This is a genomic window from Cupriavidus sp. FW306-01-F10A, assembly GCF_058782785.1.
Genome location: NZ_JBYSYA010000030.1, coordinates 1 through 55369 on the forward strand (window position 1 = coordinate 1; position 55369 = coordinate 55369).

The 55369-nt window shown below is 67.4% G+C and carries 49 protein-coding genes, 1 tRNA gene and 4 pseudogenes (1 of these 54 cut by a window edge); 29 read left to right on the forward strand and 25 right to left on the reverse strand.

Annotated elements, in window-relative coordinates; genetic code table 11:
* The 5 genes and pseudogenes from AC3WLF_RS28090 to AC3WLF_RS28110 form a co-directional block, all read left to right on the forward strand.
* Nucleotides 1-126: pseudogene (locus AC3WLF_RS28090) on the forward strand (2-methylcitrate synthase); the annotation flags it as partial.
* A gap of 165 nt (nucleotides 127-291) precedes the next feature.
* Entirely contained in the window at nucleotides 292-849 is a 558-nt protein-coding gene (locus AC3WLF_RS28095) for a hypothetical protein (RefSeq protein ID WP_492319819.1), read from the forward strand.
* A gap of 278 nt (nucleotides 850-1127) precedes the next feature.
* Nucleotides 1128-3833, forward strand: a complete 2706-nt coding sequence (gene acnA / locus AC3WLF_RS28100; protein ID WP_492356572.1) for an aconitate hydratase AcnA — start codon at nucleotides 1128-1130, stop codon at nucleotides 3831-3833.
* 238 nt (nucleotides 3834-4071) lie between these two features.
* Nucleotides 4072-4227 carry a hypothetical protein gene (locus tag AC3WLF_RS28105; protein WP_010813538.1) on the forward strand — a complete coding sequence of 52 codons (156 nt, stop codon included), beginning with the start codon at nucleotides 4072-4074 and terminating at the stop codon, nucleotides 4225-4227.
* Between the two features lie 106 nt (nucleotides 4228-4333).
* Nucleotides 4334-5536: a DUF2863 family protein gene (locus AC3WLF_RS28110; RefSeq protein ID WP_492319817.1), complete on the forward strand. Its 1203-nt coding sequence runs from the start codon at nucleotides 4334-4336 to the stop codon at nucleotides 5534-5536.
* A gap of 65 nt (nucleotides 5537-5601) precedes the next feature.
* Here AC3WLF_RS28110 and trmB read toward each other — a convergent pair whose 3' ends face one another.
* Nucleotides 5602-6288 carry a tRNA (guanine(46)-N(7))-methyltransferase TrmB gene (gene trmB, locus AC3WLF_RS28115; RefSeq protein WP_492319816.1) on the reverse strand — a complete coding sequence of 229 codons (687 nt, stop codon included), beginning with the start codon at nucleotides 6286-6288 and terminating at the stop codon, nucleotides 5602-5604.
* A gap of 135 nt (nucleotides 6289-6423) precedes the next feature.
* Between trmB and AC3WLF_RS28120 the strand changes: the two genes are divergently transcribed.
* Nucleotides 6424-8055, forward strand: a complete 1632-nt coding sequence (locus AC3WLF_RS28120; protein ID WP_492359100.1) for an ABC transporter substrate-binding protein — start codon at nucleotides 6424-6426, stop codon at nucleotides 8053-8055.
* Between the two features lie 52 nt (nucleotides 8056-8107).
* On the opposite strand, the gene AC3WLF_RS28125 is transcribed toward AC3WLF_RS28120, so the two are convergent.
* From AC3WLF_RS28125 to AC3WLF_RS28135, 3 genes are all read right to left on the reverse strand, one after another.
* On the reverse strand, nucleotides 8108-8980 hold the full coding sequence (locus tag AC3WLF_RS28125; protein WP_492359101.1) for a class I SAM-dependent methyltransferase: 873 nt from the start codon (nucleotides 8978-8980) through the stop codon (nucleotides 8108-8110).
* Nucleotides 8981-9034: 54 nt separating this feature from the next.
* Entirely contained in the window at nucleotides 9035-9787 is a 753-nt protein-coding gene (locus AC3WLF_RS28130) for a tetratricopeptide repeat protein (RefSeq protein ID WP_492359102.1), read from the reverse strand.
* 80 nt (nucleotides 9788-9867) lie between these two features.
* Complete coding sequence (locus AC3WLF_RS28135) at nucleotides 9868-11004, reverse strand: PLP-dependent cysteine synthase family protein (protein WP_492359103.1); 1137 nt, start codon at nucleotides 11002-11004, stop codon at nucleotides 9868-9870.
* 328 nt (nucleotides 11005-11332) lie between these two features.
* On the opposite strand from AC3WLF_RS28135, the gene AC3WLF_RS28140 reads away from it, so the two are divergent.
* From AC3WLF_RS28140 to AC3WLF_RS28150, 3 genes and pseudogenes are all read left to right on the forward strand, one after another.
* A complete protein-coding gene (locus tag AC3WLF_RS28140; protein WP_492319812.1) occupies nucleotides 11333-11599 on the forward strand; it encodes an HPr family phosphocarrier protein in 267 nt (88 codons plus the stop codon).
* The gene (locus tag AC3WLF_RS28145; RefSeq protein ID WP_492356575.1) at nucleotides 11596-12465 is read left to right on the forward strand and encodes a fused MFS/spermidine synthase; all 870 of its coding nucleotides are present in this window, start codon (nucleotides 11596-11598) and stop codon (nucleotides 12463-12465) included. Before AC3WLF_RS28140 ends, AC3WLF_RS28145 begins: the two co-directional genes overlap by 4 nt.
* Before the next feature lie 56 nt (nucleotides 12466-12521).
* Nucleotides 12522-13331: pseudogene (locus AC3WLF_RS28150) on the forward strand (YoaK family protein); the annotation flags it as partial.
* 43 nt (nucleotides 13332-13374) lie between these two features.
* Here the strand turns inward: AC3WLF_RS28150 and AC3WLF_RS28155 are convergent.
* Both AC3WLF_RS28155 and AC3WLF_RS28160 read right to left on the reverse strand, forming a co-directional pair.
* Nucleotides 13375-13812 (reverse strand): universal stress protein, encoded by a 438-nt coding sequence (locus AC3WLF_RS28155; RefSeq protein ID WP_492352891.1) that lies wholly within the window; start codon nucleotides 13810-13812, stop codon nucleotides 13375-13377.
* A gap of 259 nt (nucleotides 13813-14071) precedes the next feature.
* Nucleotides 14072-14860 (reverse strand): annotated as a pseudogene (locus tag AC3WLF_RS28160) (lyase family protein); the annotation flags it as partial.
* Nucleotides 14861-15106: 246 nt separating this feature from the next.
* Between AC3WLF_RS28160 and AC3WLF_RS28165 the strand changes: the two are divergent.
* On the forward strand, nucleotides 15107-15787 hold the full coding sequence (locus AC3WLF_RS28165) for a methyl-accepting chemotaxis protein (RefSeq protein WP_492359104.1): 681 nt from the start codon (nucleotides 15107-15109) through the stop codon (nucleotides 15785-15787).
* A 13-nt stretch (nucleotides 15788-15800) separates the two neighbouring features.
* Nucleotides 15801-16595 carry a type IV pili methyl-accepting chemotaxis transducer N-terminal domain-containing protein gene (locus AC3WLF_RS28170; RefSeq protein ID WP_492359105.1) on the forward strand — a complete coding sequence of 265 codons (795 nt, stop codon included), beginning with the start codon at nucleotides 15801-15803 and terminating at the stop codon, nucleotides 16593-16595.
* 18 nt (nucleotides 16596-16613) lie between these two features.
* Here the strand turns inward: AC3WLF_RS28170 and AC3WLF_RS28175 are convergent, their stop codons facing one another.
* From AC3WLF_RS28175 to AC3WLF_RS28185, 3 genes are all read right to left on the reverse strand, one after another.
* On the reverse strand, nucleotides 16614-17126 hold the full coding sequence (locus AC3WLF_RS28175; RefSeq protein ID WP_492359106.1) for a DNA-deoxyinosine glycosylase: 513 nt from the start codon (nucleotides 17124-17126) through the stop codon (nucleotides 16614-16616).
* Between the two features lie 73 nt (nucleotides 17127-17199).
* Nucleotides 17200-19101: a molecular chaperone HtpG gene (htpG, locus tag AC3WLF_RS28180; RefSeq protein WP_492356578.1), complete on the reverse strand. Its 1902-nt coding sequence runs from the start codon at nucleotides 19099-19101 to the stop codon at nucleotides 17200-17202.
* Nucleotides 19102-19224: 123 nt separating this feature from the next.
* On the reverse strand, nucleotides 19225-20775 hold the full coding sequence (locus AC3WLF_RS28185) for an aminotransferase-like domain-containing protein (protein ID WP_492359107.1): 1551 nt from the start codon (nucleotides 20773-20775) through the stop codon (nucleotides 19225-19227).
* A gap of 84 nt (nucleotides 20776-20859) precedes the next feature.
* Between AC3WLF_RS28185 and AC3WLF_RS28190 the strand changes: the two genes are divergently transcribed.
* Genes AC3WLF_RS28190 through AC3WLF_RS28225 form a run of 8 tightly spaced genes read left to right on the forward strand, consistent with a single transcriptional unit; the run spans nucleotide 20860 to nucleotide 26679 of the window.
* Nucleotides 20860-21537, forward strand: coding sequence for a VOC family protein (locus AC3WLF_RS28190; protein ID WP_492359108.1), 678 nt, complete (start codon nucleotides 20860-20862; stop codon nucleotides 21535-21537).
* A gap of 33 nt (nucleotides 21538-21570) precedes the next feature.
* Entirely contained in the window at nucleotides 21571-22284 is a 714-nt protein-coding gene (locus tag AC3WLF_RS28195; RefSeq protein ID WP_492319803.1) for an alanyl-tRNA editing protein, read from the forward strand.
* Nucleotides 22284-22922 (forward strand): LysE family translocator, encoded by a 639-nt coding sequence (locus AC3WLF_RS28200; protein WP_492359109.1) that lies wholly within the window; start codon nucleotides 22284-22286, stop codon nucleotides 22920-22922. The genes AC3WLF_RS28195 and AC3WLF_RS28200 overlap by 1 nt, the downstream gene beginning before the upstream one ends.
* A gap of 46 nt (nucleotides 22923-22968) precedes the next feature.
* The gene (locus AC3WLF_RS28205) at nucleotides 22969-23949 is read left to right on the forward strand and encodes a DMT family transporter (RefSeq protein WP_492359119.1); all 981 of its coding nucleotides are present in this window, start codon (nucleotides 22969-22971) and stop codon (nucleotides 23947-23949) included.
* A gap of 11 nt (nucleotides 23950-23960) precedes the next feature.
* A complete protein-coding gene (locus AC3WLF_RS28210) occupies nucleotides 23961-24422 on the forward strand; it encodes a RidA family protein (protein ID WP_492319801.1) in 462 nt (153 codons plus the stop codon).
* A 7-nt stretch (nucleotides 24423-24429) separates the two neighbouring features.
* Nucleotides 24430-24759, forward strand: coding sequence for a DHCW motif cupin fold protein (locus AC3WLF_RS28215; protein WP_010813560.1), 330 nt, complete (start codon nucleotides 24430-24432; stop codon nucleotides 24757-24759).
* 53 nt (nucleotides 24760-24812) lie between these two features.
* Nucleotides 24813-26003, forward strand: coding sequence for an aminotransferase-like domain-containing protein (locus AC3WLF_RS28220; RefSeq protein WP_492359110.1), 1191 nt, complete (start codon nucleotides 24813-24815; stop codon nucleotides 26001-26003).
* Between the two features lie 31 nt (nucleotides 26004-26034).
* The gene (locus AC3WLF_RS28225; protein ID WP_492359111.1) at nucleotides 26035-26679 is read left to right on the forward strand and encodes a glutathione S-transferase family protein; all 645 of its coding nucleotides are present in this window, start codon (nucleotides 26035-26037) and stop codon (nucleotides 26677-26679) included.
* A 33-nt stretch (nucleotides 26680-26712) separates the two neighbouring features.
* Here AC3WLF_RS28225 and AC3WLF_RS28230 read toward each other — a convergent pair whose 3' ends face one another.
* Nucleotides 26713-27366: a LysE family translocator gene (locus tag AC3WLF_RS28230; protein WP_492319798.1), complete on the reverse strand. Its 654-nt coding sequence runs from the start codon at nucleotides 27364-27366 to the stop codon at nucleotides 26713-26715.
* Between the two features lie 413 nt (nucleotides 27367-27779).
* Between AC3WLF_RS28230 and AC3WLF_RS28235 the strand changes: the two genes are divergently transcribed.
* Nucleotides 27780-29462, forward strand: coding sequence for an L-lactate permease (locus AC3WLF_RS28235; RefSeq protein ID WP_439670816.1), 1683 nt, complete (start codon nucleotides 27780-27782; stop codon nucleotides 29460-29462).
* A 162-nt stretch (nucleotides 29463-29624) separates the two neighbouring features.
* Nucleotides 29625-31454 carry an ABC transporter ATP-binding protein gene (locus AC3WLF_RS28240; RefSeq protein WP_492352897.1) on the forward strand — a complete coding sequence of 610 codons (1830 nt, stop codon included), beginning with the start codon at nucleotides 29625-29627 and terminating at the stop codon, nucleotides 31452-31454.
* A 69-nt stretch (nucleotides 31455-31523) separates the two neighbouring features.
* On the opposite strand, the gene parC is transcribed toward AC3WLF_RS28240, so the two are convergent.
* The 3 genes from parC to AC3WLF_RS28255 form a co-directional block, all read right to left on the reverse strand.
* On the reverse strand, nucleotides 31524-33863 hold the full coding sequence (gene parC / locus AC3WLF_RS28245; RefSeq protein WP_492319796.1) for a DNA topoisomerase IV subunit A: 2340 nt from the start codon (nucleotides 33861-33863) through the stop codon (nucleotides 31524-31526).
* A 72-nt stretch (nucleotides 33864-33935) separates the two neighbouring features.
* Nucleotides 33936-34733 carry a lytic transglycosylase domain-containing protein gene (locus AC3WLF_RS28250; RefSeq protein ID WP_492319795.1) on the reverse strand — a complete coding sequence of 266 codons (798 nt, stop codon included), beginning with the start codon at nucleotides 34731-34733 and terminating at the stop codon, nucleotides 33936-33938.
* 107 nt (nucleotides 34734-34840) lie between these two features.
* Entirely contained in the window at nucleotides 34841-36832 is a 1992-nt protein-coding gene (locus tag AC3WLF_RS28255) for a DNA topoisomerase IV subunit B (RefSeq protein WP_492352899.1), read from the reverse strand.
* Between the two features lie 347 nt (nucleotides 36833-37179).
* Here AC3WLF_RS28255 and AC3WLF_RS28260 point away from each other — a divergent pair, with 347 nt between their 5' ends.
* Entirely contained in the window at nucleotides 37180-38391 is a 1212-nt protein-coding gene (locus tag AC3WLF_RS28260; protein ID WP_492319793.1) for an MFS transporter, read from the forward strand.
* Nucleotides 38388-38531 carry a hypothetical protein gene (locus AC3WLF_RS28265; RefSeq protein WP_155737093.1) on the forward strand — a complete coding sequence of 48 codons (144 nt, stop codon included), beginning with the start codon at nucleotides 38388-38390 and terminating at the stop codon, nucleotides 38529-38531. Before AC3WLF_RS28260 ends, AC3WLF_RS28265 begins: the two co-directional genes overlap by 4 nt.
* 19 nt (nucleotides 38532-38550) lie before the next feature.
* Here AC3WLF_RS28265 and AC3WLF_RS28270 read toward each other — a convergent pair whose 3' ends face one another.
* On the reverse strand, nucleotides 38551-40482 hold the full coding sequence (locus AC3WLF_RS28270; RefSeq protein ID WP_492319792.1) for an ATP-binding cassette domain-containing protein: 1932 nt from the start codon (nucleotides 40480-40482) through the stop codon (nucleotides 38551-38553).
* A 333-nt stretch (nucleotides 40483-40815) separates the two neighbouring features.
* Between AC3WLF_RS28270 and AC3WLF_RS28275 the strand changes: the two genes are divergently transcribed.
* A complete protein-coding gene (locus AC3WLF_RS28275; RefSeq protein ID WP_492352900.1) occupies nucleotides 40816-41994 on the forward strand; it encodes a benzoate/H(+) symporter BenE family transporter in 1179 nt (392 codons plus the stop codon).
* A 9-nt stretch (nucleotides 41995-42003) separates the two neighbouring features.
* On the opposite strand, the gene AC3WLF_RS28280 is transcribed toward AC3WLF_RS28275, so the two are convergent.
* Nucleotides 42004-42513, reverse strand: a complete 510-nt coding sequence (locus AC3WLF_RS28280; RefSeq protein ID WP_492359112.1) for a hypothetical protein — start codon at nucleotides 42511-42513, stop codon at nucleotides 42004-42006.
* A 258-nt stretch (nucleotides 42514-42771) separates the two neighbouring features.
* Here AC3WLF_RS28280 and AC3WLF_RS28285 point away from each other — a divergent pair, with 258 nt between their 5' ends.
* From AC3WLF_RS28285 to AC3WLF_RS28295, 3 genes and pseudogenes are all read left to right on the forward strand, one after another.
* The gene (locus tag AC3WLF_RS28285; RefSeq protein WP_492319789.1) at nucleotides 42772-43104 is read left to right on the forward strand and encodes a DMT family transporter; all 333 of its coding nucleotides are present in this window, start codon (nucleotides 42772-42774) and stop codon (nucleotides 43102-43104) included.
* A 76-nt stretch (nucleotides 43105-43180) separates the two neighbouring features.
* Nucleotides 43181-43480: pseudogene (locus AC3WLF_RS28290) on the forward strand (type II toxin-antitoxin system HigB family toxin); the annotation flags it as partial.
* 8 nt (nucleotides 43481-43488) lie between these two features.
* Nucleotides 43489-43860 carry a helix-turn-helix domain-containing protein gene (locus AC3WLF_RS28295; RefSeq protein ID WP_492319787.1) on the forward strand — a complete coding sequence of 124 codons (372 nt, stop codon included), beginning with the start codon at nucleotides 43489-43491 and terminating at the stop codon, nucleotides 43858-43860.
* 29 nt (nucleotides 43861-43889) lie between these two features.
* On the opposite strand, the gene AC3WLF_RS28300 is transcribed toward AC3WLF_RS28295, so the two are convergent.
* The 5 genes from AC3WLF_RS28300 to AC3WLF_RS28320 all read right to left on the reverse strand — a co-directional run bounded on the left by AC3WLF_RS28300 (nucleotide 43890) and on the right by AC3WLF_RS28320 (nucleotide 45419).
* Nucleotides 43890-44126 (reverse strand): hypothetical protein, encoded by a 237-nt coding sequence (locus tag AC3WLF_RS28300; protein WP_492359113.1) that lies wholly within the window; start codon nucleotides 44124-44126, stop codon nucleotides 43890-43892.
* A gap of 31 nt (nucleotides 44127-44157) precedes the next feature.
* A complete protein-coding gene (locus AC3WLF_RS28305) occupies nucleotides 44158-44367 on the reverse strand; it encodes a hypothetical protein (RefSeq protein WP_035816994.1) in 210 nt (69 codons plus the stop codon).
* A 164-nt stretch (nucleotides 44368-44531) separates the two neighbouring features.
* A tRNA-Arg gene (locus tag AC3WLF_RS28310) sits at nucleotides 44532-44606 on the reverse strand.
* Between the two features lie 62 nt (nucleotides 44607-44668).
* Nucleotides 44669-44899 (reverse strand): hypothetical protein, encoded by a 231-nt coding sequence (locus tag AC3WLF_RS28315; RefSeq protein ID WP_492352902.1) that lies wholly within the window; start codon nucleotides 44897-44899, stop codon nucleotides 44669-44671.
* 34 nt (nucleotides 44900-44933) lie between these two features.
* A complete protein-coding gene (locus AC3WLF_RS28320) occupies nucleotides 44934-45419 on the reverse strand; it encodes a lecithin retinol acyltransferase family protein (RefSeq protein WP_492359114.1) in 486 nt (161 codons plus the stop codon).
* A 464-nt stretch (nucleotides 45420-45883) separates the two neighbouring features.
* Between AC3WLF_RS28320 and AC3WLF_RS28325 the strand changes: the two genes are divergently transcribed.
* A complete protein-coding gene (locus AC3WLF_RS28325) occupies nucleotides 45884-46177 on the forward strand; it encodes a hypothetical protein (RefSeq protein WP_492319748.1) in 294 nt (97 codons plus the stop codon).
* Nucleotides 46178-46251: 74 nt separating this feature from the next.
* Nucleotides 46252-47028, forward strand: coding sequence for a PP2C family protein-serine/threonine phosphatase (locus AC3WLF_RS28330; protein WP_010813593.1), 777 nt, complete (start codon nucleotides 46252-46254; stop codon nucleotides 47026-47028).
* A 28-nt stretch (nucleotides 47029-47056) separates the two neighbouring features.
* Here the strand turns inward: AC3WLF_RS28330 and AC3WLF_RS28335 are convergent, their stop codons facing one another.
* The 5 genes from AC3WLF_RS28335 to AC3WLF_RS28355 form a co-directional block, all read right to left on the reverse strand.
* On the reverse strand, nucleotides 47057-48373 hold the full coding sequence (locus AC3WLF_RS28335) for a sigma-54 interaction domain-containing protein (protein ID WP_492319747.1): 1317 nt from the start codon (nucleotides 48371-48373) through the stop codon (nucleotides 47057-47059).
* Entirely contained in the window at nucleotides 48370-51480 is a 3111-nt protein-coding gene (locus AC3WLF_RS28340; RefSeq protein ID WP_492359115.1) for a peptidase domain-containing ABC transporter, read from the reverse strand. The genes AC3WLF_RS28335 and AC3WLF_RS28340 overlap by 4 nt, the downstream gene beginning before the upstream one ends.
* Nucleotides 51461-52213 carry a peptidylprolyl isomerase gene (locus tag AC3WLF_RS28345; protein WP_492319745.1) on the reverse strand — a complete coding sequence of 251 codons (753 nt, stop codon included), beginning with the start codon at nucleotides 52211-52213 and terminating at the stop codon, nucleotides 51461-51463. Before AC3WLF_RS28345 ends, AC3WLF_RS28340 begins: the two co-directional genes overlap by 20 nt.
* 77 nt (nucleotides 52214-52290) lie before the next feature.
* Complete coding sequence (locus AC3WLF_RS28350) at nucleotides 52291-53673, reverse strand: beta-barrel domain-containing protein (RefSeq protein WP_011615777.1); 1383 nt, start codon at nucleotides 53671-53673, stop codon at nucleotides 52291-52293.
* On the reverse strand, nucleotides 53670-55369 hold the 3' portion of the coding sequence (locus AC3WLF_RS28355; protein ID WP_492359116.1) for an FHA domain-containing protein. 910 nt of this gene lie beyond the right edge of the window; 1700 of the gene's 2610 nt are visible here — the last part of the coding sequence; its start codon lies off the right edge, out of view — the gene reads right to left on this strand; it ends in the stop codon at nucleotides 53670-53672. The genes AC3WLF_RS28350 and AC3WLF_RS28355 overlap by 4 nt, the downstream gene beginning before the upstream one ends.

A 55369-nucleotide genomic window follows, 5' to 3' on the forward strand; every position in this document is an offset into this window, starting at 1 on the left:
GCGCGTACCTCCGGCTGGGCCGCGCACATTATCGAGCAGCGCATCGACAACAAGATCATCCGCCCGAGCGCCAACTACACCGGTCCGGAAAACCTGAAGTTCGTGCCGATCGGCAAGCGCAAGTGAAGCGGGGCCAACTAGCCCCCGTCGATAATGTAACCAAAGACCAGAGCACTACGCCGCCCTGGGCAAATCGTAGAGAATAGCGGCGGAAATTGTCCCGGCGCCGCCCGATTTGACGGCGGCAAATGAAACATAAATCGATTTCAGTATCCGAAAGGCACTCACAAAATGAAACATCTTGTCCTTGCCGCCTGCATCGGCGCATTCAGCCTGACCACCGCCACCGCCGTGATGGCGCAGGAACCTGCCAAGAAGACCACCACCAAGAAGGCTTCGACCAAGAAAAAGGCTGCTGCCGGGACCGCCGCGGCGGCGGGCGCTGCTGCCGCGGTCACGCCGAACGGCGAAAAATGGCAGTGTGAACTGGGCAACAACCTGTATATCGCCGGCGACATGCTGCGCGACGAGGTCCTGACCGTGCACTGGCAAGGCCGCGACTACAAGCTGCCGCGCCAGCCCACGGTGACCGGCGCCGACCGCTACTACGACGCCCGCACCGGCCTGGACCTGGTGGTGATCCCGAGCAAGGCCATGCTGTTCAACAAGAACCTGGGCCAGCGCCTGGCCGACGACTGCCAGAGCCCCGCCATGCAGGCCGGCGCCGCGGCCCCGACCCAGGCCGGCGGCCTGCGCGCCCCGGCCACCACCCCGCTGCTGGTCACGCCCCCGGGCGGCCCGACGCAGGTACCGGAAGGCGCCCAGCAATCCGCAGCACCCAAGCAGTAAGTCCGTACCGGGGCGCTGGCGGCCGCTGAATTCCGGCCGCCAGCGCCCTTTTTGCCTTGCCGGGCGGCCAATCCCGGGCGGGCATGCTGTCGCGCCGGCGCCGTCGCGGCCGGCGGGATGCCGAGCCGGGTGGCGCCAAAGCCGCGCGGCGGTTAGAGTATGCAGTTGCAGTGCGCTGCCGGCCTCGGACCGCGGTCAAATGCCGCGGCAGCGCACCGGGGTCTTGATTCAGGTCCGAGCCAAATGCCATCGCATCATCCTTCGATCGGAGTACGGCAATGCCCCACAACCTCAAGAACACGCTAAAAGAATTCAAGATCGGCTCTTCCGGCAAGGGCCAGTATTACTCCCTGCCCCAGTTGGGCGAGGAGCTGGACGTGGCAATCGGGCGCCTGCCGGTGTCGATCCGCGTGGTGCTGGAATCGGTGCTGCGCAACTGCGACGGCAAGAAGGTCACCGAAGAGCACGTCAGGCAACTGGCCAACTGGAAGCCGAACGCCGAGCGCGTCGACGAGATTCCCTTCGTGGTGGCCCGCGTGGTCTTGCAGGACTTTACCGGCGTGCCGCTGCTGGCCGACCTCGCCGCGATGCGCAATGTCGCCGAGAAGATGGGCAAGAACCCCAAGAAGATCGAGCCGCTGGTGCCGGTGGACCTGGTGGTCGACCACTCGGTGCAGGTCGACCATTTCCGCGAAAAGAAGGCGCTGGACCTGAACATGCAGCTGGAATTCCAGCGCAACAACGAGCGCTACCAGTTCATGAAGTGGGGCATGCAGGCCTTCGATACCTTCGGCGTGGTGCAGCCGGGCTTCGGCATCGTGCACCAGGTCAACCTGGAATACCTGGCCCGCGGCGTGCACAAGAAAGACGGCGTCTACTACCCGGACACCCTGGTCGGCACTGATTCGCACACCACCATGATCAACGGCATCGGCGTGGTGGGCTGGGGCGTCGGCGGCATCGAGGCCGAGGCCGGCATGCTGGGCCAGCCGGTCTATTTCCTGACGCCGGACGTGGTTGGCGTGGAGCTGAAGGGCCGCCTGCGCGAAGGCGTCACCGCCACCGACCTGGTGCTGACCATCACCGAGATGCTGCGCAAGGAGAAGGTCGTCGGCAAGTTCGTCGAGTTCTTCGGCGAAGGCACCGCCAGCCTGGCCCTGCCCGACCGCGCCACCATCGGCAACATGGCGCCGGAATACGGCGCCACCATGGGCTTCTTCCCGGTGGACGAGAAGACCATCGACTACTTCAAGGGCACCGGCCGCACCGAAGAGGAAATCGCCGCGTTCGAGGGCTATTTCCGCGCACAGAAGATGTTCGGCATTCCCAGGGCCGGCGAGATCGACTACAGCAAGGTGGTGACGCTGGACCTGGGCACGGTGGCGCCGTCGCTGGCGGGCCCGAAGCGCCCGCAGGACCGCATCGAGATCGGCAACGTCAAGAGCACCTTCGCCTCGCTGTTCAGCAAGCCGGTGGCCGAGAACGGCTTCAACAAGGAGGCAGCCGACCTGGACCGCGCCTACACCACCACCGACGGCCTCGAGGTGAAGAACGGCGACGTGCTGATCGCCGCGATCACGTCCTGCACCAACACCTCCAACCCGAGCGTGCTGCTGGGCGCCGGCCTGCTGGCCAAGAAGGCGGTTGAAGCCGGCCTGACGGTGGCGCCGCACATCAAGACCTCGCTGGCCCCGGGCAGCCGCGTGGTGACTGAATACCTGAAGGCCGCCGGCCTGCTGCCGTACCTGGAAAAGCTGGGCTTCGGCGTGACCGCCTATGGTTGCACCACCTGCATCGGCAACGCCGGCGACCTGACGCCCGAGCTGAACGAGGCCATCACCAGGAACGACCTCGTGGCCGCTGCCGTGCTGTCGGGCAACCGCAATTTCGAGGCCCGCATCCACCCGAACATCCGCGCCAACTTCCTGGCCTCGCCGCCGCTGGTGGTGGCCTACGCCATCGCCGGCAATGTCACGCGCGACCTGATGACCGAGCCCGTGGGCAAGGGCAAGAAGGGCCGCGACATCTACCTGGGCGATATCTGGCCGACCTCGGAAGAAATCCACGCACTGATGAAGTACGCGATGGATGCCAAGACCTTCAAGGGCAACTACGAACAGGTCAAGAAGCCGAGCAAGCTGTGGGCCGCCATCAAGGGCACCAAGGGCCAGGTGTACGACTGGCCCAAGTCGACGTACATCGCCGAGCCGCCCTTCTTCCAGGACTTCAGCATGCAGCCCGCCGCCACCAGCGCCAGCGTGCGCGGCGCGCGTGCGCTGGGCATTTTCGGCGACTCGGTGACGACCGACCACATCTCGCCGGCCGGTTCGATCAAGGACACCTCGCCCGCGGGCAAGTACCTGCTGTCGCACGGCGTGCTGAAGGCCGACTTCAACAGCTACGGTTCGCGCCGCGGCAACCATGAAGTCATGATGCGCGGCACCTTCGCCAACGTGCGCATCAAGAACCTGATGATCCCGCCCAAGGCCGACGGCGCACGCGTGGAAGGCGGCATCACGCTGCACCAGCCCACCGGTGACGAAATGTCGATCTACGATGCCGCCATGAAGTACGTGGCCGAGGGCACGCCCACGGTGGTGTTCGGCGGCGAAGAGTACGGCACCGGCTCGTCGCGCGACTGGGCCGCCAAGGGCACGCAGCTGCTGGGCGTGAAGGCCGTGGTGGCACGCAGCTTCGAGCGCATCCACCGCTCCAACCTGGTCGGCATGGGCGTGCTGCCGCTGCAGTTCAAGGGCAACGACAGCGCGCAGACACTGGGCATCACCGGCAACGAGACCTTCGATATTGAAGGCATCGAGGGTGACCTGAAGCCGCAGCAGGACGTGGTGCTGGTGATCCACCGCGCCAACGGCGACGTGCAGCGCGTGCCGGTGCTGCTGCGCATCGATACGCCGATCGAGGTCGACTACTACAACCACGGCGGCATCCTGCCGTTCGTTCTGCGCCAGCTGCTGGCCGCCTGAGATCCACCTGGGGCGCCCGCAGCCAGCCAAGGCTGACGCCGCCTGCCTGGCCCCCGTTGCGGGGCCCGGGCAGGCGGCGTTTTTCATTGGTGTCCTGCGCCCCTTGCATCACCCCGAACGAAGTCCCGTGCGTGTAAGTTCCACGCAAGCCAGTGCTGCCACACTGTGTTGCACAAGAACAGCGGTCGCACGACCGGAAGCCGGGTCCGCCCGGCATCATCCAGAATCAGGAGACACCATGGTTAAGATCCTTATCGCATTCGTCGTGGTTGCCGGCGCGGCCCTCTATCTGCTGACCAAGGGCGGCAGTGACGTTTCCATGTCCGGCGAGTCGCACAGCGTCGAGAGCCACGCGCCCGCGGCCCCTGCCGCCTCCGCTCCGGCCCAGAAATAAAGCCACACGCCCGGGCGCGTCCGCACACGCCGCACGCATATAGCGGCCTGCGTGTCAACGCAACGAGTAGAATACCGTTTTACGCATAAACGGACGGTTTCTTTCTATGGCAGGTTTTCGCCCCAAGGCTTCCCCACGACTCTCCCCTGACGCCGAGCGTCTGGTGGCCGATGCGCTCGCCCTCGACGCTTCGGGCAGCCGCATGGAGGACGCGTACTGGGAACGGCGGCTCTCGCAGCGCCTGGGCCGCCTGCTGAAGAACGGGAGCCAGACCGCGCTCGACGCGGCGCTGGAACACCTGTTCAAGCACAATGCAGACGCCTCCGACGTGCTGGCCGAGCAGGCCGAGACGCTCGCCGAATCCGCCACCATCGAGGTCGACGGCCAGCGCCATGACGCGCTGCTGATCGCCGCCCCGATCCTGGCGCACACGCGCTACGCCATTCCCTCCGGCTCGCTCAAGCCGGAGCTGGCGCAGACGCTGGCGGTGCACCTGCAGGCACATGTGCTGGCCAGCGGCACCAAGGTCTCGCTGTCGCCCTACCTCTACAGCATCGACCAGCTGCCGCGCACGCACAGCGACACCTTTGCGCTGACGCACAAGCTGGCCGCGGCCGCCCTGGCCGGCACGGTACCCAAGGTCGACCTGCGCGACCTGCCCGAGACCGCGCCGATCCTGGCCGATCCGCGCTACCTGCTGGCGGTGGTGGTGGCCCCGCACGAGCAGGCGCTGTTCCGCTGGCAGGAAGACGCCAAGGAGCACCACGCCGAGCGCTCGACCTGCCTCGACCAGTGGCGCACCCAGGTGCAGCCGTCGGTGGCGCTGCTGCTGCCGGGCTGCGAGTTCGAGCTGCTGCTGCCCGACGCCTTCTTCCTGTCCTGCCGCGAGTCCGACAAGAGCATCCGCCCGCTGACCGTGCGCGCCGCGGTCAACTACCTGTGCGGCACGCTCGACATCTCCGCCGGCCAGCTGGCCGCCGTGGTGGCTGCCTTCGGCGAGGAAGTGGTCGAGGAATACCGCGTGGGCTTCACCATGCGCGGCGAGAAGGATGTGATCTACGGCATCGTGTGGCCGGTCTACGGCCGCGAAGCCGGCGAGGTCGATGCCGACGAAAAGGGCAACCCGCTCGAGCAGATCTGCGAGGAACTGCGCAACGCCGGCGTTGAAGACATCTTCCGCCACGCCGCGCTGTTCGATCCGGAATACTGCGAGGACTGCGGCACGCCGCTGTACGCGGACCGCAACGGCGAGATCGTGCATGCCGAACTGCCCGAGGACGCACCGACGCAGCAGCCGCTGTTCCACTGACGCGCCCGGCTGCGCCTGGCAAAAAGACGGCCCGCATGCGCGGGCCGTCTTCATTGGCGAGCCGCTCAGGCGCGCTGGCGCTCGCTGACGCAGCGCCACAAGCCGTGGCCCGATGCCCCGTACTTGCGCTCGAACGGCGTCATCGGCTGCGCCGGGGCCCACGCCTCTACCCGCGCCGGGCGCCCGACCAGTGCCAGCGCCTGGGCAAACTCATCGATATAGATGCGCCAGTTGCTGCGGCACTCCAGATAGTCGCCGCAGGCGGCCAGCGCCGGGAACACCGCATGCCCCTGCCAGCGCCGCCCCAGGTGGCCGATCTTGGGCCACGGGTTCGGGTACAGCACGTAGTGGCGCGCCACCGGCACGGCCTCGGCCTGCAGCAGGCGCCAGGCATCGACCAGGTCGGCGCGCGCCCAGCAGAAGTTGGCGGGCATCGGCGCCTCGCCCCACCAGTCCTTGCCGGCGGCCAGGCGCTTCTCGGACTGGTCGATGCCGATCACGAAGTGGTCCGGGAACGCTGTGGCCAGGCGCAGCGTGCTTTCGCCCACGCCGCAGCCCGCATCCAGGATCAGCGGCGCGCCGCCGGCCTGCTGCCAGCTTTGCAGCGCCGCGCCGAGCTCGCGCCGGCTGGCTTCGCCGATGGGCTTGCGGAACGGCTCGGCCAGGTGGCGCGCGACGCGCGCGGCCAGGTGTTCGTGGACATCGGCCTGGGCCGAGACAATGGTGCGGGAATTGGCAAACATGGGCGCCATTCTAACGGCGCCGTCCCGCATCGGCTTGCCTGCCCGCGCCAAAGGCTGCAACCAAGCCACTTTAGCGGCACAATGCGGGACAAACCCGCCTGAGAACCCGGCCGCGCCCGCGCGGACCCACGAGGAGCCAGCCAGATGACACCGACCCACGCCCTGCCGCCGCAATGCCTGCCCCGCCGCCCTGCCCGTCGCGCCGTGCTCCATGCCGCCACCGCGCTGGTGCTTGGCAGCGCCGCCTTCACGCTGCTGCCGGCGGGTGCCGCCCACGCCGAAGACCTGCGCATCGGCCTGGCGGCCGACGTGACCTCGATGGACCCGCACTGGAACAACTCGGGCCCCAACAACGCCATCGCGCTGCATGTGTTCGAGTCGCTGGTGTTCATGGACAAGAACGCGCGCTACATCCCCGGCCTGGCGCTGTCGTGGAAGCCGGTCAACGCCATCACCTGGGAGATCAAGCTGCGCCCCAACGTGAAGTGGCACGACGGCTCGCCCTTCACCAGCGAGGACGTCAAGGCCTCGCTGGAGCGCCCGGAGAAGCTGGTCAACAGCCCCGGCTCGTTCACCAGCTACACCAAGCCGATCGCGCGCATCGACACGCCCGACCCGCTGACGGTGCGCCTGACCATGAGCGTGCCCAATTACGCCAACCTGGCCAACGACCTGAACAGCGTGCCGATGATGCCGAAGAAGGTCGCCGCCACGCTGACGCAGGCGGACTTCGACTCGGGCAAGGCGATGATCGGCACCGGCCCGTTCAAGTTCGTGCGCTTTGCGCGCGGGCAGGAAATCGTGATGGAACGCAACCCCAACTACTGGGGCCCCAAGCCCGAGTGGGACCGCGCCATCTTCCGCATCATCACCGACAACGGCGCGCGTTCGTCCGCGCTGCTGGCGGGCGATGTCGACGTGATCGAGAGCGTACCGTCGGCCGACGTCGCCAAGCTGAAGCAGAATCCGAAGTTCAAGATCGAGCAGCAGGTGTCGTGGCGCACCATCTTCTGGCAGATGGACCAGTCGCGCGACAACCCGCCCTTCGTCACCGACAAGGCCGGCAAGCCGCTGGGCAAGAACCCGTTCAAGGACGCGCGCGTGCGCGCCGCAATCAGCAAGTCGCTGAACCGCGACGCCATCGTCAGCCGCATCATGGAAGGGCTGGCGGTGCCGGCATCGTCGATCGTGTCGCCGCAGATCTTCGGGCATCCGGGCACCAAGCCGGAGGCCTATGATCCGGAAGGCGCGAAGAAACTGCTGGCCGACGCGGGCTACCCCGACGGCTTCGGCCTGACGCTGCACGCCACCAACAACCGCTACCTGAACGACGCCGCGGTGGCGCAGGCCACCGCCAGCATGCTGACGCGCATCGGCATCCAGACCAAGGTGGAGACGTTGCCGGTGGCGGCCTACTTCACGCGCGCACGCCAGGGGGAGTTCGCCTTCCAGATGCTGGGCTGGGGCTCGGCCGCGGCCGACGTGGCCTTGCGCTCGATCACCGGCACGCCCAACCCCAAGACCGGCTACGGCACCTGGAACTGGGGCAAGTACAGCAACCAGCAACTGGACCAGCTGATCGAGAAGTCGCTGACTACCGTCAGCAGCGACAAGGCGCGTGAGGAGAATGCCCGCACCGCGGCCAAGTTTGCGCTGGCCGACCACGCGATCATTCCGTCGCACAGCCAGCTGGCGATGTGGGCGATGAAGAAGGGACTGAAGTACGAGGCGCGCACCGACGAGTGGTCGCTGGCGCAGTTCTTCCACAAGGAGTGAGGGACGGACTGCCTGCTGCCGCTCTCCCGCGCAGCGGGAGAGCGGCCGTTCCTCAGATCTTCAACCGCTCTTCCTGCCGCGCATTCGCCGCGCGCAGCTTCTGTACCCAGTCGCGCGCAGGCAGACCGGTAGTCTTCTCGACCACATCGGCGCGCGCCTCGATCACTTCCCACGACACATCGATCTCCGGCCCATTGAATGCCAGCGCAATGACGTTGCCGTCATGCACTTCCGGGAACACCAGCACGCGGTTGTCGAAGGCATCGCAGATGCGTTCGATATTCTTCGGAAAGCTGTCGTGGTCGCCGAACAGGTTGATGGTCATCACCCCGGGTGCCTTCAGCGTGCGGCGGCAGGCGCGGTAGAACGCGGTGGTGTCCAGCACCGGGCCGCGCGCGGTGGCGTCGTACAGGTCCACCTGCAGCACGTCGATGGCGCCGGCGTGGGTGCCGTCCATGACGTAGTCCCAGGCATCCTGCTCGCGCACGGTCAGGCGCGCGTCGTCCTCGCGCAGGCCGAACATGCTGCGCCCGGCGATGATCACCGCGGGGTTCAGCTCCACCGCGGTCACGCGCGCGCGGCTGAACTGGCGGTGGCAGAACTTGGTCAGCGCCGCGGCGCCCAGGCCCAGTTGCACCACGTGGAATTCTTCGACCGAGGGCGACAGGAACAGCAGCCAGGCCATCATCTGCTGCGCGTATTCCAGCTCGATCGCATCGGGCTTGCGCAGGCGCATCGCGCCCTGCACCCACTCGGTGCCGAAGTGCAGGTAGCGCACCCCTTCCATTTCCGAGAAGGTCACCGGCGCAAAGCGCGGCGTCATGCGTTTTTCTTCGCGTGCCGGCACCTCGCCACGGGTGCGGGTGCCACGTGCCGGACGGCGCGAGGCCACGGCTTCAATCGATTTGCGTTTCAGTAGGGTCATGTTGTCGAGAAAGGCGTTCAGCACCCGTTCCAGCATGGATGGGGGAAACGCGGATTACTTGCCCAGCGCCGCCTGCGCGCGTTGCAGCCATTCGCGGTTGTGTTCGCGGGCGTGGCGCGGCCAGTGGCGGGCGTCGTGGACGATATCGGCATAGAGCTGCTGCGCGCGTTCGTGGTCGGCGGCGTCGGGCTGCGCCGCCAGCCAGTCGGCGAAAAGGCAGCGCGGCGCGGCATCGCTGGCGCTGGTCAGCGCCTGCTCGAACGCGGCCCGCGTGCCGGATGCGCCGGTGGCCGCCAGCGCGCGCGCATACAGCAAGGCCGGATCGGGCTGCTGGCGCGACTGCGGATTGGCGGCGAACAGCTTTTCCAGCGTTGCCAGCGCGCCGGCCGCATCGCCGGTGGCGAACTGCGCCTGCGCCAGCCCCTGCAGCAGCGCCGGATCGGTCGCAAACGGTCCGCTGGCCGCTGCCTGGTAGTGCTGCAGGGCTTCCGACGGCTCCTCGGCCGCCAGCAGCGCGGCGCCCAGGCGCATGCGGTGCGCCACCGTCGGGGCGCGGTCAAAGTCTGAGCGGGCCTCGCGCACCGCGCGGTTCGGATCGACCAGTTGCGTGATGGCACGCGTGGCCGCACGCGCGCCGCGCGACTGGCGCAGCCCGGGCAGGTAGATCGCGAAGAAATACACCACGCTGCCCAGCCCCGGGAACAGGAACAGGATCAGCAGCCAGTACATGTTCTGGTGCGTGCGCACCGCGTGCACCGCAAAGAACAGTGCAACGATGATATGGATGCTGATGCCGAAAATACGCATAGGGAATTCACCTTTGAATCAATGGCAATGGCCGGCGCGCCAGCCGCCGGCATTGTGACAGAAAGGCACGGCGATGGGTTTCAACCGCCCGCCGGAATGCCGGCGCCGGCCGACTGCAGCCCCGCCACCGCCTGCGGCGTCAGCACGGCCTCGCCATTGACCGCGCGCGCCACCAGCGCATCGGCCGCCTCGATGGCAATGCCCTGCGCGGTGTACCAGGCATCGTCGTAATAGGTGTTGCCATAGCGCTCGCCGCTGTCGCACAGCAGGCTGACGATGGCGCCGCCCTCCCCCGCCGCGCGCATCTGCTGGGCCAGGTACAGCACGCCGACGAAATTGGTGCCGGTGGACCCGCCCACGCGGCGCCCGAAGCGCCCGGCGAGGTAGCGCATGGCCGCGAACGAGAGTGCGTCCGGCACCTTCAGCATGGCGTCGATGCAGGTCGGGATAAACGAATGCTCCACGCGCGGCCGGCCGATGCCTTCGATGCGCGAGCCCTCCGCCAGGGACAGGTCCGGCTGCGGCTTGCCGTCCAGGCAGCTGCGGAAGTAGTCAAAGAACACCGAGTTCTCCGGGTCCGCGCACAGCACGCGGGTCTTGTGGCGCCGATAGGCCACATAGCGCCCCAGCGTGGCGATGGTGCCGCCGGTGCCGCCGCTCGATACCAGCCAGGCCGGCACCGCATGCTCTTCGTGCGCCATCTGCTTGAAGATCGACTCGGCGATATTGTTGTTGGCGCGCCAGTCGGTGGCGCGCTCGGCGTAGGTGAACTGGTCCATGAAATGCCCGCCCGTCTCCTGCGCGATGCGGCGCGAGGCGGCGTAGATCTCGGACGGGCTGCCCACCAGGTGGCAGTGCCCGCCGTAGAACTCGATCGCCTCGATCTTGGCGCGCGAGGTCCCCGCCGGGATCACCGCCACGAACGACAGCCCGAGCAGCCGCGCAAAGTAAGCCTCGGAGATCGCGGTCGAGCCGCTGGATGCCTCCACCACCGTGCTGCCCTCGTGCAGCCAGCCGTTGCACAGCGCATACAGGAACAGCGACCGCGCCAGCCGGTGCTTGAGGCTGCCGGTCGGGTGGCTGGACTCGTCCTTGAAATAGACGCGGATGTCCGGGTAGCCCGGCAGGTCCAGCGGGATCAGGTGGGTGTCGGCGGAGCGGTTGAAATCCGCATCGATCTTGCGGATGGCCTCATGGGTCCAGTCGGAAAGGGGCATGGCAGCGTTCCGGGCAGGCCGGACATCAGGACAGATCCGTCAGGATGCCAGAAGCGCACGCCCCAAATCCAGTTTCCGGGATGAGCAGGCGCCCGGCACAGCCCGCAAAGGGCGGTTTCTCCACAACCGCGGCACCGGGCATGGCATTTCCTGGCCGGATGCAGCCACCGGCTGCGGGTGCTGAGCTATGATAATACGATTAACATCATATGTGACTGCAACAGATGTCCCCGATGTCCGCGATACCCGGGCGCGCGACCCGCCGCCTTGCCCGCCCCAGCCAGCCCACCGGGTCCGCCTCCCGGGTCCTGCATTGCGCAAGGCTGCCGTGATCGAGGCGACCCTCAACATCGCCGCCGGCAAGGGTTTCCAGGGACGCGGCTCGGCGCGAGTGACCCTGGTGGCCAGCCGCTTTGCCAGCCGCATCGTGCTGATCACGGACTCCGGCTCGGCCGATGCGCACGACGTGATGGCCGTCATGCGCCTGCGCACGCCGCCTGGCACCGTGCTGCGCATCCAGGCCGACGGCCCGGACGAAGTCGCCGCGGTCAGGGCCATCGCACAACTTCTCGGACCAGGGGACGGCCAGCCATGAACGAACGCAAACCGGACGCCGGCACCGGCATCGCCGCGGATAGCCGCCGCACCTCCTTTGAGTCCTATATGCGGTTCCTGGCCGAAGCCCCGCGCGACGGCACGCCCGTGGTGCTTGAGACCGAGACCGCCCTGTCGCTGCACTTCGACGTGCTGGCCACGCAGAGCTTCATGTCGCGGCGCGATCCCGACCGGCTGGTGCTGGGCTACACGCGCACCATGATGGGATTCCTGTTGCTGCATCCGTCGCCGGCACGGATTTCGGTGATCGGGCTCGGCGGAGGCTCGCTGGTCAAGTATTGCTACCGGCACCTGCCTGCCACGCGGGTGGTCGCTGTCGAGATCGACCCGGCGGTGATCGCACTGCGCGAGCGCTTCCGCATTCCGCCCGACGATGCCCGCCTGCAGGTGGTCTGCGCCGATGGCGCCGAGTACGTCAGGGGGCGGGAAGCGCGCCCCGAGGTCATTCTCGTCGACGGCTTCCTGGCTGACGGCATGCCGCTGCAGCTTGGCTCTGCCGGCTTCTACGCGGCCTGCCACGCGCGGCTGGCCGACGACGGCGTGCTGGTCGCCAACTTCCTGGCAAGCGACCGCGGCATGCCGCACTACCTGGGCGCCGTGCGCGCCGTGTTCGGGGCCTCGATGTCGGTCGCACGCGCCGAGGACAGCTGCAACTACACCTTGTTTGCCTGGAAAGGCCCGCCCCGGCTGCCGTCGCTGCAGACGCTGCTGGCACGCGCACGGGCGCTGGAAGCCGTGCATGCATTGAAGCTGACACCGACTGCCCGCCGCATGAAGCGCGGCGAGGCGGTTGCCGCCGACCCCGACGCCTGGCACGCCCTTGCCCGGCCCCGGGACACCCTGTAGCGGCAACGCAGGTCCGCCGCCGCCCTTCCCAATCCGCCAGACGCCGCCCCATCGCCATGCCGATCCTGTACCTGCGCAAACTGACCGGGAAGCGGCGCAGCCCCCACGCCAACCGGCACCTGGCCGGCTACCTCTGCTTTGTCGCCGGCGCCATCAATGCCGGCGGCTTCCTGGCCGTGCAGCAATACACCTCGCATATGTCCGGCGTGGTCTCGGCCATGGCTGACAACCTGGCGCTGGGCAGCTTCGCGCTGGTGCTGGATGGGGTCGGGGCGCTGCTGTCGTTTCTCGGCGGCGCCGCGTGCTCGGCGGTGCTGGTCAACTGGGGACGGCGCGAGCGGCTGCACAGTGAATACGCGCTGCCGCTGGCGCTGGAGGCGGGGCTGCTGCTGTGCTTTGGCCTGATCGGCGGCAACCTGGGGCAGCACCAGTGGCTGTTCGTGCCAGCCACGGTGATGCTGCTGTGCTTCATCATGGGGCTGCAGAATGCCATGATCACCAAGCTTTCGAACGCCGAGATCCGCACCACCCACCTCACTGGCATGGTCACCGATATCGGCATCGAGCTGGGCAAGCTGTGCTACTGGAACGCAGCCGCGCCAGCGCACACGCCATCACGCACACAAGCGCGCCCACTGCCCCGCGTGCTCGCCAACCGGCGCAAGCTGCGCCTGCTGGTGGTGCTGGTCACGCTGTTCTTTGCCGGCGGCATCACCGGCGCGCTGGGCTTCAAGCACCTGGGTTTCAGCGCCACGCTGCCGCTGGCCGCGCTGCTGCTGGCGCTGATCGCAGTGCCGCTGAGCGACGACCTGCGCAGCCGCTGGCGCACAGGCCCGCTGCCGCGCCTGGCGGCGCGGATGCGGCAATGCGTGCAGGCGGGCGCGCCGCGCCGGCGGCGCTAGGCGCCGCCTAGCGGTACACCAGCACCGGGATCTTGCTGTGGGTCAGCACCTTCAGGGTTTCGCTGCCGATCAGCATGCCCTGGACCCCGCGCCGCCCGTGCGAAGCCATCACGATCAGGTCGCAGCCTTTTTCCTCGGCCGTCTTGATGATGGCCTCGTAGGGATGGTCGTTAACGACGTATGCCGTGTCACAGGCCACGCCCGCGGCGCCGGCCTCGTCGGCCAGTCCGCGCAGGTAGCGGGTCGCGTTTTCCCAGGCCTCCTTCACGTAGGTTTCGCGCGTGTCCTCCAGCATCTCGACCTGGTAGGTCAGGACGTGGTAGTTCGGACAGACGCGCACCGCGGTGGCACGCGCCCCCATGTCCCGCGCCAGCGTCAGGGCCTTGCGGAATGCCGATTCAGACAGGTCGGAGCCATCGACCGCCAGCAGGAGATGCTTGAACATGATTGCCTCCTTGCCAGCATGGTTGCCGGCTAAGGCGCTCACTTCCGATGCGTCATCGCCATGCGTCCGAAAGTGCGAGCCCGCAAGGCGCACTACAAGGAGCGACCGATACCCCCGGTTTCGAATGATTCGTCGCCCGACTCCAGTATAGGTGCGCCATGGCCCACGGCAATCCGGCATGCGTCACATGCGCACGGGTGGATTCAATACGGGCGATTTGCGAAGCCGTTGGCTGGCTGCGGGCCGCGTCAGGCCCGACCGGGCTCGCGCCGGATCTTTGCGGAATCCGTTCCGTGAGCGTCGCGCAGTCGTTGGTCAGGTGGCGGAAGCTGCGGAACAGACTGGCAGCGATGACCGGCTCGAAGGCATTCAGCTGCAGCTGGCCACCCTCGGCGGCGGAGGTCACGGTCACGTCATTGCCGAACACTTCGAATGCCACCTGGTTCACCACTTCCGGAATCACCGGGTTGACCTTGCCCGGCATGATCGACGAGCCCGCCTGCATGGCAGGCAGGTTGATTTCGCCAAAGCCCGCGCGCGGGCCGCTGGAGAGCAGGCGCAGGTCATTGCAGATCTTTGAGAGCTTTACCGCGATGCGCTTGAGCACGCCGGAAATCTGCACAAAGGCGCCGCAGTCCTGCGTGGCTTCGATCAGGTTGGGGGCGCCGCTCAGTGCAATGCCGGAAATGCGGCTCAGGGCAGCCACGGCATTGTCCGCGTACTCCGGGTGCGCGGTGATGCCGGTGCCAATCGCGGTAGCACCGAGGTTGACCTCGCGCGCCAGGGCCGACACTTCGCGCAGCCGCGCCATGTCTTCATCGATCATGACGGCATAGGTGGAGAACTCCTGGCCCAGGGTCATCGGCACCGCGTCCTGCAGCTGCGTGCGGCCCAGCTTGAGCAAGCCGGCAAACTCGACGGACTTCTCGCTGAAGGCATCGCGCAGGGCCTCCATCACTTCCAGCAAATGCTCGATGGCGTCGCAGGTGGCAATGCGCAGCGCGGCCGGATAGACGTCATTGGTGCTCTGCGCAAGGCCGACGTGCTCGAGGATGGGACCGAGTGAGCTATGGCATAGATATTGCTTAGCGGTCACACAGGCCAACGGCGGCCTTGAAACAAGCTGGCAAGTCGCGATGACATGCTCCGAAAAGGAGCATCCCGGGCAACGACGCCCCGAAGCGAATGGACCACGAACCGGACAACCGGTTCGCAGGCATCTCGCTTCGGGGCGCTTTTTCTTCGCCGGTCAGCGCGGTGCGCGTCGGCGTCGACACTACCTGCAAGGCATGGCATGAACGCTCTCTCTGCTCAGTCACCCGAGACCGAAGTGTCCGCCGAAACCATCGGCGCATTGATCGACCTTTCCGGAAGGCAGCGCATGCTGTCGCAACGGATCGTCCTCCAGTTGTTGCTCGCTTCGCGGGGAGACACTGCCGCGCTCGATATCGCACGCAAGTGCCTGTCAATGTTCGAGTCGGCGCATTCGGATCTCATGACGGGCAATGAGCGTTTCCCCGGCACATTCTCCGGCGCCTTGCAGCAACTGTACTTTGGCAGTGCGCGCGCTGACGCTCGCATCCGTGAATTCATCGCCCGGGTCAGAACAGCGATAGACACACCACTGGCCGACACCAGCCGGCGAGCGTCATCCCTCGATGTGCTTGTGACGCAGGCCACGCCGATACTTGAGCTGCTGCAGACCGTCACGCAGGCCTACCAGGAGGAAATGCACCGTTGCGAACTCGCAGTACGCAAACGCCAGACCGACCTCGCCGATCGCCTCAGCGGTATTTCGATGCAAGCCAACATCGTCGCAATGAATGCGCGCATCTCGGCGGCGCGGGCGGGAGAGTACGGCAGGGAGTTCTCGGTGATCACGCAGGCGCTTGCAGACATCATCAAGGAAATGGATCAGCTGATCCGCCACGTCGTCGGCTCGAACGATGCGCCCAAAGGATCAACCAGAACTTGATGCGGAGACGCCCTTGAAACGTGACCTCTGTTCCTTCTGCCTGATTGTCTGCAGCGTCCTGGCGCTGGCCCTGGCCGGGACCGCTTGCGCCGAAACGCTGACGATCAACGCGGCGATCAACAAGGCGGGCCGCCAGCGCATGCTGTCTCAGCGCATGGCCAAGGCTTACTGCCAGGCTGGCCTCGGCGTTGACGTCGAACGTTCGAAGAAGATTCTCGAGCAGTCCGTGGCGCTCTTCGACAAGCAGCTCATGGAGCTGAAGGTGTTCGCGCCCACGCAGGAGATCAGGGACACCTACGCCAGGCTCGAGCAGACATGGATTCCCTATAGGCAGTTGCTGTCCGGCGGCGATCCGAATCCCGATAGCGCGAAAACCATCGCAAGAATGAGCGAGGACGTGCTGAAGCTTGCGCAACAAGGAACCCTCCTGCTCGAGAAACATTCGGGCACCGCGACGGGCAAGCTGATCAACGTTGCGGGGCGCCAGCGGATGCTCTCGCAGAGAATCGCCAAGATCAGCATGTTCCGCGCCTGGGGCATTACCTCCCCCCAGATGGCGCAGGATCTGGACGCGGCTACCAGGGAATTCGCAGCCGCGCAGGAGCTTCTCGCCTCGGCGCCGCAGAACACCGAGGCAATCCGTCGCGAACTGCTGCTGGCCGGCTCTCAGTGGCTGTTCTTTGAAGAGGCACTCAATCAGACCGGGGTCAGTCGCGCGGAACAGTTGAGAAACATCGCCACGACCAGCGAGCGCATTCTTCAGGTGATGGATGACGTCACCGGCATGTATGAAGGGATGCCCAGGTAACGTGGGTGCGTGAACGAGCTATGCCAGACGCTGGCTTACAGGCAGCCACTCTTGCAATGCCTGCCAGGCGCCCAGCTTTTCCATGTAGGGCAAGGTATGAGCGGGACTACTGGAAGGAAGCCTGATGATCCGGTGATGGTCGCCATGCTGCCCAAGGGCCTTCAAACCGATACGCGCAGCAGTGCCGCCATTGAAGGCGATGACAGCCAGCCTGGGTAGTGATTCGATCAGGCTCGCCAGGTCGTTGCCGGCGTGATCCCGGATGTTGCTGTCCAGGCTGCCCTCACGCTTCGCTTGCGCCACCACGTCCCACAGACCGACGTGATGCGCCAGAAGCGTTTGCAGCCGCGCGGCATAGTCCATGTGGACCAGGTCTTCACCCAGAACCTCGCCGGTCAGGCGCCAGAACTGATTCTGCCGATGCGCGTAATACTGGCTTTGCGCCAGTGACGCCTCGCCCGGCAGGCTGCCGAGAATAAGGATGCGCGTGCCGGCGTCAACGACAGGCGGGAAGCACCGCTTCAGTGTCATCGGTCACGCGCTCCGTTACAACACCTTGAGATGGGAATCCCCCGCCGCCTGCGCGGCGGGGGCAGCCGGGCCGTCAGGCCAGCAGCTTGTTGACGCGCTGCACGTAGGCAGCCGGATCGTCCAGCATGCCGCCTTCGGCCAGCAGCGCCTGGTCGAACAGCACCTGCACGCGGTCGCTGAAGGCATCGCCCTCGGGGAGATCGCGCAGTTTCTGCACCAGCGCGTGTTCCGGATTCAGCTCCAGGATCGGCTGGGCGTCCGGCGCCTTCTGGCCGGCCTGCTTGAGCAGGCGCTGCAGGTAGCCGCTCATGTCGCCTTCGTCAGAGACCAGGCACGAGGCCGACGCGGTCAGGCGCAGCGTCACGCGCACGTCCTTGGCCTTGCCGTCGAGCACGCCCTTGGCGCGTTCGACCACGTCCTTCCAGTCGGCCTCGGCCTTTTCCTGCTCGGCCTTCTCGGCTTCGTCGGCGAGCTTGCCCAGGTCCAGGTCGCCGCGCGCAACCGACACCAGTTCCTTGCCGTCGAACTCGCGCAGGAATGACAGCATCCATTCGTCGACGCGGTCGGTCAGCAGCAGCACTTCGATGCCCTTCTTGCGGAACACTTCCAGGTGCGGGCTGTTCTTCGCGGCGGACCAGGTATCGGCGGTGACGTAGTAGATCTTGTCCTGGCCTTCCTTCATGCGGCCGACGTAGGCGGCCAGCGCCACATTCTGCTCGGCGGTGTCGTTGTGGGTGGAGGCAAAGCGCAGCAGCTTCGCCACGCGCTCCAGGTTGGCCTGGTCTTCGCCGATGCCTTCCTTGAGCGCCTGGCCGAACTGCTGCCAGAAGGTGGTGTACTTGGCGCGCTCGGCTTCTTCTTCACTGTCGGCCAGCGTTTCCAGCATCGACAGCACGCGCTTGGTGCAGCCCTCGCGGATGGCCTTGACGTCGCGGCTTTCCTGCAGCAGTTCGCGCGATACGTTCAGCGGCAGGTCGGCGGAGTCGACCACGCCCTTGACCCAGCGCAGGTAGCCCGGCAGCAGCTGGTCGGCATCGTCCATGATGAAGACGCGCTTGACGTACAGCTTCAGGCCGGCCTTGTGGTTGCGATCCCACAGGTCGAACGGGGCGCGCGCCGGGATATACAGCAGCTGGGTGTATTCGCTGCGGCCTTCCACGCGGTTGTGGGTCCAGGCCAGCGGCGCCTCGTTGTCGTGCGCGATGTGCTGGTAGAAGGCGGTGTACTGCTCGTCGGTGATGTCGGACTTGGCGCGGGTCCACAGCGCGCTGGCCTGGTTCACGCTTTCCCACTCGGCGGTGCGCTGGTAAGTGCTGGATTCAGCGTCCCACACTTCCTTGGGCATGCGGATCGGCAGCGAGATATGGTCCGAGTACTTCTGGATGATGCCCTTCAGGCGCCAGGCCGAGAGGAAGTCGTCCTCGCCCTCGCGCAGGTGCAGCGTGATGGTGGTGCCGCGCTCGTTGCGGGCGATGGCATCGATGGTGAACTCGCCGTCGCCGGTGCTTTCCCAGCGCACTGCGTCTTCTGCGCCCAGGCCGGCGCGGCGCGTTTCCACCGTGACCTTGTCGGCGACGATAAAGGCCGAGTAGAAGCCCACGCCGAACTGGCCGATCAGCGCGGCGTCCTTCTGCTGGTCGCCGGAAAGCTGCTGGAAGAATTCCTTGGTGCCCGAGCGGGCGATGGTGCCGAGGTTGTGGATGGCCTCGTCGCGGCTCATGCCGATGCCGTTGTCGGTGATCGTCAGCGTGCGCGCCTTGGCGTCGGCCTCGATGCGGATGGCCAGGTCGGCGTCGTTCTCCAGCAGGGACGGATTCGCGATCGCCTCGAAGCGCAGCTTGTCGGTAGCGTCCGAAGCATTCGAGACCAGCTCGCGCAGGAAGATTTCCTTGTTGCTGTACAGCGAGTGGATCATCAGGTGCAGCAGTTGCTTCACTTCCGCCTGGAAGCTCATCGTCTCGTGCGGTGCGGTCATGGTTCTCCTCTTGGAAACAGGCGAATCTGGAAAGTGGGTGTGGCCACGGTCCTGTGGCCGGTGCCGCCAGACATAGGGCCGCCCGGGCCATTTTTCAAGGCCCGGGTGCTGCCGGGATGTGACTTACAGTCGCTCTAGCTGGTGCGCCAGGAAGGCCAGCATGTCCGGGTGGCCGCTGCTGGCAACGTTGAAGCGCATCCAGCCCGACGGCATCTGCGACGGCGAGAACAGGCTGCCCGGGGCGAACAGGTAGCCCTCCTCATGCCCCGCGGTGGCGATCGCGTTGGTGTCGCGGCCGGTATCGGCCCACAGGTACATGCCGGCGTGCTGGCCGGGAAAGAGCCGCAGGCCCAGGCGCTCCAGCTCGCGCCGGGTCTCGTCGCGGGCGCGGTCCAGCCGGGTGCGCACGCGCTCCACATGCTTGCGGTAGTGGCCCTCGGTCAGCACCTTGTACAGCACGCGCTCGTTGATCTCCGGCGTGGCCAGCCCCGCCAGCAGCTTGCTGTCGGTCAGCGCCGACGCCATCTCCGGGTGCGCGGCGATAAAGCCCACGCGCAGGTTGGCCGCCAGGGTCTTGGAAAAGCTGCCCAGGTAGATCACCCGGCGCAGCTGGTCCAGGCTGGCCAGCCGGGTGGCGGCGTGGCCGGGCGGGCACAGGTCGCAGTAGATATCGTCCTCGACGATCAGGAAGTCGTACTGCTCGGCCAGGCGCAGCAGCTGGAAGGCCTTGGCCGCCGACAGCGAGGTGCCGGTGGGGTTGTGCAGCACCGAGTTGATCACGAACAGCTTGGGCCGCCGTGCCTGCACGATGCGCTCCAGCGCCTCCAGGTCCGGCCCTTCGGCGGTGTAGGGCACCCCGGTCACCTGGGCGCCCTGCGCGGCAAAGCGGCCGAACATCACGAACCAGGCCGGGTCGCCCACCAGTACCGTGTCGCCGGGCTGCAGGTAGAGCCGCGCGATCAGGTCCAGGGCCTGGGTGATGCCCGAGGTCAGCACGATCTGCTCGGCGCTGGCACCGATCTCCAGTTCTTCCAGCCGGGTGCGCAGCTGCTGGCGCAGCGGCAGGAAGCCCTGCGGCGTGCCGCTGGCCAGGAAATGGTTGCCGGGCTGGCGGCCCAGGCCGCGCAGCGCGCTGGCGATCAGTTCGCCGTCGAGCCAGTCATTGGGCAGGAAGCCCAGCCCGGGCGCCTTGTGCGCCTCGGCGGTATGGAACATGCTGCGCAGCAGCCAGGTCACGTCGATATTGCGCGCCACCGCCACGTCGCCGGACACCGGCGCCGCGGGCGCGGCCGGGGCACGCTCGCGCACGTAGAAGCCGGAGCCGCGGCGCGATTCCAGGTAGCCCAGCGCCACCAGCCGCTCATAGGCCTCGACCACGGTAAAGCGCGAGATGCCCTTCTCCTGGGCCAGCTGCCGGATCGACGGCATGCGCATGCCGGAGCGGAACACGCGCTCGTCGATGCGCATGCGGGCCCATTCGGTCAGTTGCTCGACCAGCGTCATCTGCGCCGAGGGGATCGGATCCGGGAAGCGCTCGGTGGGCGGCACCACCAGCCGCAGCGCGCGGCCGGAGGTATGCCCCGATGTGCTGTGGGCGTCGCCTCCGCTATCCTTCTGACGGGTGACGGTGGCGGTCTCGCCGCCGGCGTCGCCATCCCTGCTGTTGGCATCCATGTGCTGCTCCTGCAACTGTACTGAATACGATCCGCTCAACTGTACCGGTACTGTACCGACTACCTTGTCTACCATCAAGCCAAGATGAAGCTCGCCCTCGATCACCTCGTCATCGCCGCGCCCGACCTGGACGCCGGCACGGACCATGTTGCCGGCCTGCTGGGCATTGCGCCCCAGGGCGGCGGTGCGCACGCGGCCATGGGCACGTACAACCGTGTGCTGGGCATGTTCGGCGGCGTCTACCTGGAAGTGATCGCGGTCGATCCGGCGGCAACGGCACCGGCCCGGGCGCGCTGGTTCGGCCTGGACACCGAGGCCGTGCAGCAGCGCCTGCGCGACGGCCCCTTCCTGCTGCACTGGGCCGCGCGCGTGGAACGCCCCGCCGACCTGGGCCGGTGGCAGGCGCAGTACCCGGAACGCATCGCCCCGGTCATCCCGATGACCCGCGGCGGCCTGCACTGGCGCATCACCGTGCCCGAGGATGGCAGCCTGCCGGCCTGGCCGGGCGAAGCCGACAGCGCCGGCGATGGCCTGCTGCCCAGCCTGATCCAGTGGGACGTGGCCAGCTACCCCGGCGTCAGCCTGCCGCGGCAGGACCTGGCGCTGCGCAGGCTGTCCGGGCGCCACCCGCGCGCCGAGCTGCTGCGCCAGGGGCTGGCCTGGCTGGGCGCCGACCACCTCATCGCCATCGAGCAGGCCGAGGGCCCGCCCGAACTGAGCGCCGAAATCGAAACCGCGCAGGGCATCCGCACCCTGCGCTAGCCACACCCAGAACAAGCCCACCAGGAGACCCCGATGTCCGCCACCCGCAAGCGCTTCGACGAAGACCCCTATCTTGGCCACTGCACCGCCACCGTGGTGGCGGCCGGCGCCGAAGGGATCGAACTCGACGAAACCGTGTGCTACGCGCGCAGCGGCGGCCAGGCCGGCGACACCGCCACACTGGCGCTGGCCGACGGGCGCGCGGTGGCCATCGTCGACACTGTCTACGCCGACGACCGCAGCCGCATCCTGCATGTGGCAGCACCGGATGCGCCGCTGCCGCGCGTGGGCGAGCGCGTCACCGTGACCATCGACTGGGCGCGCCGCCACAAGCTGATGCGGCTGCATACCTGCCTGCACCTGCTGGGCTCGCTGATCCCGGTGCCGGTGACCGGCTGCGGCATCTCGCCGGAGTCGGCGCGCGTCGACTTCGACTTGCCGGAATCGACCCTGGACAAGGCCGACCTGACCGAGCGCCTGAACGCGCTGATCCATGCCAACACCGCGGTGCGCACCACGCTGATCACACCGCAGGAACTGGCCGCCCAGCCCGAGCTGGTGCGCACCATCGGCGCCGCGCCGCCGGCGGGCACCGCCAGCATCCGCATCATCGAGATCCCCGGCGTGGACCGCCAGCCCTGCGGCGGCACCCACGTGGCCAACACCAGCGAGATCGGCACGGTGGTGGTGACCAAGATCGAGAAGAAGAGCCGCACCAACCGGCGCGTGGTGGTCGCGTTCGCGTGATGGCGTCCGGCTTGCTCACCGGCCTGACGGCCGCGCAGCTCCTGGCCCTGCTGACCCTGCTGACGGTGGGCCTGTTCACGCCCGGGCCCAACACCACCATCGCCGCGGTCACCGGCGCCAACTTCGGGCTGCGCGCCACGCTGCCGCACTGCGTGGGCGTGGCCTTCGGCTTTGCCAGCATCCTGGCGCTGTGCGCGCTGGGCGTGGGCGCGCTGGTCCTGGGCCAGCCCGCGCTGGCCGCCGGCGTGCACCTGGCCGGCGTGGCCTACCTGCTGTGGCTGGCGTGGAAGATCGCGCGCAGCACGGCGCTGGCACAGAAGCAGGTGCTGCGCCCGCTGAGCGTGTGGCAGTCGGCGGTGCTGCAGTACGCCAACATCAAGGCGTGGATGCTGGCGCTGGCGGTCGCGGCCTCTTACATGACGGGCGCGCCCTCGCCGGTGCAGCGCGTGCTGCTGGTGTGCGGCGTGTTCGCCGCGCTGGGCTTTGTCAGCAACGGCGTGTACGGCGTGCTGGGCGCGTCGTTGCGGCAATGGCTGCAGCAAGGGCAGCGCGTGCGCTGGTTCAACCGCGCCATGGGCGCGGCGCTGGCGCTGACCGCGCTGTGGATTGCGGTCAGCGCCAGCCCGGGCGTGCAGTGACCCGCGGCGATCCGATTCCGAGCCGATGACAACCAAGACCCCGACCATGGCCGCCAGCCGCCCCGCTTCGCCACTGACGTCTGCCCCGCCGGCCTCCGGCGGCATGCTGCTCGGCTTTGTCGGCGTGGCGATCTTCAGCCAGACGCTGCCGTTCACGCGCATGGCGGTGGCCGAGCTGGACCCGATCTTTGTGGCACTGGCGCGCGCCGTGCTGGCCGCGCTGCTGGCGCTGGCGCTGCTGGCCTGGCGCGGCGCGCTGTCCGCCAGCCGCCGCCCGCGCGGCGGCCAGTGGCCGCGGCTGGCCGTGACCGCGCTGGGCGTGGTGGCAGGTTTCCCGCTGTTTTCTTCGCTGGCGATGCGCGAGGTGCCGGCCAACCACGGCGCCATCGTGATCGGCCTGCTGCCGCTGGCGACCGCGGTATTCGCCGCCTGGTTCGGGCGCGAGCGGCCGTCGCCGGCGTTCTGGCTGTCGGCCGTGGCCGGCAGCGCGCTGGTGGTGGGCTTTGCCGTCTGGCAGGGTGCCGGCGGCCTGCAGCATGCGGACTGGTACCTGTTCGCCGCCGTGGTGCTGGGCGCGCTGGGCTATGCCGAGGGCGGCAAGCTGTCGCGCGAGCTGGGCGGGCTGGAAACCATCAGCTGGGCGCTGGTGGTATCGCTGCCGGTGCTGGTGCCGGTGGTGGCCTGGCTGACCCTGCGCGACCTGCCGGCGATTGCCGCGGCGTCGCCGCGCGCCTGGGGCGGCATGGCCTATGTGTCGGTGTTCTCGATGTTTGTCGGCTTCCTTTTCTGGTACGCCGGCCTCGCAAAAGGCGGCGTGGCGCGCGTCGGCCAGATACAATTGCTGCAGCCGTTCCTGACGCTGGCGGGCGGTGCGCTGATTCTGGCCGAGCCGCTTGACGCCCCTACCATCACCTTCGCGGTGGCGGTGATCGCCGTCGTGGCCCTCGGCCGCCGCGCCGCCGTGCAGCAAAGCGCACCCGCCCCCGCCCCGGAAACGCCACCGATCCTCCCTGGACGCATTCACTGACTGGAGCCTACATGTCCGTCTACGACACCCTTGCCCGCCTCGGCATCGAACTGCCGGCCGTCAACGCCCCCGCCGCCGCCTATGTAATGGCCGCGCAAACCGGCAACACCGTATTCCTGTCGGGCCATATCGCCCGCAAGGACGGCAAGGTATGGACCGGCAAGCTGGGCAAGGACATCGACACCGAGTCCGGCAAGGCCGCAGCGCGCGCGATCGCCATCGACCTGCTGGCCACGCTGCACGCGCATGTGGGCGACCTGAACCGCGTCACCCGCATCGTCAAGGTGATGAGCCTGGTCAACTCGACTCCCGAATTCACCGAGCAGCACCTGGTCACCAACGGCGCCTCGGAGCTTTTGGCCGAAGTGTTCGGCGACAACGGCAAGCATGCGCGCAGCGCCTTCGGCGTGGCGCAGGTCCCGCTGGGCGCCTGCGTCGAGATCGAGATGATCGCCGAAGTGAAGGCGGCCTGAGGCCCGCATGCGCATCGACAACCTGCCCTTCGGCACCACCGACTGGTCGGCCATCGCGCCGACCCGCCACCCCGGCGAGCAGGGCGAAGCCACCTGGCGCACGCGCCAGTTCGGCGACATCCGCGTGCGCATGGTCGAATATTCGCCGGGCTACCTGGCCGACCACTGGTGCAGCAAGGGCCATATCCTGTTCGTGCTGGACGGCGAGCTCCATACCGAGCTGGAAGACGGCCGGCAGTTCGTGCTCGGCGCGGGCACCAGCTACCAGGTAGCCGACCAGGCGGAAGCGCACCGTTCGTCCTCGCCGAAGGGCGCACGACTATTTATCGTTGACTGAGCGGCAGGCTTGCCGCTCAGCCCAGAACTCCCCCAGACCACAAGAGACACATCATGAAATGGGCCATCTCCCGCCGGGCACAGCAACTGACCAGCTCGGCCATCCGCGAAATCCTGAAGGTCACCGAGCGTCCGGAAGTCATTTCGTTCGCCGGCGGCCTGCCGTCGCCGGCCTCGTTCCCGGTAGCGGCCATGGAGGCAGCGACGGCCCGCGTATTCGCCGACAACCCGCAGGCGGCGCTGCAATACGCCGCGACCGAAGGCTACCTGCCGCTGCGCGAGTTCGTCGCCAGGCGCCATGGCGCGCCGGTCGAGCGCGTGCTGATCACCACCGGCTCGCAGCAGGCACTGGACCTGATCGCCAAGGTGATGATCGACCCGGGCAGCAAGGTGCTGGTGGAAACCCCCAGCTACCTCGGCGCGCTGCAGGCGTTCTCGCTGTTCGAACCTGAGTTCGTCTCGATCCCCAGCGACGACAAGGGCCTGCTGCCCGAGGCGCTGACGCCCAAGCTGACCGCCGGCGCGCGCTTCCTGTACGCCCTGCCCAACTTCCAGAACCCGACCGGGCGCCGCCTGCCGCTGGAACGCCGCGAAGCGCTGGTGGCCCGCGCCAAGGAACAGGGCGTGCTGCTGGTCGAGGACGATCCCTACGGCGCGCTCAGCTACACCGGCGACCAGCTGCCCAGCCTGCTGTCGATGAACCCGGACGGCGTGATCTACATGGGTTCGTTCTCGAAGATCCTGGCCCCCGGCATGCGCCTGGGCTACGTGATCGCCCCGCCCGAGCTGCACTTCAAGCTGTGCCAGGCCAAGCAGGCGTCTGACCTGCACACGCCGACCTTCACCCAGCGCGTGGCCTACGAGACCATCCGCGACGGCCTGCTCGACACGCATATCCCGACCATCCGCGAGCTCTACGGCAAGCAGTGCCAGTACATGCTGGACGCGCTCAAGCGCCATATGCCCGAGGGCGTGACCTGGAACGCGCCCGAAGGCGGCATGTTCATCTGGATGGAGCTGCCCGAGGTCCTGGACAGCATGGTGATCCTGGAAGAAGCCGTGAAGCGCAACGTGGCCTATGTGCCGGGCGCGCCGTTCTACGCCAGCAACCCGAAGCGCAACGCGCTGCGCCTGGCCTTCGTCACGGTGTCGGCCGAGCGCATCGAGCAGGGCGTGGCCATCCTTGGCGAGCTGTTCCGCGAAGCCATCGCCGCGGCCGCCGCCAGGCAACCGCGCGCGGCCTGAAGCCCGGGCGCGCATCACCACTGGAGCCGAAATGTTGCGTATCTGGGGCCGACTCTCCTCCATCAACGTGCAGAAAGTGGTCTGGTGCGCGCGCGAGCTGCACCTGGACCATGAGCGCGTGGATATCGGCGTGACCAAGGGCGACCTCGACACCGAGGCCTATGTGCGCCTGAACCCGAACCGCCAGATCCCCGTGATCGAGGATTTCCGCGGCACCGATGTCGGCGGCGAGCCCTTCGTGCTGTGGGAATCCAATGCGATCGTGCGGTACCTGTGCGCGCGCTACGGCGAAGGCACGCTGTGGCCCGAGGACGTCAAGGCACGCGCCTCGGCCGACCGCTGGATGGACTGGCAGACCACCGCCTTCAGCCCGGCCATGGTGACGGCGTTCCTGAACCTGGTGCGCAAGCCAAAGGCGGAGCGCGACGAGGCTGCCATCAAGGCATCGTGCGAGCGCACCGAGCCGCTGGCCGCGCTGCTGGACAAGGCGCTGGCCGGGCGCGAGTTCATCGGCGGCGACCGCTTCACCATGGCCGACATCTCGCTGGCCTGCGCCGCGCACCGCTGGATGGGGCTGCCGCTCAAGCACCAGCCGCGCCCCAACCTGGAGCGCTGGTTGAGCGCGATGCGCGCCCGCCCCGCCGCGGACGGCATCCTGGAACTGCCGCTGCGCTGAGCCGCGGCAGTTTTTCTTTCCTGCCGTCCTGCCTTACTTCGCCGCGCGCGAGCCCGACGCCGCGGTAAAAACCCCCAGCCCGATAAACGCCGCGCCGGTCAGGTAGCGGCCGAGCGCTCGCGCCCTGCCGGCGCGGCGCAGTGCCGGCATCACCGCGGCGGCGGCCATCACGTAGCAGGCGTCCGTGGTCGCGGCGATCAGCACGAAGGCCACGCCCAGTGCCAGGCTCTGCGTCAGCGCCGAGCCTGCCGGGTTCATGAACTGCGGCAGGAAAGCAGCAAAGAAGATCGCGGTCTTGGGATTGAGCAGTGCCACCACGAAGCCGTCGCGCACCACCTGGCGCAGGCTGCGTGGCGCTACTTCAACCGTGCCGCCGTCAGCCGCCGCGGCGCCGCCACGCAAGGCGCGGATGCCCAGCCAGATCAGGTAGGCCGCCCCCGCGTACTTGACCACCGAAAACGCCAGCGCCGATACCGAGAACAGCACCGCCAGCCCAAGCGAGGCGCCGATCGCGTTGCCCAGGTTGCCCAGCGCCACCGCGCCGATCGAGGCCAGCCCGGCCTGCCGGCCCTGCGCCAGCGTGCGCGTGACGATATAGACCACGGCCGGGCCGGGCGTGATGGCCAGCGCCAGGCTGGCCAGCACGAATGCGGTCAGCAAAGGCCAGGGGGGAAGGAATTCGGTCATGGGCAGCCTCATTCAATGGTTGGATGCGGGCGGCAGCGCGCCCACGGCATGACGCCCGCCAGTATGCGCCGAGCGCCGGCGCTTGCGCCAGTCCCGGCATGGCTGCCGGGCCGGTCATGCAAGCCGGTGGCAGGCACGCAGGCTTTTGCAACAGGCGCCGTTTAGAGTACTCTCGCCAGAGTGCCTGGAAGGCACCACGTGCGCCGCAATGGCCCCAGGGAAACCCTGATCCCTGAATGTGGCTCATGCCAGGCATGACGCAATATACGACAGCGAACACGGAACCCGTTCCTACAATCGCTGGTTCTTTCCCGCGCGCGGCGGATGCCGTTCGCCGGTGCAAAGCGCATGCACGGCGCCGAGGGCACGCAGATCGTCCCGGCGCCTGAGCCAACCTGAGGAGGACATCGATCGTGTGGAGTCAAGTCTATGACCCGCTAGGCAATATGGCGCTGTCGACCATTGCCGCGGGCATTCCCGTCGCCGTGCTGCTGGCAGCGCTGGCGTTCTTTCATATGCAGGCCCACCTGGCGGCGGGGCTGGCATTGCTGATCGGCATCGTGGTCGCCTCCACGGTGTTCGGCATGCCGGCGGCAATGGCCGGCAAGGCAGCGGGGCTGGGCATCGTGTCCGGGCTGTTCCCGATCGGCTGGATCGTGCTGAACATCATCTTCCTGCACCGGCTGACAACCCTTAACGGGTCATTCAAAGTCTTGCAGAACTCGATCTCCGGCATCACCGAGGACCGCCGCCTGCAGCTGCTGCTGGTGGCGTTCAGCTTCGGCGCCTTCTTCGAGGGCGCGGCCGGCTTCGGCACGCCGGTGGCCGTGACCGGCGCCATCCTGATCGGCCTGGGCTTCTCGCCGCTGGCCGCCTCGGGCCTGGCGCTGATCGCCAACACCGCGCCGGTGGCCTACGGCGCGCTGGGCGCCCCGATCATCGGCCTGGCGTCGGTGACCGGGCTGGACCTGCTCGACCTGTCGGCCATGATCGGCCGCCAGCTGCCGTTCTTCTCGGTGATCGTGCCGTTCTGGCTGATCTGGGCCTTTGCCGGCTTCCGCGGCATGCTGGCGATCTGGCCGGCGATCCTGGTGGCGGGCGTGAGCTTTGCGATCCCGCAGTTCCTGGTGTCGAACTACCACGGACCGTGGCTGGTGGACGTGATCGCCGCGCTGGTGTCGATGGGCTCGCTGACGCTGTTCCTGAAGGTCTGGCATCCGAAGGAGATCTGGACCTCGACCAGGATCCTGGGCCGCCACGACGACTCCAAGGTCGACCATCCCGAAGCGCTGGAAGCCGATGCGCGCGCCAGCGCCGCCTCGGCCGGCATCTCGGTGGCCAAGGCCTGGATGCCGTGGGTGATCCTGACCGTGTTCGTCTTTGTCTGGGGCGTGCCCGAGTTCAAGAAGCTGATGGATAGCCTGTGGGCGTGGAAATTCCCGATCCCGGGGCTGGACAAGGCCATCGTCAAGGTGCCGCCGGTCGTGCCCAAGGAAGTCATCGAAGGCGCGGTCTTCAACTTCAACGTGCTGTCGATGGCCGGCACCGGCATCTTTGTCTCGGCCATCGCCGGCGGCCTGCTGATGGGCTACTCGGTGCCGCGCCTGTTCAAGGAATACTGGGAAACCATCAAGCTGGTGCGCTACTCGCTGCTGACCATCTGCGCGATGTTCGGCGTCGGCTACCTGACCCGCTACTCGGGCCTGGATGCCACGCTGGGCCTGGCCTTTGCCCACACCGGCGTGTTCTACCCGCTGTTCGGCACCATGCTGGGCTGGCTGGGCGTGGCGCTGACCGGTTCGGACACCGCCTCGAACGTGCTGTTCGGCGGCCTGCAGAAGACCACGGCGGAGCAGCTGGGCCTGTCGCCGGTGCTGATGGCCTCGGCCAACAGTTCGGGCGGCGTGATGGGCAAGATGATCGATGCGCAATCCATCGTGGTGGCATCGACCGCGACCAAGTGGTACGGCCACGAAGGCGACATCCTGCGCTATGTGTTCTTCCACTCGATCGTGCTGGCGATCCTGGTGGGCCTGTTCGTGACACTGCAGGCCTATGTGCCGCCGTTCACGCATATGGTGATCCACCACCCCTGACCATTCAGAAGTTTCCGCGCTGCGGTTCTGACAAGGCCCCGCCCCCTGGCGGGGCTTTTCCATTGTGCAAGGCGCGTATCATGTTGTGTCTGATCCGCCGCACGCGCGCCCCCACCTCCCACGAAGACGCCGGGGTGCGCCGGGCACAACGGGAAACCTGCCATGTTGCGTCGCCTGGAAAGACTGATCGACCCCTTCCGGGGCATGCCCGACCACGAGCCGCCCGGCCAGGTCTGGCGCTTCTATGCCTGGTACCTGCGCGAAGTGTGGGGCGTGTTCGCGCTGCTGTTGCTGGTGGGCCTGGTCGGCGCGCTGATCGAGGTGGCGCTGTTCAGCTTCCTCGGCCGGCTGGTCGACATGGCCCAGACCACGCCGGGCGCGGAGTTCTTCAGCCGGCATCGCAATGAACTGCTGTGGATGGCGGTGGTGGCGCTGCTGCTGCGTCCCATCTTTTTCGGGCTGCACGATGTGCTGGTGCACCAGGTCATCAACCCCGGGCTGGCCAACCTGATCCGCTGGCAGAACCACCGCTACGTGCTCAAGCAGAGCCTGTCGTTCTTCCAGAACGACTTTGCCGGGCGCATCGCGCAGCGCATCATGCAGACCGGCTACTCGCTGCGCGATTCCGCGGTGCAGGCGGTGGACGCGATCTGGCACGTGGTGATCTATGCGGTCAGCTCGCTGGTGCTGTTCGCACAGGCCGACTTGCGGCTGATGATACCGCTGCTGCTGTGGATCGTCTGCTATGTGGCTGCCCTGCTCCATTTCGTGCCGCGCGTGAAGCAGCGCTCGGTGGTGGCCACGGAGTCGCGCTCGCGCCTGATGGGACGCATCGTCGACGGCTACACCAATATCACCACACTCAAGCTGTTCGCCCACACCCGTCACGAGGAAGACTATGCGCGCGACGCCATGTCCGAGCAGACCGAGAAGTCGCGGCTGGCCGGACGCATGATCAGCGGCATGGACATCACCATCACCGCCATGAACGGCGCGCTGATTGCCGGCACCACGGGGCTGGCCCTGTGGCTGTGGAGCGAGGGGCACGTCACCACCGGCGCGATTGCGCTCACCACCGGGCTGGTGATCCGCATCAACAATATGTCCGGCTGGATCATGTGGGTGGTCAACGGCATCTTCGAAAACGTCGGCCAGGTGCAGGACGGCATGAAGACGATTGTCGTGCCGCGCGTGGTGACCGACCGCGCCGACGCGAAGCCGTTGCGCGTCACCCATGGCGAGGTCCGCTTCGAGCAGGTGGGATTCCACTACGGCAAGGGCTCAGGCGTCATCGAAGGCGTGGACCTGACGGTGCGCCCGGGCGAGAAGATCGGGCTGGTCGGCCCCTCCGGCGCCGGCAAGTCGACGCTGGTCAACCTGCTGCTGCGACTCTACGACGTCGAGCGCGGCCGCATCCTGATCGACGGCCAGGACATCGCCGCGGTCACGCAGGAAAGCCTGCGCGCACAGATCGGCATGGTCACGCAGGACACCTCGCTGCTGCACCGGTCGATCCGCGAGAACCTGCTCTACGGCAAGCCCTCCAGTACCGAGGCTGAACTGCAGCAAGCCCTGCACCGCGCCCGCGCCGACGAATTCACCCCGCACCTGGTCGACGCCCACGGCAATACCGGGCTGGAGGCGCAGGTCGGCGAGCGCGGCGTGAAGCTGTCAGGCGGCCAGCGCCAGCGCATTGCCATCGCGCGCGTGCTGCTCAAGAACGCGCCGATCCTGATCCTGGACGAAGCCACCTCGGCGCTGGATTCGGAGGTGGAAGCGGCAATCCAGGAAAGCCTGGAAACGCTGATGCAGGACAAGACCGTGATCGCCATCGCCCACCGGCTGTCGACGATTGCGCGCATGGACCGGCTGGTGGTGCTGGACAACGGCCATATCGTGGAAAGCGGCACGCACGCGCAATTGCTGGCGCACGGCGGGCTGTATGCGCGGTTGTGGGCGCATCAGACCGGGGGATTTGTGGGAGTGGATTGAGATATTGCCCGCCAGATTGGGGGCTCCCCTCTCCCGCAAGCAGGAGAGGGGAGCAAACCGGTAGGGCACTCAGTTGCCAGCCGGCGGCTCCACGCGCACCGGATCGATGCGCGGCTCCTTGAGCTTGGCCTCGATCGCCTTGCCCTTGCGCGCGCGCTTGCCCACGTAGGCCTGCAAGGCCACGCCTGCCAGCTTCTGCGAGGTCGGCTTGCCTCCGCGCCCCGCGCCCGAGAGCATCAGCCCCGGGGCGCCCACGCCCACTGCCTGCAGCAGCTTCTCCTTGGGTTCCAGCTCGATCAGGATGACGCCACGCCCGCCGGCCGACAGCACCTTGACCTCGTCCAGCCCCACCAGCAGCAGGCGGCCGTTGCCGGACAGGCAGGCCACATGCGTGGCCTCGTCGCCGATCGGCGCCGGCGCCAGCGGCGTGTCGCCGTCATCGAGCGTCAGGAACGACTTGCCGCCCTTCTGCCGGCTGATCATGTCACCGACCCTGGTCTGGAAGCCATTGCCGCCCGCGGTGGCGATCAGCATGCGCTGCTCCGCGCTGCCGGCAAAGGTGTGCGCGACCTGGCTGCCGGACTGCAACTCGATCAGCGTGGTGATGGGCACCCCGTCGCCGCGCCCGCCAGGCAGGCTGGCGACCGGCACGGAATAGACCCGGCCGTTGGTGCCGAACACCAGCAGCACGTCGACGGTACGGCATTCGAAGGTGCCGTAGAGCGCGTCGCCGGCCTTGAAGGTGAACTGCTGCGCATCGTGGCCATGGCCCTGGCGCGTGCGCACCCAACCCTTCTGCGACATCACCACCGTCACCGGCTCGTCGATCACGCGCACTTCGGCCGCGGCCCGGCGCTCTTCCTGGATCAGCGTGCGGCGCGGGTCCTTGTCTTCCGGGCTGTATTGCTTGGCGTCGGTCTCGATCTCCTTGATGATGCGGCGGCGCATCATGGTCTCGGACTTGAGCAGCACGTCCAGGTCGGCCTGTTCCTCGCGCAGTTCCTTCAGTTCCTTCTCGATCCGGATCGCTTCCAGGCGCGCCAGCTGGCGCAGCCGGATTTCCAGGATGTCCTCGGCCTGGCGGTCGCTCAGGCCGAAGGCCTCGATCAGCGCCGGCTTGGGCTCGTCGCTCTCGCGGATGATGCGGATCACCTCGTCGATATTGAGCAGCACCAGCATCCGGCCTTCGAGGATATGGATGCGGTCCTCGACCTTGCCCAGGCGGTGGCGCGTGCGGCGCGTGACGGTTTCGAAGCGGAACGCGATCCACTCCGACAGGATCTCGCGCAGGCCCTTCTGGCGCGGGCGCCCGTCGGTGCCGATCATCACCAGGTTGATCGGCGCGCCCGACTCCAGGCTGGTATGCGCCAGCAGCGTATGGATGAACTCCTGCTGGCCGACGTTCTTGCTCTTGGGCTCGAACACCAGCCGCACCGGCGCATCCTTGCCCGATTCGTCGCGCACCGCGTCCAGCACCGCCAGCACGGTGGCCTTGAGCTGCTGCTGGTCCTGCGTCAGCGCCTTCTTGCCGGTCTTGATCTTGGGGTTGGTGATTTCCTCGATCTCTTCCAGCACCTTCTGCGCCGAGGTGTTCGGCGGCAGCTCGGTCACCACCAGTTGCCACTGGCCGCGCGCCATCTCCTCGATGGTCCAGCGCGCGCGCACCTTCAGGCTGCCGCGGCCGCCCTCGTAGATCTGGGCGATATCGGACGCCGGCGAGATGATCTGGCCGCCGCCCGGATAGTCCGGCCCCGGCATCAGCGCCAGCAGCTCGGCCAGCGTGATATTGGGATTGCGGATCATCGCCACGGTGGCCGCGGCGACTTCGCGCAGGTTATGCGGCGGGATCTCGGTCGCCATGCCCACCGCGATGCCCGAGGCGCCGTTGAGCAGCACGAACGGCAGCCGCGCCGGCAGCAGCCTGGGCTCCTGCATCGAGCCGTCGTAGTTGGGGGCGAAATCGACCGTGCCTTCATCGATCTCATCGAGCAGCAGCCGCGAGATCGGCGTCAGGCGCGCTTCGGTGTAGCGCATCGCCGCCGCGCCGTCGCCATCGCGCGAGCCGAAGTTGCCCTGGCCGTCGATCAGCGGGTAGCGCAGCGAGAAGTCCTGCGCCAGGCGCACCAGCGCGTCATAGGCGGACTGGTCGCCATGCGGGTGGAACTTGCCCAGCACATCGCCGACCACGCGCGCGGACTTGACCGGCTTGGCGTCGGCGCGCAGGCCCATCTCGTGCATCGCGAACAGGATGCGGCGCTGCACCGGCTTCTGGCCGTCGGCCACCTCGGGCAGCGCGCGGCCCTTGACCACGCTGACGGCGTAGTCCAGGTAGGCGCGCTCGGCGTAGCGCGCCAGCGTCAGCGAATCGGCCGGCTCTTCAGGTTGAAACGTGATGTCTTGTTGTTCCATGGGTAGGCAAGAATTCGGCGCGCCACGTTGAACTGCCGGCGCGCCGGGTTGCTTGTTGTTCGGGTATGCCGGTCAGGGCATGGGGCGGCGCCCGCCGATGACCATCTTCACGCGCGGGCCGTCCGCGCTGGCGCTGGCGCGCTTGAGCACCGCGCCCTGCTGCGGCTGGTACAGCCGGTAAAACTGCAGCACGGTGCTGACATACTGCCGGGTCTCCGGGTAAGGCGGAATGCGGTTGTTGTAGCGCTGCACCGCGCCCTCGCCGGCGTTATAGGCAGCCAGCACCAGCTCCAGGTTGTTCGGGAACAGCTGCATCAGCCAGCTCAGGTAGCGCACGCCCGCGGTGATATTGGTGCGTGGATCGGCCAGCTTCTGCTCGATGCTTCGGCGCGCATCGGCGCTCACGCCAAAGCGCGCGCCGGTGTCGGGGATCACCTGCATCAGGCCGATCGCGCCCTTGGGCGACACCGCGCCCGGGTTGAAGCCCGACTCAACCGCCATCACCGCCTTGACCAGCGCGGGATCGACATCCTGCTTGCCGGCGATCTGGTGGATCAGCGGTTCGACGGTCTTGATATTGGGATGGTTGACGACGTAGCGGTACAGCTTGTGCTGCTCCAGGTCGATGTCCGCGCCAGCGGCCGCCTGCGACTGCCGCGCCGCCAGGCGAGCGGTATCCAGCTTGCCGCCGTCCTTCATGAACAGCTTGTAGCGCGCGTCCAGCTTCTGGTCGGCAAAATGCGCCACGCCGTCGGCATCGATAAAGCCCCACAGCTCGGCATGCGCCGCCGGCACGAAGGCGAGCCCGGCCAGCGCCACGACGGCTGCCGCCGCCTTGCGCCATGGTTTGCCGGGAGTTCTCGTCGTCATCGTGCGTTCCAGATTACTGTCCGTTGGCGGCCGTCGGGAATGACGGCCAGGCAGACTGGGGGATTATCTACCCAATCACCGGCCGCCGCTTTCCGCTCAGGTATCGCTCAGATATCGGCCTCGACCTCGTTGCCCTTCTCTTCCAGCCAGCTGCGGCGCTGTGCGGCCTCGCCCTTGCCCATCAGCATATTCATCATCTCGACGGTCTGCGGCAGGTCGTATTCGCCCAGCGACACGGGCAGCAAGCGCCGCGTGTCGGGGTTCATGGTGGTTTCCCAGAGCTGCTCGGCGCTCATTTCGCCCAGGCCCTTGAAGCGGGAAATCTGCCACGAGTTTTCCTTGACGCCGTCCTTGAGCAGCTTGTCCTGGATGGCCAGCAGCTCGCCTTCATCCAGCGCGTACAGCTTCTGCGCCGGCTTCTTGCCGCGCGCGGGCGCATCGACGCGGAACAGCGGCGGACGCGCCACACAGACGTTGCCGGTCTCGATCAGCTTGGGGAAGTGGCGGAAGAACAACGTCAGCAGCAGCACCTGGATATGCGCGCCGTCCACATCCGCGTCGGACAGGATGCAGATCTTGCCGTAGCGCAGGTTGGACAGGTCGGGCTCGTCGTTGGCGCCGTGCGGGTCCACGCCGATCGCCACCGCGATGTCGTGCACTTCGTTGTTGGCAAAGAGGCGGTCGCGCTCGGTCTCCCAGGTATTGAGCACCTTGCCGCGCAGCGGCAGGATGGCCTGGAACTCCTTGTCGCGGCCCATCTTGGCCGAGCCGCCGGCCGAGTCGCCCTCGACCAGGAACAGTTCGTTGCGGGTCACGTCGGTGGACTCGCAATCGGTCAGCTTGCCGGGCAGCACCGCCACGCCGGAGCCTTTTTTCTTCTCGACCTTCTGCGCCGCGCGCGTGCGCGCCTGGGCTTGGCGGATCACCAGCTCGGCCAGCTTCTTGCCGTACTCGACATGGTGATTCAGCCACAGCTCCAGCGCCGGGCGGCTGAAGGTGGAGACCAGCCGCACCGCGTCGCGGCTGTTCAGGCGTTCCTTGATCTGGCCCTGGAACTGCGGATCCAGCACCTTGGCCGAGAGCACGAACGAGGCGCGCGCAAACACGTCTTCGCTCATCAGCTTGACGCCCTTGGGCTGCAGCGCGTGCATCTCGATAAAGCTCTTGACCGCCTGGAACAGCCCTTCGCGCAGGCCGGATTCATGCGTGCCGCCGGCCGGCGTCGGGATCAGGTTGACGTAGGACTCGCGTACCGGCGCGCCGTCTTCGGTCCATGCCACCACCCAGGAGGCGCCTTCGCCGTCGGCAAAGCCTTCTTCGCCGGGATTGGCGTCGGGGTCGGCGAAGTGCTCGCCCTCGAACATCGGGATCACCAATTCCGCGCCGCTGCCCTGCGCCAGCGCCTCGACCAGGTAGCCCTTCAGGCCCTGGTCGTACTGCCAGGTCTGGCGCTCGCCGGTCTTCTCGGTCACCAGCGTGACCTTGACGCCCGGCAGCAGCACCGCCTTGCTGCGCAGCAGGCGCTGCAGCTCGGCCAGCGGGATCGCGGCCGAGTCGAAATACCTGGCGTCCGGCCACACCTGCACGCGGGTGCCGCTCTTCTTCTCGCCCCGCTCGATCTTGCGCGAGGCCAGCGGCACGGTCACGTCGCCGCCGGAGAAGGTCAGCGTCGAGCACATGCTGTCGCGCCACACGGTCACGTCCAGCTGCGTCGACAAGGCATTGGTCACCGACACGCCCACGCCGTGCAGGCCGCCCGAGAAGGCATAGGCGCCGCCCTTGCCCTTGTCGAACTTGCCGCCGGCGTGCAGCCGGGTGAAGACGATCTCGACCACCGGCACGCCTTCTTCCGGGTGGATGCCCACCGGGATGCCGCGGCCGTCGTCCTCCACGCTGAGGCTGCCGTCGCGATGCAGGGTCACCAGGATCTCGGAGCCGTGGCCGCCGAGGGCCTCGTCCGAGGCGTTGTCGATCACCTCCTGCACGATATGCAGGGGGTTGTCGGTCCGGGTGTACATGCCGGGACGCTGCTTGACCGGCTCCAGGCCCTTCAGGACCCGGATGGAAGATTCGCTGTACTGACTGGTTTTGCTCGCCATGGAGTCGCTACGAAAGTGATGGTCCCGGCTGCCATGAGGCGCACAACTGTGCACGCGCCGGGGCACCGGGCACTGCATTGTAATGGAAGCGGGCGACGGCAATCCCGCCAAAAAAGCGCTTGGCCTGCCGACCCGCGCTGGCGCCGGTTTGCCGGGCCGCCGCCACTTTTTGCCAGGGCGCCGGCAGCGCGGGCAGCGCCGTACGCGTTTTCCCGAGCCGGAGTAAACTCGCCAGCACCCGGCCCCGGCAAGCCCGATTGCCGTCCCGGCACGGGCAACAACAAGCACACACAATCCCTGTCGGCACCGCGCTTACCCGGCGGGACTGCCGCACATCGAGCCAAGACATGCAGAACCGACAACTCTCCCTGACCACCGTACTTGTGTGCGGTGGGCTGCTCGTGACCCTTTCAATGGGCATCCGGCACGGCTTCGGCCTGTTCAACCTGCCGATCACCCAGGCCCATGGCTGGAACCGCGAGACCTTCGCCTTCGCGCTGGCGCTGCAGAACCTGATGTGGGGCGCCAGCCAGCCCTTTGCCGGGGCGCTGGCCGACAAGTTCGGCGCGCTGCGCATCATGCTGGTCGGCGTGGGGCTGTACGTGGCCGGGCTGGTGGTGATGGCGCTGGCCACCAGCGGCACCGCCTTTGCCACCGGTGCCGGCGTGATGATCGGCATCGCCCAGTCCGGCACCACCTACAGCATCGTCTACGGCGTGATCGGCCGCGTGGCCAGCCCCGAGAAGCGGGTCTGGGCCATGGGCATCGCCGCCGCGGCCGGCTCCTTCGGCCAGTTCCTGATGATCCCGGTGGAACAGGGCCTGATCTCCGGGCTGGGCTGGCAGAACGCCCTCTATGTAATGGCGCTGATGGCCTGCGTGATGCTGCCGCTGGCGCTGACGCTGCGCGAGCCGCGCGAAGCGGCCCACACCGGCGGCCACCACCAGACCATCGGCCAGGCCGTGCATGAAGCCTTCGGCAACCGCAACTTCCAGCTGCTGACACTGGGATACTTCGTATGCGGCTTCCAGGTGGTGTTTATCGGCGTGCACCTGGCGCCCTACCTGAAGGACCAGGGCCTGACTGACCCGAAAGTCGCCGTCGTGGCGCTGGCGCTGATCGGGCTGTTCAATGTATTCGGCACCTATACCGCCGGCGCGCTGGGGCAGCGCCTGCCCAAGCGCTACCTGCTGTCCGCCATCTACGTGACGCGTTCGGTGGTGATCGCCGGCTACCTGCTGCTGCCGCTGACGGTGGCCAGCACCTGGGTGTTCGCGGCGGTCATGGGCTTCCTGTGGCTGTCCACGGTGCCGCTGACCAACGGCATCATCGCCCAGGTGTTCGGCGTGAAATACCTGTCGATGCTGTCGGGCGTGGTGTTCTTCTCGCACCAGATCGGCAGTTTCCTGGGGGCCTGGCTGGGCGGCTTCCTCTACGACCGTACCGGCGGCTACAACACGGTGTGGCTGATCGCGATCGCGCTGGGCGTGGTGGCCGCGCTGGTGAACCTGCCGATCCGCGAGCAGGCGCTGGTGCGCGTGCAGCCGGCGGCGGCATGATGAGCACGACCCAGGCGCGCGTGATGAAGGCAGCCGGGCTGGCGGTGCTGGCCGGGGTGCTGGCGCTTGGGTTCGTGGGTTACCTGCGGCCGGGGTTCATGGTCGACCTGACCAATATGGTGCTGGCGTGGTGCGGGTGAGGGCCGGCTTGCCTGACCCTCAGGCCCCCTCGCCCTTCGACTTCGCCTCCAGCACTTCCCAGCGCTCCAGCGCTTCCAGCAGTTCCATCTCGATCTCATCGTGCCGCGTGCCCAGCTGCGCGGCCTTGGGCGCATCGCTGACATAGAGCGAGCCGTCCGCGAGCTGCGCCGAGATCGTCTTCTGCTCGGTTTCCAGCGCGGCAATGCGCTCCGGCAGGCCGTCCAGTTCGCGCTGCTCCTTGTACGACAGCTTGACCGTACGATTGGCGCCGCGCGCCTCGCGCGAATCTTTGCCCTTTGCCGGCTCTGCCGCCTTCTGCTCCGGCTTGCGCGCCGCCTGCAGCGCCGCGCTGCGGGCCGACTGCTCGACCCAGTCGGAATACCCGCCCACCGATTCGCGCCACACGCCACCGCCCTCGGCGGCCAGGGTCGAGGTCACCACGTTGTCCAGGAAGGCGCGGTCGTGCGAGACCAGGAACACGGTGCCGCCATAGTCCTGCAGCAGTTCTTCCAGCAGTTCCAGCGTATCGATGTCGAGATCGTTGGTCGGCTCGTCCAGCACCAGCACATTGGCCGGGCGCGCAAACAGGCGCGCCAGCAGCAGCCGGTTGCGCTCGCCGCCTGACAGCGACTTGACCGGCGAACGCGCGCGCTCCGGCGCGAACAGGAAGTCGCCCAGGTAGCTCATCACATGCTTGCGCTGGCCGTTGACCTCGACCCAGTCGCTGCCCGGGCTGATGGTGTCGGCCAGCGAGCGCTCCAGATCCAGCGCGGTGCGCATCTGGTCGAAATACGCCACCTGCAGGTTGCTGCCGTTGCGCACGGTGCCGCTGTCCGGCGCCAGTTCGCCCAGGATCAGCCGCAGCAGCGTGGTCTTGCCGGCGCCGTTGGGGCCGATCAGGCCGACCTTGTCGCCTCGCATGATGGTGGCGGTGAAGTCGCGCACCACCACTTTGTCGCCATAGGCCTTGCTGACGTCGGTCAGCTCGGCCACGATCTTGCCGGAGCGGTCGGCCTGCGACACCTCCAGCTTGACGTTGCCCTGGACTTCACGGCGCGCGGCGCGCTCGTTGCGCATCGCCACCAGGCGCTGGATGCGCGACACGCTGCGCGTGCGGCGCGCCTCCACCCCCTTGCGGATCCACACCTCTTCCTGCGCCAGCAGCTTGTCGAACTTGGCCTGCTCGACCTGCTCCGCCGCCAGCATCTCTTCCTTGCGCGCCTGGTAGGCGGCGAAGTTGCCGGGGAAGGACACCAGCCGGCCGCGGTCCAGTTCGATGATGCGGGTGGCGACGCGGTCGAGGAAGGCGCGGTCGTGGGTGATCAGCAGCACGCTGCCGCGGAAGCCCAGCAGCAGGTCTTCCAGCCAGCGGATCGCTTCCACGTCGAGGTGGTTGGTGGGCTCGTCCAGCAGCAGGATGTCGGGCTCGGCCACCAGCGCCTGCGCCAGCGCCACGCGTTTCTGCAGGCCACCGGACAGTGCCTCGACGCGCGTGTGCGAATCCAGCCCCAGGCGCGCCAGCGTGGTTTCCACGCGGGTGCGCAGCTGCCAGGCATCGGCGGCGTCCAACTCGGACTGCAGCCGGTGCAATTCGGCCAGCGCGGCTTCGTCGTCGTGGTTCTCGGCGACGCGGTCGGCGGCGGCCTCGTAGCGCACCAGCAAGTCGTGCGCATCGCCCATGCCCTGCGAGACGGCGTCGAACACGGTGATGCCCGCCTCGAACTGCGGCTCCTGCGGCACGTAGGCGCTGGTCACGCCGCTCTGGCGCGCGATCAGCCCATCGTCGGGCGCCGACAGCCCCGCCACGATCTTCAGCAGCGAGGACTTGCCCGAACCGTTGCGCCCGATCAAACCCACGCGCTCGCCGGCCTCCAGCGAAAAGTCGGTGTGATCGAGCAGGGCCACGTGCCCGAAGGCAAGCTGGGCGTCGGTAATGGAAAACAGGGCCATGGGAGAAAGACGAGACGACGAGAGAAAGGAGGGACGGCCTGGCAGCCAGGGCTGGCGTGGCACGGCAGCCCGCATTGTAGACGACCGGGGCCGGGCCAAGGCTGGCCCCAAAAAAGAAGGGCCCGCGCACTGCGGGCCCAAGAGTCTCTCCTCGGTGCCCTGCTCGCAAGGCACGAAGCCAGCATAACAACGCCCCCCTGCCCGCTCCAGTCGGAAAAGTCCGTAAGGGAAAGCCCCGTCAACCGCGATTTCTGGACGCCGCCGCGGCAAATTGGTACGGCCAAGGCACTCATGCGAAGATGTCGGCCGTGCCAATGGCCTGCTGCCACCCTCATGACCACCGCTTCACTGAAATTGTCCGACCTGTCCGTGTCCGCGCTGGTCGCCGGGCTGGTCGCCACGCTCACCGGCTATACCAGTTCGCTGGTGCTGATGATCCAGGCCGGCCACGCCGCCCACCTGACCGATGCCCAGATTTCGTCCTGGATCTGGGCGCTGTCGATGGGCATGGGAATCACCACCATCGGCCTGTCGTTGGCGCTGCGCGTGCCGATCGTGGTGGCCTGGTCCACGCCCGGCGCGGCGCTGCTGATCGCCAGCCTGCCCGGCGTGCCCTACGCGGAAGCCATCGGCGCCTTCCTGCTGGCCGGGCTGATGATGGCCGCGGCCGGCATGACCGGCTGGTTTGACAAGCTGATGCGCGCCCTGCCCGCCAGCATCGCGTCAGCCCTGCTGGCCGGCATCCTGTTCCGCATCAGCGTGGATGTGTTCGTGCAGGCGCAGCACCAGACCGTGCTGCTGCTGGCGATGTTCGCCGCCTACCTGCTCGGGCGGCGCCTGTGGCCGGCCTATGCGGTGCCAGGGGTGCTGCTGACCGGGGCGGTAGTCGCCGGCGCGCTCGGCCAGCTCGATTTCTCGGGGGTGCGGCTGGCATTGGCGGTGCCGGTGTGGACCACGCCGGCCTTCTCGCTGTCGGCCTTGGTCAGCATGGCGGTCCCGCTGTTCATCGTGGCGCTGGCCTCGCAGAACATCCCCGGGCTGGCCGTGCTGCAAGCCGACGGCTACCACGTGCCGGCCTCGCGCCTGATCTCGCTCACCGGCCTGACCTCGGCCGTGCTGGCGCCGTTCGGCTCGCACGGCGTCAACCTGGCGGCGATCACTGCCGCCATCTGCACCGGCCCGCAGGCCGACCCCGACCGCAACCGCCGCTATACCGCGGCCGTGGTCTGCGGCGTGGGCTACCTGGTCGCGGGCACGCTGGCGGCCAGCATCGCGGCGCTGTTTGCGGCCTTTCCGCAAGCGCTGGTGGTGGGCGTGACCGCGTTCGCGCTGATGGGCTCGATCGCCAACGGCCTGACCGTGGCCATGCAAATCCCGGCCGAGCGCGAAGCCGCGCTGCTGACCTTCATGATCACGGCGTCCGGCATGACCCTGGCGGGTGTCGGCTCTGCGTTCTGGGGCGTGGTGGGCGGCCTGCTGGCGTTCCACGTGCTGCGCCGGCGCGCCGCCTGAGCATCGCCGCTAGAGCATCAGGAAAGCCACGTCCGCGTAGCCGATATCGTCGGACGATGCGCCCCTGCGGCGCTGGAACAAGACATGCTGCAGCACGCGGTCGCGGTGGGCCGCGAAGGTTTCCGGATCCAGGTTCAACGCCGCGCGCGCGTAGTGCTCGGCCATCAGCTTGTAGACGCGATGGCGCACCTGCAGCATCTCGTTCGCCGCCTGGAGCCGGCTCATTTCCCCCACATGGTCTTCGTCCAGCTGACGCATGCTGACCACCACCCGGGCATGCATGGCCCGGTAGCGATCGACCTCCGCATGGGCCTTGCGCAGCTCTTCGCGCAGCGACCGCACCTCCTGCAACAGTTTCAGGTTGTGCTGCACGCCGCGTTGGATGCGCGAAGCCTCTTCCAGTGCTTGGTCCGCCGCGGCGATGGTGTCCTGCCACGGATTCGCGTCCGGCGCGGGCTCCCCGTCCCCGGGCTGCGAAGACGTCCCGGCGGACGTGCCGTCGATGCCATTGTGATGCATACCGCTCCCCTTACCCATGCCCGCCGCCGGCATCGTTGGGTTCGTGCCGGCTTGGTCGGGCCAACTACCGCGACTGCCTTATAGGACTTGTGCCGCGGGCCGGCCATGCGCCCGCTTGCTTTCGTCGTTATAGCCACATTCAATCCTCCATCACCGCTTTGCACAACCACCGCAACGGAGGGACGCGGCTTTGGCGCAACATGCGGGAGCGCTAAGATGCCGGCTTCGGCCCGTTTCGGCCAACCCACTTGTACTCCCATGAACGGATACCTGCTCCTCGCCCTCGCCATCGTCGCCGAAGTCATCGCCACCAGCAGCCTGAAGGCGTCGCAGGGCTTTACGCGGCTGGTCCCCAGCGTGCTGGTCGTGACCGGCTATGTGGCGGCGTTCTATTTGCTGATGCTGGTGATGCGGACAGTGCCGGTGGGAATTGCCTATGCGATCTGGAGCGGGGCCGGGATCGTACTGGTGTCACTGATCGCGGTGGTGCTGTACCGGCAGGTGCCGGACCTGGCGGCTTGCGCCGGGATTGGTCTGATTATTACCGGCGTCGCCGTCATTCAGCTGTTTTCGAAGACTAGCGCGCATTGATCGTAGGTATGCTCGGCAGTGGCTGACCCCTCATCCACTCTTGCCGCAGTCCCATTTTGGGACTAGCATTGCCCATATGCGAATCATAGCGAAGAGGTCTTTGCTTCAGTTCAGCAAGTTCCACCCCGAAGCCAGGCAACCGCTGCTTGCCTGGCATGAAGAAGCCCGCTGCGCGGCCTGGACCGCGCCCAGGGACATCAAGGCGCGCTACGCCAGTGCCAGCTTCGTTGGCAACAACCGCGTGGTCTTCAATCTCGGCGGGAACAAGTACCGGCTTATCGTCGCTGTCGCATACCGGTTGGGCGTCGTCTACGTGAAGTTCATCGGCACCCATCTCGACTATGACCGCATTGACGCCGCCACCGTGGAAATGGAGCGATCACCATGGATATCCGCCCCCTGCACACTGAAGCCGACTACCAGGAAGCGCTGGCCGCGGTCTCCGCCCTGGTCGATGCAGACCCGGCGCCCGACACGCCTGAGGGCGACAAGCTGGAAATCCTCTCAATGCTGGTGGAACGGTATGAAGCCGGGCACTTTCCGATGGACCTGCCGGATCCGATCGCCGCGATCCGCTTTCGCATGGAACAAGCTGGCCTCACGCCACGTGACATGCAACCGTACCTGGGTAACCTCAATCGCGTATATGAAGTGCTGAATGGCAAGCGCGCCCTGAGTCTGGCCATGATCCGGCGGCTGCACCGTGACCTGAAGATTCCCGCGAACGTGCTGATCGCCGAATGCAGCGCGGCATAAGCCCTGGCGCGGCGCGACTAGCGCGCGTGCTAGCCAAAGCGCGCATCGATCTGCTTCCTGGCCCAGTCCGAGGCATGCTGCCATGCCTCGCCTTCGCTGAAGAACTGGCCCGGAACAAGATAGTGATCGAAGACCTTGAGCGGCGCTCCATCCGCCGCTTTCGCGCAGATGGTCACCTCACCTTGCCAGGGGCCGCCAACGCCACGGGACGTTGCCGAAGCTTCATACCAGTGGTCGCGGTAATACGTGAACCCTTGGAGATCCATGTCTTTCTCCACTAGTGGCGTTCAGGAAGTGTCAGTCGTTGGCGTCGCCTGAAGTGGCCTGGTCAATCTCCCGTTTCGCGGACGCATAGGCGTTATCAATCGCGACCGATTCCGTGGGAGCAAGCGCCCCGGTGTTGTGCCGGTGTCCGTGACCGCGGATGCCATACGACCAGTCCCACTGGCCGCTCGCGTCCTTTTTGGCCTGGATCGAGATCTCTCGGCCTTTGTATTTCAGTTCCATGGCGAGCGCTCCGGAGTTTGGAGGATCGTAGCATGAAGCACCTGTCAATCCAGACCCTCGACGGCGAGGCTGGCGCCATCCTCTTGGACTGAAATTCCTGGGAATGTCTGGATTGAGCTGGGGAGGAAGCACTGCTGAGAACCACAGCAGAAGGTACTGTGGACTGGTCCCGCCGACAGGAATCGAACCTGTATCTAGCGCTTAGGAGGCGCTCGTTCTATCCATTGAACTACGGCGAGGGACAGGACTGTCAGGATCGGGAACCGCGGGCGCGGTGATCCTGGAGACGGCCCGGAGTATATCAAAATCCGCACCGGCCCGGCTCGCCAGCAGTGGCAAACCCGTCCCGGCGGCCTCGCCCGGCAAGGCGGCCGGACGACGGCAGGCGCGTCGGCCGGCCGGCATGGCGCAGGGCGCGGCGCCCCGGCCGATGGCGGCCGCGGGCGCAGTTGGCGGCGGCAGTGGCGCAGCTGCGGTGGCAGGCTTGTCCGCGCAGGTTGCAGCGCAGTTCCCAGTCGATCAGTCCGGACATGGCAGGCTCCTTGATTCGGTGATGGCCGCGCGGTTCAGGCGAGGTCCAGGTTCAGGCCGCCCAGTTGGGCTTGCAGCAGCGCGCCCAGCAGCAGCCAGCCGATGTGCAGCGCGGCGCGCGGGCGGCGCATGCATGTTTCCACCTGTTCGCTGCGGCTTTCGCCGGACAGGCACCAGGAGCAGAAATGCTCACAGTTGTTGGTCAGCAAGTGGTAGGCGTTTTCGCCCACACGGGAACGGGCGCGTTCGACGGCCTGGCGGCCGGCGAAGTGGGCGCAGGGTTCCGGCTTGACGGCGATGCCGAATCCGGCGGCGAAGGCTTCGAGGGTAGTTTCTTCAACCGGCGCGGCCTGCAGCGAGCGGGAGAAACCGGCGTAGTGGATGACGCGGCCGGAGCCGGCGTAGATCCCATGATGGGCGTAGCCGTGGCGTTCGGTGACCAGGTGGGCGCCGAGCGGCAGCGGGTCGGCGAAACGATCGTCGCTGCCGGTAGCGCGTTCTTGTACTTCCTGGATGTTCATGGCTGGCCTCGGTGTGTCTGGTTGCTGCAGGCATTGCTGCTTCGTGCCAGACCAACCGCATCAACCATGCCAATACCAGGGAGGCCCGGCCCGACAACGGTTTGGCGGAAATCCGGGGGTTTTGGAGGGGATCGAGTGTCGGATGGCAGCCAACCGCGTGGCGGCAACTCTGTTGGCTGGCAGCCACCATTCGCCGCGCGCCGCGAGGCCTGGGCGGGCTGGCGGCAGGGATCGCGCGATGCTTGCGCTGTGGTGGGTCCATCCCGACACTGGCTGGCCGGGTGTCGGGTCAAGGCCAACGTGGCTGGACTGCCGGGGTGCGCCACATTGTCCCCGCCCCGCCCTGCAGCCCGCGCCGGCCTTGGGTTTCCAGTCGACCTACTGCCACACCCATGCTGTGGCACGCGCCTTGCTCAATACCGGTACCGCCCCCGGCGCCACGCCACATCCACCGGAGACCGAACATGGCCACCCTTGCAATCAACGACCTCGCCAGCTGCCGCGAACTTGCTTCCGCCGCCATGGCCCGCGTGCGCGGCGCCGGCGGGCAGTGGGTGTTCGGGTGGATCCGCCCGTTCGTGCCCTCGTCTCCGCTGCCGCTCGGGACGGTGATCAACTTTTACGAGATCAACTACAGCTTCTATGCTGATCAGATGAACAACCAGTTCCAGAACATTGATATCCGCAACAACGCGCCAAACGCCAACATCAATGTCCAGGGCGACCAGGGCGCGAGGAACGACGGCAGGCTGATCTGATGCTGATCTGAGCGCCAGCGCCGCCGTGGCAGTGCCCCGGCTGGTCCGGGGCTTGACGCGGACCGGAGACAAGATTGGGTTTCGACTCGCACTTCCAGTGGACCTCGGCCGCATGCACGGACGTCGGGCGCGTGCGCGAGCGCAACGAGGACGCTTGCCTGGACCTGCCCGGCCAGGACCTGTGGGCGGTGGCCGACGGCATGGGCGGCCATGCCGTGGGGGACTTCGCCAGCCAGGCGGTGGTCCAGGCGCTGGCCACGCTGCCGCCGCAGCCCCGGCTGGAAGACCGGGTCGACGCCACGCGCGCGGCGCTGCAGGGCGTGAACCTGGCGCTGGTCGATGAAGCGGCACGCCTGGGCGTGCGCTGCATCGGCAGCACGGTGGTGGTGATGCTGGCGGGCGATCGCCGTTGCGCCTGCGTGTGGGCTGGCGACAGCCGCCTGTACCGGCTGCGCGGCGGCCAGTTCGCGCGCCTCACGCGCGACCACAACCAGGTCGAGCGCCTGCTGGCGCGCGGGCTGATCACCCCGGAAGAAGCGCGCCACCATCCCGCGCAGAACACCATCACACGCGCCGTCGGCGCGGCCCCGACGCTGGCGCCGGAGCAGCTGCTGACCGAGGTCGCCGATGGCGACGTCTACCTGCTGTGCAGCGATGGCCTGAGCAACGAGGTCGACGATGACGACATCGCGGCGGTGCTGGCGCAGCAGGACGTTGCGCAGGCCGCGCCGACGCTGGTGCAGATGGCGCTCGATGCCGGCGGCCGCGACAACGTGTCGGTGGTGGTGCTGCGTGCGGCGGACCCCTACGGCTCTGACAAGACCCTGGTCAATCCCGAGCTGGACGCCTGAAGGCACGACCGCCGGCAGCCTCGCCGCCCTACCCTTTGCCGCCTTCGGCCTGCCGGTTGGCGCGGAAATCCTTAGAGTGGATGCCGTGCTTCTTCAGCAGCATCTGCAGGTGCGAGCGGTTCATGTCGAAGCGCCGCGCCAGTTCGGCGACGGTGCCGCCGACTTCCTGCAAGCCCCGTTCGAGGAAGGCCCGCTCGGCCTCGTCGCTGGCGGCGCGCTTGGCTTCGCTGAGGGACGTCGCCATGGCGATGTCGGCAGCCGCGGGGCCATTGCCCACCACCGCCAGCGCGGCGGGCCTGGGGCGGATGTCCTGCGGCAGGTGGGCCAGGTCGGCGGTGTCGCCGGCCAGGCAGCTCAGCCGGTACATCAGGTTGCGCAGTTCGCGGATATTGCCCGGGTAGTCGTAGTGCAGCAGGAAGTCGCGCAGCCGCGGCGTCAGCTTGAGTGGCCGGCGCTTGAGCATGCCGGCGGCCTCGTCACTGAAGTACGAAACCAGCAGCGGGATCTCGTCGCGCCGCTCGCGCAGCGACGGCAGGCTGACGTGGATCACGCTCAGGCGGTAGAACAGGTCTTCGCGGAAGGTGCCGGCCTGGCTCATGCGGCGCAGGTCCTTGTTGGTCGCCGCGACGATGCGCGTATCGACCGAGATCGCCTCGTCCGAGCCCACGCGCTGGATCTCGTGCGCCTCCAGCACGCGCAGCAGCTTGACCTGCCCGGTCAGCGGCAGCTCGCCGATCTCGTCCAGGAAGATGGTGCCGGTATGCGCGCTCTCGAACTTGCCGCGGCGGTCGTTGCTGGCGCCGGTGAAGGCGCCCTTCTTGTGGCCGAACAGCTCGGATTCAAGCAGGCTGTCGGGGATGGCGCCGCAGTTGACCGAGATAAACGGCTTGTCGGTGCGTGAGCCATTGGCATGGATCACCTTGGCCATCAGCTCCTTGCCGGTGCCGCTCTCGCCATCGATCAGCACCGGCAGGTCGGTCGGCGCCGCCTTCTCGGCAATCTCCAGTGCCTCCAGCAACTTGGGGTTGTCGCCGAAGGTCCCTTCGAAAATAAAGCTGCGCTCAACCAGTGCCTGCCGGCGCGCGCGCGGCATGCGCTCGACTTCTTCCTGCGGCGGGGCGGCCTCGGCCGATGCCGCCTGCACGAAGCGCTCCTTGTGCGACAGCCCCATCACCTCGTCGCGCAGCGTGGTGGCCTGCTTGAGCAGCTTCTCGATCTCCGGCCGGTCAAGCCGCGACGACCAGCGCAGCGTGGAACGCAGGATCTCGATCTTCTCGATCAGGCCGGCGAACGACACCGGCGAGGTGGCCGAGGCGGGGGTGGCACCCTGGTTGTATAGCTTCATGCGGCACTCAGTTGCTTCTGCACCAGTTGGAAGTACATGCCCTTGCGCTCGATCAGCTCCTCATGCCGGCCCTGCTCGACGATGGCGCCCTCATACAGCACCAGGATCTTGTCGGCCTGCATGATGGTGCTGAGCCGGTGCGCGATGATGACCGCGGTGCGCCCGCGCAGGATCTCCTGCATGTTCGCCAGGATGTTGCTCTCTGACTGCGTGTCGAGCGCCGAGGTGGCCTCGTCGAACACTAGCAGGCGCGGGTCGTGGTACAGCGCGCGAGCGATGCACAGGCGCTGGATCTGCCCGCCGGAAAGCCCGATGCCGCGCTCGCCCACCACCTGCTCGTAGCCCAGCGGCAGCTTGCTGATAAAGGCATGGGCATCGGCCATGCGCGCCACCTCCTCGATACGGCGCCGGTCCGGGCTGTCGTCGCCGCAGGCGATGTTCTCGGCGATGGTGCCCGAGAACAGCAGGTTGGACTGCATCACGTAGCCCACCTGCGCGCGGTAAAACGCCGCGTCGATCACGTTCAGGTCATAGCCGTCCACTGTCATCGAGCCCTCGGTAGGCTTGTAGAAGCCCACCAGCAGCTTGGCCAGCGTGGTCTTGCCGGAGCCGCTGCGCCCGACAATGGCCACCATCTCGCCGGGGCGGATGGCAAAGCTGATGTTCTCCAGCACATAGGGCGTGTCTTCGCCGCCGTAGCGGAAGTACAGGTCTTTCATCACGATCTCGCCCTGCAGGTCGGGCAGCATCACGCGCGACAGCACGTCCTGCGGCTTCTGCTCGGGCTCGAGGTCGAGCACGTCGCCCAGGCGCTCCATCGCCACGCCGGCATCGTTGAGCTGGCCCCACAATGCCACCAGCCCCATCAGCGGCGCCAGCACGCTGCCCATGAAGGCATTGAAGGCGATCAGCTGGCCGATGGTGAGCTCGCGCTCCAGCACCAGCGTCGCGCCCACCCACAGCACCGCGATGGTGGTGGCGGCGTTGAGCAGCTGGCTCACCAGCCCCACCAGGATGTGGAAGGCCTGCGCCCGGTATTGCGCGTCCAGCGCCTTGGCGTACTTGCGCTCCCAGCGCAGCCGCACCGGGCGCTCGATGCCCATGCCCTTGACGGTCTCGGCGCCGCCCAGCGTTTCCATCAGGTAGGCCTTGGCATCGGTCGATGCCGCGAACACCTCGCGCGCATAGGTCTTGACCTTGGGCGTCACCACCACCGTCAGCGCCGCGATCGGGATCACGAAGGCGATCAGCAGCAGCGTCAGCTTGACGTTGTAGAGGAACATGATGGTGAAGTAGATAAACACCATCAGCAGGTTCAGCGCCGTGGTCACGGTCGACTCGGTCAGGAAGGCGCGGATAGTCTGGTTCTCCTGGAAGCGCGCGAAGATATCCCCGGTCTTGCGCTTGGCAAAGAACGACAGCGGCAGCGACAGCGTGTGCTTGAAGAAGTGCGACATCATGGCGAAATCCATGTTGCGCACCATGAAGTTGGCCAGATACGCGCGAATCGTCGACATCAGCTGCGAGAACACGTTGGAGATGATCAGCCCCGCGATCAGCAGGTTCAGCAGCCCCACGTTCTGGTGCACCACCACGCCGTCCAGGATGTTCTGGATGATCAGCGGCGGCACCACCCCAAGCATCTGGATCACGAAGGTGGCCAGGAACAGGTGTGCCAGGATCCTCTTGTACGGCGCCAGGTAGCCGATAAAGCGCAGCCACGGCGAGCGCGACACCGACAGCTGGGTCATGCTCTCGCCCGGCGTGAACAGCAGGCAGGTGCCGCTCCAGCCGCGCTCGAACTCCTCGGCGCTCATCTTGCGGAAGCCGATGGCCGGGTCGGCCACCCACACCCAGCGCGACGAGATCCCGTACACCACCACGTAGTGGTAGCCCTCCCAGTGCACGATGAAGGGCAGCTCAAAGCCCATCAGCGAATCCCGCGTGCACTGCACCCCGCGCGTGGTGAAGCCGAGCGCTTCGCCGGCGCGCGCCAGGCTGTCCAGCGTGGCGCCCTGGGTGGTCACATTGGCCAGTTCACGCAGCTTGCCCAGCGTCATCGGGATGCCGTAGTGCCGGCAGATCATCGCCAGGCAGGCCGCGCCGCAATCCATCTCCTCGGCCTGCTCCACCAGCGCGAAGCGGCGGATCAGTTTTTCACCGAGCTCGGGCTTGGAATGCAGGTCGAGCAGCACCGGGCGCTTGCGCCGTTCGGCCAGCTTCTTCTGCCGATGCAACTCGCGGTCCAGCACGCGGATGCGCTCTTCCAGCACCTCGCGCAGGCGCGGGTTGCGCTCCAGGATCAGCTGCACGGTCTTCTCGGGAATCACCAGCAGGCGCACGTCGGTCTCGGCGATGGCCGAGGCCAGCTGCTCCTGCCGCATCACGCAGGCACGCTCGCCGAAGATGTCGCCCTGCCCCAGCGTCGCCAGCGGGTACTCGCTGCCCTCTTCGCTGCGCACGATGCGCACCGTGCCCTGGCGCACCACGTACAGGCGCCGGTCTTCGCGGCCGTCCTGCTTCAGGATTTCCTTGCCGGCCGCCACGCGCTTGACGCCGACGCTGCGCACGGCGTCCTCCAGCTCCTGCTTGTCGAGCTTGCCACGCAGGTCGAACAGCCGCGCGACAAAGCCTCCGGCCGAACTGATCGCGACATAGCTGGTGATAAACGCAAGCGCCGCCGGGTTGCCGGCCACCACGGGCTCACCCACGCTGCGCGGGATCATCAGCAGCTCGGTCTTGCCCGAGGCGCGCACCGACGACTCATGCCGGTAGTCGCGCAGCAGCGCGATATCGGCAAAGACCTCGCCGGCCTTGCGCACGCCCATGCTGATTTCCTTGCCGTGCTCCTCGTTGAACACGCGCACCGAGCCGGACTTGACGATAAACAGGCCGGGCGCCGCTTCGCCGGCATTGCAGACGGTGTCGCCAAAGCCGAAGGTCAGCACCTGCGCGGCTTCCGCCAGGCGTGCCAGCTCCTCCGGCGTCAGCACCGACAGGATCTCGACGGTGGCGAGGAAGGCGGCCAGCGCCGACCCTGCCTCCGGCCGGTCCGGGGCAGGCGGGGCGGCGGGCTCGCCGCTCGCGCTAGCGGGCTTCGATGACATGTTCCTGCGCCCTGGCCATCAGCCAGTCTTCGCGCAGCAGGCGGCGCACTTCCACCGCCACCTCGCTGTCGAGGGTGGCCGGGTGCTTGTCGCGCACCAGGAAGACTTCGAAGAAGGAACGGTCAGCCGACGGGAACGGTCCCAGCAGGTCGCCCGGTTCGGCATTGAAAACCTTGGCCTCGATATCGGTCTTGAGCGAACCGCGCAACACCTTGCCGATCTCGCCGCCGCGCTCGCGCGTGTCGGCGATGGAATGCTCGCGCGCCATCTCGGCAAAGGCATCGGGATCATCCTGCAGGTACGAGATCAGCTCCTTGGCCTTGCCCTCGCTGTCGACCACGATATGGCTGACCTCGATGCTGTCGAAGCGCGGCGAGTTGAGCGCAAAGTACGCCTGCACCGCGGCCTCGCTGCACACCTGCTCCATCATCCGCTCCTGGTACAGGTTGTCGGTGATAAAGGCTTCAAATTCGTCCAGGCTGATGTTCAGCGCATCCAGGTAGTGATTCATGTCTGCGGCGCGATGCAGGCCCTGCACGCGGCGGAACTGGTCCGCGCGTTCCTGGATCTCCTCCGGCGTGACCACCACGCCCTGCCGCTTTGCCGCGTGCACGGTCAGCTTGTCGCGCACCATCTGCTCGACCAGCCCTTCGAACTGTCCGGTCAGCTTGAGCAAGCGCACGAACTCCTCGAAGCCAAGCACCTCGTCGTCGATACGCACAATGCCAGTCATTTTCTCGGCTCCTTTGACGCCCGCGCGGTTGCGCGCCAGGCTGTCCAGATGTTCTGCGCCTGTCTCTCCCCGCTGCGCTAGCCGGCCACCTCGCGGAAGGGGTCAAGCCCCAGGTCGATCAGGCGGCGTTCGCGCACCACGATCTCTGCCGTGGCGGTCATGCCGTAACGCAACGGATACTTGTTGTCGGCCACCGCGTAGTAGTCGCGCGCCAGGCGCACGCGGCCCTCATAGACCGGCTGCTTGTCGGGCCCGCCCGGCTTGGTCGCGGGCGAGATGAATTCCAGCGTGCCCTCGATGATCCCGTAGCGCTGGTACGGGAAGGCACTGAACTTGAGCTTGACCGGCAGGCCCTCGCGCAGGAAGGCGCGGTCACGCTCGGCGATGACGATCTTCACCACCGGGCGCGCATCCTTGGGGGCAATGCCGCCCAGCGGCGTGTTGGCCTGCACCTTGTCGCCGCGCTGGGTGGAGGTGACATCGGTGATCACACCCGACACCGGCGCCAGGATCAGCAGGAAGTTGTCCTTGTCGATGTTCTCGAAGCGGATGCGCGCTGCCGCATCCGCCACCAGGCGGGCGGTCTGCACCTGCAGGCGCAGCTTGTCCTCGGTGTTGGCGATCTCGCGCAGCGCCGCGTCGTACTGCACGCGCAGCCCGGCCAGGTCCTGGCCGCTGCTTTCGAGCTGGGAACTGGCCTGGGTAAGCTCGCGGCCCAGGCGTGCGTCCAGCTCCGTCAGCCGCGACTGGGCCACGCGCAGATTGTTCTCCGCGTCCTGCGCCGCGGCGCGCTTGGCATCCACCTGCGACTGCGAAACGCCACCGCCACCCGGCAACGCCAGCAGGCGCGCGTAGCGGTCCTGCTCCTGGCGCGCGAATTCGCGCGCGCGCCGGGCGTTCTCGAGGTTGCTGCGCGCTTCCTGCAACTGCGCGCGCTGCTGTTCGGCAAGCCGCGTGGTGCCTTCGGCAATGCGGGTCTCGTGCTGGCGCGTGGCCACGTCGATCTGCTGCTTGAGCGCCGCCGCGCGGCGTTCCATCAGCGCCTTCTTGTCGGGGAACTGCTTCCATTCGCGCTCGGAGTCTTCCAGCTTGAGCTGCGCTTCCAGCGCGTTGGCCGCGGCCTCGATCGCGCCGCGCGCATTCAGGCGCGCCAGCACGTCGTCCTTGGACACCGGTTGCCCCTCGGCCACGTAGAGGTCGGCCAGCTCGCCGTCCACCGGGGCATAGAAGCGGCGCACCTCGGATTCCGGCGCCAGCGTGCCCTGCGCCGTGACAATGACATCGGCATGCCCGACGAAGGACCACACCAGCCCGCACAACACCAGCGTGAAAGTCGTGACGATGGTCAGCAGTCCCAGGCGCGACGGCTCGGCACTCAGCAGTCCAATGCCCTCGGCGCTGTGGTCTTCCAGCGCCTCGGAGAGTGGCTTGAGGCCGCCCTGGCGGGCATCGTCCTTCATGGCTGCCCCGCTTGCTGTGGCGCCGCGGCAGCCGCGGCCGGCTCCGGCGCCTTGCCGGTGTCTTCACCGCCGATCAGTTCCAGCTTGGTCTTGAGCACGGCGGGATCGAGCACGGTGCGCAGCTCGCGCAGCGCGTGCCGCTGCTGGTCGGCCTCGGCGCGGATCTCTTCCTCGATCTTGGCGAGTTGCGCCAGGTCGGCGCTTTCGCCCGCGCGCAGTTGCGTGAAGATGCGCATGCCCTGGCGCGCGTCATCCTGTGCCTGCGACAGCAACCGGGCCTGCGCGCGGAACTTGGGCGAGATGCCTGGCTCGAGCCGCTGCTCGCTGCCGATCACGCCATTGCTGCGGTATTGCTTCCATGCGGCAACGGCGCTGCCCATCAGTTCCCGCGCGCGCCGCAGGGCACTGTCGCGCACGCCGTTGACGTCGGCCTCGACCGCCTTGGCGAAGTGGCCGTCATCGGCGGCATCGAGCATGGCGTAGAAGCCCAGCAGCCGGTCCTCATAGCCCTTGCTGCCGCGCGCGGACTGCAGCTCGGCGTACTGCGCCGCCACCTTCTGCTTGTGCGACAGGTCGCGCGCCAGGTCTTCGGCCCAGGGGCCGCCGCTGATCTGCTTGATTCCCGCGAGCGCAGCGGCGCTGTCACCCTGCTGCCACGCCTTGGCCGCACCGGCGTACTGGCGCACCATCTCCGGCGGCGGCAGGCGCGCGGCCAGTTGGTTGAACTGCGCCTGGAACGGCGGCGTGGCGAAGCGGCTGTCGGCAAGGCGCGCCACCAGCGGCCCGGGCCGGCGCGCGCGCAGTGCCTGCACCAGCGCGGTGTAGCGGTCCAGGTCTGACTGCACGCGGTCAAGCCCGGCCAGGCGCGGATACTTCTCGCGGTACTCGGCAATGACCGGCTGCAACGCCTCCGGGCGGTCGCGGCCGAGTTCGGCAGCAATGGTGGCGTTCAGCCGGTCGATCGCAGCCAGGTAGACCGAGGCGTCGTTCTGCAGGCGGCGCACGTCGCTGAGCGCATCGGCATAGAGATCGCGGAACGCCGGCACATCGGCCGCGATGCGCCCGAGCGCGCGCTGGTGCGCGGTGGTGTCCTGGTTCCAGTACGCCAGCAGTTGCCGGATCGGCGCCTCGTCGGTGTAGAGGCGGATCGGCGCGTCGGCGCCGCGCTGCGCGGTGAAGCGTTCGAGGCGGCCGATCCAGTCGAGTTCCGCCACCAGCGGCCGCGCATCGGCATTGTGCGCGCTGAGCTTGTGCATCCGGGCCAGCACGGCATCGGCGCCGCTGAAATCACCGGCCTTCAGCCTGGCGGCGAAAGCGGGCACGTCAGCACGCATCAGTGCCTCGGTGCCGATGGCCTGCACCTGGCCATCGCCGGGATGGCGCGCCAGGTAGTCGTCGGCGGCCTGCGCCGCGCGCGCGTGATCGCCTGCGGCAAACAGCGCCTGCACTTCGCGCTCCGGCGCACCGCGCCAGTACACGGCCGCCCCCGCCAGCAGCGCGAGCAACAGCAACGCGCCGCCCCATCGCGCCGCGCGCCGCGTGCGTACGGAATCGTTCAGGCCGAACTGCCTGGCACCTTCGGCCAGCAGCAGCGCGGCACGCCCGCGCTTGCGGCGTGCCTGCGCGCCGTCGTGCGCGGCCGTGGCCGCCGCGGCCTGTGCCTCGGCCTCGGCGTTGACCTCGTCGTCTTGCTGCG

What these genes read in the sequence shown, in the direction of transcription:
- AC3WLF_RS28145 (WP_492356575.1), top strand. Translation starts at nt 11,596, where the DNA reads ATGAACGAACGCAAACCGGACGCCGGCACCGGCATCGCCGCGGATAGC.
- AC3WLF_RS28250 (WP_492319795.1), bottom strand. Translation starts at nt 34,733, where the DNA reads ATGACGACGAGAACTCCCGGCAAACCATGGCGCAAGGCGGCGGCAGCC.
- AC3WLF_RS28105 (WP_010813538.1), top strand. Translation starts at nt 4,072, where the DNA reads ATGGTTAAGATCCTTATCGCATTCGTCGTGGTTGCCGGCGCGGCCCTC.
- trmB (WP_492319816.1), bottom strand. Translation starts at nt 6,288, where the DNA reads ATGGCGCCCATGTTTGCCAATTCCCGCACCATTGTCTCGGCCCAGGCC.
- AC3WLF_RS28185 (WP_492359107.1), bottom strand. Translation starts at nt 20,775, where the DNA reads ATGGATGCCAACAGCAGGGATGGCGACGCCGGCGGCGAGACCGCCACC.
- AC3WLF_RS28270 (WP_492319792.1), bottom strand. Translation starts at nt 40,482, where the DNA reads ATGGCCCTGTTTTCCATTACCGACGCCCAGCTTGCCTTCGGGCACGTG.
- AC3WLF_RS28220 (WP_492359110.1), top strand. Translation starts at nt 24,813, where the DNA reads ATGAAATGGGCCATCTCCCGCCGGGCACAGCAACTGACCAGCTCGGCC.
- AC3WLF_RS28130 (WP_492359102.1), bottom strand. Translation starts at nt 9,787, where the DNA reads ATGCGTATTTTCGGCATCAGCATCCATATCATCGTTGCACTGTTCTTT.
- AC3WLF_RS28210 (WP_492319801.1), top strand. Translation starts at nt 23,961, where the DNA reads ATGTCCGTCTACGACACCCTTGCCCGCCTCGGCATCGAACTGCCGGCC.
- AC3WLF_RS28095 (WP_492319819.1), top strand. Translation starts at nt 292, where the DNA reads ATGAAACATCTTGTCCTTGCCGCCTGCATCGGCGCATTCAGCCTGACC.
- AC3WLF_RS28295 (WP_492319787.1), top strand. Translation starts at nt 43,489, where the DNA reads ATGGATATCCGCCCCCTGCACACTGAAGCCGACTACCAGGAAGCGCTG.
- AC3WLF_RS28280 (WP_492359112.1), bottom strand. Translation starts at nt 42,513, where the DNA reads ATGCATCACAATGGCATCGACGGCACGTCCGCCGGGACGTCTTCGCAG.
- AC3WLF_RS28255 (WP_492352899.1), bottom strand. Translation starts at nt 36,832, where the DNA reads ATGGCGAGCAAAACCAGTCAGTACAGCGAATCTTCCATCCGGGTCCTG.
- AC3WLF_RS28165 (WP_492359104.1), top strand. Translation starts at nt 15,107, where the DNA reads ATGAACGCTCTCTCTGCTCAGTCACCCGAGACCGAAGTGTCCGCCGAA.
- AC3WLF_RS28135 (WP_492359103.1), bottom strand. Translation starts at nt 11,004, where the DNA reads ATGCCCCTTTCCGACTGGACCCATGAGGCCATCCGCAAGATCGATGCG.
- AC3WLF_RS28350 (WP_011615777.1), bottom strand. Translation starts at nt 53,673, where the DNA reads ATGAAGGACGATGCCCGCCAGGGCGGCCTCAAGCCACTCTCCGAGGCG.
- AC3WLF_RS28120 (WP_492359100.1), top strand. Translation starts at nt 6,424, where the DNA reads ATGACACCGACCCACGCCCTGCCGCCGCAATGCCTGCCCCGCCGCCCT.
- AC3WLF_RS28345 (WP_492319745.1), bottom strand. Translation starts at nt 52,213, where the DNA reads ATGACTGGCATTGTGCGTATCGACGACGAGGTGCTTGGCTTCGAGGAG.
- AC3WLF_RS28300 (WP_492359113.1), bottom strand. Translation starts at nt 44,126, where the DNA reads ATGGATCTCCAAGGGTTCACGTATTACCGCGACCACTGGTATGAAGCT.
- AC3WLF_RS28320 (WP_492359114.1), bottom strand. Translation starts at nt 45,419, where the DNA reads ATGAACATCCAGGAAGTACAAGAACGCGCTACCGGCAGCGACGATCGT.
- AC3WLF_RS28155 (WP_492352891.1), bottom strand. Translation starts at nt 13,812, where the DNA reads ATGTTCAAGCATCTCCTGCTGGCGGTCGATGGCTCCGACCTGTCTGAA.
- AC3WLF_RS28205 (WP_492359119.1), top strand. Translation starts at nt 22,969, where the DNA reads ATGGCCGCCAGCCGCCCCGCTTCGCCACTGACGTCTGCCCCGCCGGCC.
- AC3WLF_RS28260 (WP_492319793.1), top strand. Translation starts at nt 37,180, where the DNA reads ATGCAGAACCGACAACTCTCCCTGACCACCGTACTTGTGTGCGGTGGG.
- AC3WLF_RS28230 (WP_492319798.1), bottom strand. Translation starts at nt 27,366, where the DNA reads ATGACCGAATTCCTTCCCCCCTGGCCTTTGCTGACCGCATTCGTGCTG.
- AC3WLF_RS28240 (WP_492352897.1), top strand. Translation starts at nt 29,625, where the DNA reads ATGTTGCGTCGCCTGGAAAGACTGATCGACCCCTTCCGGGGCATGCCC.
- AC3WLF_RS28125 (WP_492359101.1), bottom strand. Translation starts at nt 8,980, where the DNA reads ATGACCCTACTGAAACGCAAATCGATTGAAGCCGTGGCCTCGCGCCGT.
- AC3WLF_RS28265 (WP_155737093.1), top strand. Translation starts at nt 38,388, where the DNA reads ATGATGAGCACGACCCAGGCGCGCGTGATGAAGGCAGCCGGGCTGGCG.
- htpG (WP_492356578.1), bottom strand. Translation starts at nt 19,101, where the DNA reads ATGACCGCACCGCACGAGACGATGAGCTTCCAGGCGGAAGTGAAGCAA.
- AC3WLF_RS28285 (WP_492319789.1), top strand. Translation starts at nt 42,772, where the DNA reads ATGAACGGATACCTGCTCCTCGCCCTCGCCATCGTCGCCGAAGTCATC.
- AC3WLF_RS28225 (WP_492359111.1), top strand. Translation starts at nt 26,035, where the DNA reads ATGTTGCGTATCTGGGGCCGACTCTCCTCCATCAACGTGCAGAAAGTG.
- AC3WLF_RS28110 (WP_492319817.1), top strand. Translation starts at nt 4,334, where the DNA reads ATGGCAGGTTTTCGCCCCAAGGCTTCCCCACGACTCTCCCCTGACGCC.
- AC3WLF_RS28335 (WP_492319747.1), bottom strand. Translation starts at nt 48,373, where the DNA reads ATGAAGCTATACAACCAGGGTGCCACCCCCGCCTCGGCCACCTCGCCG.
- AC3WLF_RS28200 (WP_492359109.1), top strand. Translation starts at nt 22,284, where the DNA reads ATGGCGTCCGGCTTGCTCACCGGCCTGACGGCCGCGCAGCTCCTGGCC.
- AC3WLF_RS28215 (WP_010813560.1), top strand. Translation starts at nt 24,430, where the DNA reads ATGCGCATCGACAACCTGCCCTTCGGCACCACCGACTGGTCGGCCATC.
- AC3WLF_RS28190 (WP_492359108.1), top strand. Translation starts at nt 20,860, where the DNA reads ATGAAGCTCGCCCTCGATCACCTCGTCATCGCCGCGCCCGACCTGGAC.
- AC3WLF_RS28340 (WP_492359115.1), bottom strand. Translation starts at nt 51,480, where the DNA reads ATGTCATCGAAGCCCGCTAGCGCGAGCGGCGAGCCCGCCGCCCCGCCT.
- AC3WLF_RS28175 (WP_492359106.1), bottom strand. Translation starts at nt 17,126, where the DNA reads ATGACACTGAAGCGGTGCTTCCCGCCTGTCGTTGACGCCGGCACGCGC.
- parC (WP_492319796.1), bottom strand. Translation starts at nt 33,863, where the DNA reads ATGGAACAACAAGACATCACGTTTCAACCTGAAGAGCCGGCCGATTCG.
- AC3WLF_RS28325 (WP_492319748.1), top strand. Translation starts at nt 45,884, where the DNA reads ATGGCCACCCTTGCAATCAACGACCTCGCCAGCTGCCGCGAACTTGCT.
- acnA (WP_492356572.1), top strand. Translation starts at nt 1,128, where the DNA reads ATGCCCCACAACCTCAAGAACACGCTAAAAGAATTCAAGATCGGCTCT.
- AC3WLF_RS28275 (WP_492352900.1), top strand. Translation starts at nt 40,816, where the DNA reads ATGACCACCGCTTCACTGAAATTGTCCGACCTGTCCGTGTCCGCGCTG.
- AC3WLF_RS28195 (WP_492319803.1), top strand. Translation starts at nt 21,571, where the DNA reads ATGTCCGCCACCCGCAAGCGCTTCGACGAAGACCCCTATCTTGGCCAC.
- AC3WLF_RS28305 (WP_035816994.1), bottom strand. Translation starts at nt 44,367, where the DNA reads ATGGAACTGAAATACAAAGGCCGAGAGATCTCGATCCAGGCCAAAAAG.
- AC3WLF_RS28315 (WP_492352902.1), bottom strand. Translation starts at nt 44,899, where the DNA reads ATGTCCGGACTGATCGACTGGGAACTGCGCTGCAACCTGCGCGGACAA.